This is a genomic window from Acinetobacter seifertii, from assembly GCF_000368065.1.
Taxonomy (GTDB): Bacteria; Pseudomonadota; Gammaproteobacteria; order Pseudomonadales; family Moraxellaceae; genus Acinetobacter; species Acinetobacter seifertii.
Genome location: NZ_KB851202.1, coordinates 49,038 through 106,708, shown reverse-complemented (window position 1 = coordinate 106,708; position 57,671 = coordinate 49,038). Strand labels below are relative to the sequence as shown.

The 57,671-nt window shown below is 43.0% G+C and carries 45 protein-coding genes, 9 pseudogenes and 1 other annotated feature (1 of these 55 only partly in view); of the genes and pseudogenes, 33 read left to right on the top strand and 21 right to left on the bottom strand.

The window, feature by feature from the left end; translation table 11 throughout:
- A protein-coding gene (locus tag F985_RS19925; protein WP_004704358.1) for a type II toxin-antitoxin system HigB family toxin crosses the window boundary here: on the top strand, positions 1-78 show its 3' end. The gene continues 213 nt to the left of window position 1, outside the view; only the last 78 of its 291 coding nucleotides appear in the window; the start codon falls outside the window, past its left edge; the stop codon is at positions 76-78.
- A 1-nt stretch (position 79) separates the two neighbouring features.
- Positions 80-481 carry a helix-turn-helix domain-containing protein gene (locus F985_RS19920; RefSeq protein WP_004704357.1) on the top strand — a complete coding sequence of 134 codons (402 nt, stop codon included), beginning with the start codon at positions 80-82 and terminating at the stop codon, positions 479-481.
- Between the two features lie 196 nt (positions 482-677).
- Here F985_RS19920 and F985_RS0104715 read toward each other — a convergent pair.
- Together F985_RS0104715 and F985_RS26355 are read right to left on the bottom strand one after the other, a co-directional pair.
- A pseudogene (locus F985_RS0104715) lies at positions 678-1,011 on the bottom strand (transposase); the annotation flags it as partial.
- Positions 1,006-1,077: pseudogene (locus F985_RS26355) on the bottom strand (IS3 family transposase); the annotation flags it as partial. The pseudogenes F985_RS26355 and F985_RS0104715, both read right to left, overlap by 6 nt.
- A 68-nt stretch (positions 1,078-1,145) precedes the next feature.
- Here F985_RS26355 and F985_RS19910 point away from each other — a divergent pair.
- Positions 1,146-2,305, top strand: a protein-coding gene (locus tag F985_RS19910; protein WP_085945712.1) for an IS3 family transposase whose coding sequence is annotated in 2 segments (ribosomal slippage) — positions 1,146-1,380 and positions 1,380-2,305 — 1,161 coding nt in all. Because the reading frame shifts where the segments join, the coding sequence is not laid out codon by codon here.
- On the opposite strand, the pseudogene F985_RS25435 reads toward F985_RS19910, so the two are convergent.
- The 5 genes and pseudogenes from F985_RS25435 to F985_RS19885 all read right to left on the bottom strand — a co-directional run.
- Positions 2,298-2,824, bottom strand: a pseudogene (locus F985_RS25435) (transposase); the annotation flags it as partial. The gene F985_RS19910 and the pseudogene F985_RS25435 sit on opposite strands and share 8 nt — an antisense overlap.
- Positions 2,433-2,549: a sequence feature (AL1L pseudoknot), on the bottom strand. Its footprint overlaps the pseudogene before it by 117 nt.
- Positions 2,825-2,913: 89 nt before the next feature.
- A pseudogene (locus tag F985_RS19900) lies at positions 2,914-3,171 on the bottom strand (transposase); the annotation flags it as partial.
- Between the two features lie 182 nt (positions 3,172-3,353).
- Positions 3,354-6,554, bottom strand: coding sequence for a site-specific integrase (locus F985_RS19895; RefSeq protein ID WP_004704346.1), 3,201 nt, complete (start codon positions 6,552-6,554; stop codon positions 3,354-3,356).
- 4 nt (positions 6,555-6,558) lie between these two features.
- Positions 6,559-8,898 (bottom strand): hypothetical protein, encoded by a 2,340-nt coding sequence (locus F985_RS19890; RefSeq protein ID WP_004704345.1) that lies wholly within the window; start codon positions 8,896-8,898, stop codon positions 6,559-6,561.
- A 12-nt stretch (positions 8,899-8,910) separates the two neighbouring features.
- The gene (locus F985_RS19885; RefSeq protein ID WP_171063680.1) at positions 8,911-9,375 is read right to left on the bottom strand and encodes a hypothetical protein; all 465 of its coding nucleotides are present in this window, start codon (positions 9,373-9,375) and stop codon (positions 8,911-8,913) included.
- Positions 9,376-9,539: 164 nt separating this feature from the next.
- Here F985_RS19885 and tnpC point away from each other — a divergent pair.
- Positions 9,540-10,981 (top strand): annotated as a pseudogene (tnpC, locus tag F985_RS0104710) (IS66 family transposase); the annotation flags it as partial.
- On the opposite strand, the gene F985_RS19880 reads toward tnpC, so the two are convergent.
- The 3 genes and pseudogenes from F985_RS19880 to F985_RS19875 all read right to left on the bottom strand — a co-directional run bounded on the left by F985_RS19880 (position 10,978) and on the right by F985_RS19875 (position 14,950).
- Positions 10,978-12,222 (bottom strand): sensor domain-containing diguanylate cyclase, encoded by a 1,245-nt coding sequence (locus F985_RS19880; protein ID WP_004704338.1) that lies wholly within the window; start codon positions 12,220-12,222, stop codon positions 10,978-10,980. The pseudogene tnpC and the gene F985_RS19880 overlap by 4 nt on opposite strands.
- Positions 12,223-12,806: 584 nt before the next feature.
- A pseudogene (locus tag F985_RS25640) lies at positions 12,807-13,542 on the bottom strand (N-6 DNA methylase); the annotation flags it as partial.
- Positions 13,543-13,780: 238 nt separating this feature from the next.
- On the bottom strand, positions 13,781-14,950 hold the full coding sequence (locus F985_RS19875; RefSeq protein ID WP_004704334.1) for a replication initiation protein: 1,170 nt from the start codon (positions 14,948-14,950) through the stop codon (positions 13,781-13,783).
- 902 nt (positions 14,951-15,852) lie between these two features.
- Between F985_RS19875 and F985_RS19870 the strand changes: the two genes are divergently transcribed.
- The 3 genes from F985_RS19870 to F985_RS19860 all read left to right on the top strand — a co-directional run bounded on the left by F985_RS19870 (position 15,853) and on the right by F985_RS19860 (position 19,158).
- Positions 15,853-16,638 carry a ParA family protein gene (locus F985_RS19870; RefSeq protein ID WP_004704333.1) on the top strand — a complete coding sequence of 262 codons (786 nt, stop codon included), beginning with the start codon at positions 15,853-15,855 and terminating at the stop codon, positions 16,636-16,638.
- A gap of 18 nt (positions 16,639-16,656) precedes the next feature.
- Positions 16,657-17,556, top strand: coding sequence for a ParB/RepB/Spo0J family partition protein (locus F985_RS19865; protein WP_004704331.1), 900 nt, complete (start codon positions 16,657-16,659; stop codon positions 17,554-17,556).
- A 903-nt stretch (positions 17,557-18,459) separates the two neighbouring features.
- Complete coding sequence (locus tag F985_RS19860; RefSeq protein ID WP_004704329.1) at positions 18,460-19,158, top strand: hypothetical protein; 699 nt, start codon at positions 18,460-18,462, stop codon at positions 19,156-19,158.
- Between the two features lie 26 nt (positions 19,159-19,184).
- On the opposite strand, the pseudogene F985_RS25810 reads toward F985_RS19860, so the two are convergent.
- The 4 genes and pseudogenes from F985_RS25810 to F985_RS19845 form a co-directional block, all read right to left on the bottom strand.
- A pseudogene (locus F985_RS25810) lies at positions 19,185-19,292 on the bottom strand (IS5/IS1182 family transposase); the annotation flags it as partial.
- Positions 19,252-19,452 (bottom strand): hypothetical protein, encoded by a 201-nt coding sequence (locus F985_RS19855; protein ID WP_004704328.1) that lies wholly within the window; start codon positions 19,450-19,452, stop codon positions 19,252-19,254. The pseudogene F985_RS25810 and the gene F985_RS19855, both read right to left, overlap by 41 nt.
- 326 nt (positions 19,453-19,778) lie before the next feature.
- A pseudogene (locus F985_RS19850) lies at positions 19,779-20,482 on the bottom strand (IS6 family transposase).
- Positions 20,483-21,054: 572 nt separating this feature from the next.
- Complete coding sequence (locus F985_RS19845) at positions 21,055-23,400, bottom strand: DUF1989 domain-containing protein (protein WP_004704324.1); 2,346 nt, start codon at positions 23,398-23,400, stop codon at positions 21,055-21,057.
- Between the two features lie 159 nt (positions 23,401-23,559).
- On the opposite strand from F985_RS19845, the gene F985_RS19840 reads away from it, so the two are divergent.
- The 8 genes from F985_RS19840 to F985_RS19805 all read left to right on the top strand — a co-directional run bounded on the left by F985_RS19840 (position 23,560) and on the right by F985_RS19805 (position 31,731).
- Complete coding sequence (locus F985_RS19840) at positions 23,560-24,738, top strand: sensor histidine kinase (RefSeq protein ID WP_004704322.1); 1,179 nt, start codon at positions 23,560-23,562, stop codon at positions 24,736-24,738.
- A gap of 1 nt (position 24,739) precedes the next feature.
- On the top strand, positions 24,740-25,456 hold the full coding sequence (locus tag F985_RS19835) for a response regulator (RefSeq protein WP_004704319.1): 717 nt from the start codon (positions 24,740-24,742) through the stop codon (positions 25,454-25,456).
- A gap of 25 nt (positions 25,457-25,481) precedes the next feature.
- Positions 25,482-26,261 (top strand): PAS domain-containing protein, encoded by a 780-nt coding sequence (locus F985_RS19830; RefSeq protein ID WP_004704317.1) that lies wholly within the window; start codon positions 25,482-25,484, stop codon positions 26,259-26,261.
- Between the two features lie 147 nt (positions 26,262-26,408).
- The gene (locus F985_RS19825; RefSeq protein ID WP_004704315.1) at positions 26,409-27,773 is read left to right on the top strand and encodes an NAD(P)-binding domain-containing protein; all 1,365 of its coding nucleotides are present in this window, start codon (positions 26,409-26,411) and stop codon (positions 27,771-27,773) included.
- Between the two features lie 240 nt (positions 27,774-28,013).
- Positions 28,014-28,553 (top strand): dimethylamine monooxygenase subunit DmmA family protein, encoded by a 540-nt coding sequence (locus F985_RS19820; protein ID WP_004704312.1) that lies wholly within the window; start codon positions 28,014-28,016, stop codon positions 28,551-28,553.
- Positions 28,550-29,494: a PDR/VanB family oxidoreductase gene (locus F985_RS19815; RefSeq protein ID WP_004704309.1), complete on the top strand. Its 945-nt coding sequence runs from the start codon at positions 28,550-28,552 to the stop codon at positions 29,492-29,494. The genes F985_RS19820 and F985_RS19815 overlap by 4 nt, the downstream gene beginning before the upstream one ends.
- Before the next feature lie 15 nt (positions 29,495-29,509).
- Positions 29,510-30,538: a heme-dependent oxidative N-demethylase family protein gene (locus F985_RS19810; protein WP_004704308.1), complete on the top strand. Its 1,029-nt coding sequence runs from the start codon at positions 29,510-29,512 to the stop codon at positions 30,536-30,538.
- A gap of 62 nt (positions 30,539-30,600) precedes the next feature.
- Positions 30,601-31,731, top strand: coding sequence for an aminomethyl transferase family protein (locus F985_RS19805; RefSeq protein ID WP_004704305.1), 1,131 nt, complete (start codon positions 30,601-30,603; stop codon positions 31,729-31,731).
- 436 nt (positions 31,732-32,167) lie between these two features.
- Here the strand turns inward: F985_RS19805 and F985_RS19800 are convergent, their stop codons facing one another.
- Positions 32,168-32,506, bottom strand: coding sequence for a P-II family nitrogen regulator (locus F985_RS19800; protein WP_004704302.1), 339 nt, complete (start codon positions 32,504-32,506; stop codon positions 32,168-32,170).
- A 186-nt stretch (positions 32,507-32,692) separates the two neighbouring features.
- A complete protein-coding gene (gene purU / locus F985_RS19795) occupies positions 32,693-33,559 on the bottom strand; it encodes a formyltetrahydrofolate deformylase (protein ID WP_004704301.1) in 867 nt (288 codons plus the stop codon).
- Positions 33,560-33,813: 254 nt separating this feature from the next.
- Here purU (F985_RS19795) and F985_RS19790 point away from each other — a divergent pair, with 254 nt between their 5' ends.
- The 8 genes from F985_RS19790 (at position 33,814) to F985_RS19755 (ending at position 41,733) form a co-directional block, all read left to right on the top strand.
- Positions 33,814-34,134 (top strand): DMT family transporter, encoded by a 321-nt coding sequence (locus F985_RS19790; RefSeq protein ID WP_004704299.1) that lies wholly within the window; start codon positions 33,814-33,816, stop codon positions 34,132-34,134.
- A gap of 170 nt (positions 34,135-34,304) precedes the next feature.
- On the top strand, positions 34,305-34,538 hold the full coding sequence (locus F985_RS19785; protein ID WP_004704298.1) for a hypothetical protein: 234 nt from the start codon (positions 34,305-34,307) through the stop codon (positions 34,536-34,538).
- A 231-nt stretch (positions 34,539-34,769) separates the two neighbouring features.
- On the top strand, positions 34,770-35,636 hold the full coding sequence (gene purU / locus F985_RS19780; protein ID WP_004704296.1) for a formyltetrahydrofolate deformylase: 867 nt from the start codon (positions 34,770-34,772) through the stop codon (positions 35,634-35,636).
- Positions 35,633-36,532 (top strand): bifunctional methylenetetrahydrofolate dehydrogenase/methenyltetrahydrofolate cyclohydrolase FolD, encoded by a 900-nt coding sequence (gene folD, locus F985_RS19775; protein ID WP_004704295.1) that lies wholly within the window; start codon positions 35,633-35,635, stop codon positions 36,530-36,532. The genes purU (F985_RS19780) and folD overlap by 4 nt, the downstream gene beginning before the upstream one ends.
- A gap of 38 nt (positions 36,533-36,570) precedes the next feature.
- Positions 36,571-37,809, top strand: coding sequence for an FAD-dependent oxidoreductase (locus F985_RS19770; RefSeq protein WP_004704294.1), 1,239 nt, complete (start codon positions 36,571-36,573; stop codon positions 37,807-37,809).
- A gap of 11 nt (positions 37,810-37,820) precedes the next feature.
- Complete coding sequence (locus F985_RS19765) at positions 37,821-38,156, top strand: sarcosine oxidase subunit delta (RefSeq protein WP_004704293.1); 336 nt, start codon at positions 37,821-37,823, stop codon at positions 38,154-38,156.
- Positions 38,153-41,065, top strand: coding sequence for a glycine cleavage T C-terminal barrel domain-containing protein (locus F985_RS19760; RefSeq protein WP_004704292.1), 2,913 nt, complete (start codon positions 38,153-38,155; stop codon positions 41,063-41,065). The genes F985_RS19765 and F985_RS19760 overlap by 4 nt, the downstream gene beginning before the upstream one ends.
- Positions 41,066-41,067: 2 nt before the next feature.
- Complete coding sequence (locus F985_RS19755; RefSeq protein ID WP_004704291.1) at positions 41,068-41,733, top strand: sarcosine oxidase subunit gamma; 666 nt, start codon at positions 41,068-41,070, stop codon at positions 41,731-41,733.
- Between the two features lie 620 nt (positions 41,734-42,353).
- On the opposite strand, the gene F985_RS19750 is transcribed toward F985_RS19755, so the two are convergent.
- The 4 genes from F985_RS19750 to F985_RS19735 form a co-directional block, all read right to left on the bottom strand.
- A complete protein-coding gene (locus F985_RS19750) occupies positions 42,354-43,505 on the bottom strand; it encodes an IS4-like element ISAbe18 family transposase (RefSeq protein ID WP_004704290.1) in 1,152 nt (383 codons plus the stop codon).
- A gap of 133 nt (positions 43,506-43,638) precedes the next feature.
- Positions 43,639-44,952, bottom strand: coding sequence for an ammonium transporter (locus tag F985_RS19745; RefSeq protein WP_004704289.1), 1,314 nt, complete (start codon positions 44,950-44,952; stop codon positions 43,639-43,641).
- Between the two features lie 414 nt (positions 44,953-45,366).
- A complete protein-coding gene (locus tag F985_RS19740) occupies positions 45,367-46,680 on the bottom strand; it encodes an ammonium transporter (RefSeq protein WP_004704288.1) in 1,314 nt (437 codons plus the stop codon).
- Positions 46,681-46,984: 304 nt separating this feature from the next.
- Entirely contained in the window at positions 46,985-47,584 is a 600-nt protein-coding gene (locus F985_RS19735; protein WP_004704287.1) for a helix-turn-helix domain-containing protein, read from the bottom strand.
- A gap of 294 nt (positions 47,585-47,878) precedes the next feature.
- Between F985_RS19735 and glnT the strand changes: the two genes are divergently transcribed.
- The 8 genes and pseudogenes from glnT to F985_RS19700 all read left to right on the top strand — a co-directional run.
- Positions 47,879-49,276, top strand: coding sequence for a type III glutamate--ammonia ligase (gene glnT / locus F985_RS19730; protein WP_004704285.1), 1,398 nt, complete (start codon positions 47,879-47,881; stop codon positions 49,274-49,276).
- A gap of 66 nt (positions 49,277-49,342) precedes the next feature.
- Complete coding sequence (locus tag F985_RS19725; protein ID WP_004704283.1) at positions 49,343-50,257, top strand: class II glutamine amidotransferase; 915 nt, start codon at positions 49,343-49,345, stop codon at positions 50,255-50,257.
- A gap of 33 nt (positions 50,258-50,290) precedes the next feature.
- A complete protein-coding gene (locus F985_RS19720) occupies positions 50,291-51,016 on the top strand; it encodes a GltB/FmdC/FwdC-like GXGXG domain-containing protein (protein ID WP_004704281.1) in 726 nt (241 codons plus the stop codon).
- Positions 51,017-51,043: 27 nt separating this feature from the next.
- Entirely contained in the window at positions 51,044-52,378 is a 1,335-nt protein-coding gene (locus tag F985_RS19715) for an FMN-binding glutamate synthase family protein (protein ID WP_004704280.1), read from the top strand.
- Positions 52,379-53,379: 1,001 nt separating this feature from the next.
- Positions 53,380-54,579, top strand: a complete 1,200-nt coding sequence (locus tag F985_RS19710) for a tyrosine-type recombinase/integrase (protein WP_004704278.1) — start codon at positions 53,380-53,382, stop codon at positions 54,577-54,579.
- A 45-nt stretch (positions 54,580-54,624) separates the two neighbouring features.
- A complete protein-coding gene (locus F985_RS0104685) occupies positions 54,625-54,834 on the top strand; it encodes a hypothetical protein (RefSeq protein ID WP_004704276.1) in 210 nt (69 codons plus the stop codon).
- Between the two features lie 371 nt (positions 54,835-55,205).
- On the top strand, positions 55,206-55,421 hold the full coding sequence (locus F985_RS25635; RefSeq protein WP_004704274.1) for a hypothetical protein: 216 nt from the start codon (positions 55,206-55,208) through the stop codon (positions 55,419-55,421).
- Positions 55,422-55,481: 60 nt separating this feature from the next.
- Positions 55,482-56,162, top strand: a pseudogene (locus F985_RS19700) (helix-turn-helix domain-containing protein); the annotation flags it as partial.
- Between the two features lie 138 nt (positions 56,163-56,300).
- On the opposite strand, the gene F985_RS19695 reads toward F985_RS19700, so the two are convergent.
- On the bottom strand, positions 56,301-56,540 hold the full coding sequence (locus F985_RS19695; RefSeq protein ID WP_004704269.1) for a helix-turn-helix domain-containing protein: 240 nt from the start codon (positions 56,538-56,540) through the stop codon (positions 56,301-56,303).
- Between the two features lie 69 nt (positions 56,541-56,609).
- Between F985_RS19695 and F985_RS19690 the strand changes: the two genes are divergently transcribed.
- Together F985_RS19690 and F985_RS19685 are read left to right on the top strand one after the other, a co-directional pair.
- Positions 56,610-57,092 (top strand): hypothetical protein, encoded by a 483-nt coding sequence (locus tag F985_RS19690; RefSeq protein ID WP_228128587.1) that lies wholly within the window; start codon positions 56,610-56,612, stop codon positions 57,090-57,092.
- Positions 57,093-57,291: 199 nt separating this feature from the next.
- Positions 57,292-57,555: a hypothetical protein gene (locus F985_RS19685; protein ID WP_004704265.1), complete on the top strand. Its 264-nt coding sequence runs from the start codon at positions 57,292-57,294 to the stop codon at positions 57,553-57,555.
- The last annotated feature ends 116 nt before the right edge of the window (positions 57,556-57,671 follow it).

Genomic DNA, 57,671 nt, shown 5'->3' with positions numbered 1-57,671 from the left:
TATCAAGCAAAACGTGTGTATATCCGTGATGTCTTGTCCCATAAAGAATATGACAAAGGTCATTGGAAGGAAGGTTAGTATGAACGCGATGATTAAACAGGCCGTAGACCACTGGCACTACGTTGCACCATTGCTCAGCAAGCCAGAAAATGAAGACGACTTTCATACACTTGTTGAAGCTTTAGATGAACTTTTAGATACTGTTGGTGATGACGAGTCCCATCCTTTAATGGGGCTTATTCATCAGCTTGGTGATTTGGTTTCTGATTATGAAAATGAGCATCTTCCTATACCTAAAAGGGATGGTCGTGCTGCTTTGGCTTTTCTGATGGAGCAACATGGTTTAGGTCAGTCTGACTTAACAGAGGTTGCAACCCAATCAGTGATTTCTGAGATTTTAAGTGGTAAACGCCAACTGAATATTCGTCATATTAAGGCATTGTCTGAGCGGTTTAATGTATCGGCAGATACGTTTTTCTAAAAGAGAGATGGATCAGGAAATTTGGCTCAATTAGGGGTTCTTTGCCTTTCAAATCTTTGTGCAACAAAGCCCAGAGAATCTATAAGTGATAGTGCGTAAGTCCTAATATATTCTTTTCATTAATAAATCTATACGATTAAGTAGCCTTTAATTCATAGCCAAATATTTTTTTTGATAAATTAGGGTCTGTTGACATTTACTGTTCATAATTAACCCTATAAAGGTAGCCATAAAAATATACAGGCTAAAGTAACAGAACTTTGATAATTTCTTTTGAGCTTGTCATATCAAGTAGCTATTCCTCTAAATTGCTTTAATCTACAAAACATATTTTCAACTAAATGCCTGATTTTATATAAATACCAGTCCATATGGTCATTGTTCGATTGGCTATTCGTTTTCTTTGGTATATTCGCTTTAGTCCCTGTTTTCCTGATCTGTTCACGCAGTGGTTCTGAATCATAGCCTTTATCTGCGCACACCACTTTTGTCTCTTTTAAATCTAATGTTGATATTAAATCAGGTGCAACTGTACAACGTGCAACAATATAGCCTTCACGTTTCAGTTTTTGCCAGACTTTACGTACACCATACTGATCCTAGCCAAAATAATGGACAGCACTTCCCTCTAAAGATAACGTAACTTTAATCTTTGGAGATCGAAATGGCTAAACGCTTCAATCCTGAATTTAAACAGCAAGCAATTGATTATGCACTTTCAAACTCACACGAGCCTATCGCTGCAATCGTCCAGAAATTAGGTGTGGGTTATTCAACCTTAGAAAAATGGATTCGTGAAGCCAATCCAGTGGGTTCAAGCAAACGTCAACTTTCACCAGAACAACAGCGGATCTTGGAATTAGAGAAAGAAGTCAAACAGCTCAGGGAAGCCAATGACATCTTAAAAAAAGCGCATGTGTACTTTCTAACAGATCATGCCAAGAAAAGTACACGGTAATTCAAGATCTGGATGTGGATGAAGTCACCGTGTCTTCTGCCTGTAAATGCCTGGGTGTCAGCACTTCAGGCTATTATGCCTGGCGAAAACGTCAGGCCTATACAGCGCAGAAATATAAGGATTTAAAAGCCGTATATTGGCAGCATCATGCACGATTCGGTGCACCGTCATTGGTATATGACATGCATGATTTAGGTTACAGCATGAGCGAACGAACCGTTGGAAGAATGCTTAAAAAGCTTGGTTTACGTAGCAGGATTTCGCGTAAATACAAGCATACGACTGATTCAAACCATCGTTTGCCTACAGCACCAAATCTGTTGGATCGCCAATTTTCAGTCACTCAGCCGAATAAGGTGTGGACAACAGATATTACTTATATCCGTACCAAGCAAGGTTGGTTGTATTTATGTGTGATGTTAGATCTATTTAGTCGTCGTATAGTCGGTTGGCAAACTAGCCATCGAATAGATCGTCAATTGGTGTGTGATGCATTTAATTATGCAATGGCTCGTCAGGGTTATCCAATGGTCGTCATGGTCCATTCGGATCAAGGCTCACAGTACTGTAGTCGTGATTTTAGGGCGCTATTATTAACGAATAACTGTATTCAAAGTATGTCACGCAGGGGAAACTGTTGGGATAATGCAGTGACCGAAAGCTTCTTCCATACATTGAAAGGTCATGTGATACATGGCAGTGTGTTCGCTACTCGAAAAGAGGCGAATGCTGTCTTGTTTGACTATATAGAGATTTATTACAATCGGGTCAGAAGGCATTCTGCAAACGGTTGGTTAAGCCCAGAAGCCTTTGAACAGAAATATTTCAAGAATTTAGAGGGATCGGTTGTCCACGATACTGTCTAGGATCATACCGACCTGAACTTTCCTTCCAAATTCGTTTAATCTCCTCAGCATGATGCAAGTCATGTAAATCTCGCTTTGCTCGATGTTCTGGATTTTCGCAGAGATCTAGAGTCCGGTAATAGGTTGAAGGTGCGATCGGTAAAATTCTACAAATCCCATCAACACCATATAAGTCTTTATTGTTATGGATGAAATCCACCATTATTTGTGTGGGCGGTCGAGCTCCGCCTGGGCGAAAAAAGCGGCTGCTTTACGTAGAATCTCATTGGCGCGTTGCAGTTCTTTATTTTCGCGTTCGAGTTGTTTGATACGTTCTTGGTCTGAAAGCTGCTGTACTTTAACTGGATTTTGTTTATCTAAATATTTTTGATACCAAACACGTAGTGTTTCAGGACTACAACCTATCTTGGGAGCAATAGCGGTGATCGCAGCCCAATTCGATGGATAATCTTTTTCAGATTCAATCAATAATTGAACCGCTCTTTCTCTGATTTCAGGGGTATATTTTAATTTTGTCATCGGGACACTACGCTTCGCTACGTCTTACGAAGCAATGCTTCTCATCTCAGAATATTGACTCTCAGACAAACCCGCGGTACGGTTCAACTTTTTAAAAGCGCATCTTGCAAGATGTCTGACTTGAGCCGCTCATCAGCATACATGCGTTTTAAACGGACATTTTCAGCCTCAAGTTCTTTAGGTCGCGTCATCATTGAAAGATCCATACTGCCATGTTTGGACTTCCACTTGTAGAATGTAGCAGAGCTCATACCATGTTCGCGGCAAAAGTTCGGTATGGGGGTTCCTGCTTCAGCTTGCTTCAAAATATTCATGATTAGGCTGTCTGAATACTTAGATGTTTTCATAGAAAATCTCCTTAAATCAAGTTTATTGGATTTTCTACTTTTAAACTCGATTATTTTGGGGGGGGATTACCGGACTACAACACTTTAGCTCAGCGATTTACCAATTTACACTATTGTTTAAAATCCAGTGACGAAACTGTCATGCTAAAGCTTTTAAATTTCCCCTTTTTAAGATGCTTAGGCTATTTGATCCAGAGTTCATCTTTTTGCATCATTTTTAACATTAAATTAAATATAACCAGCGGAGTAACATTTTTTTTGTTAGAGCCGACAACTCTTTGAAAACTAAATTTAACGGTTCGCTCAGGAGCATCCAAATTAACTGGGTAGTTTTGTTTTTCTAAATATAGATGATCTCCTAACATTGGCTCTATACCAGTAATAAAATTAACAATTTGTTGCTCATCACCTTTCATTCGGCATTGAAAATGTAGAAAATTCTTACGCAGTTTTCCAAATAATAATAATATTTTAAGCGCCTTAACCATGTTCTTTTCTTTCAGTGCATCTTGCTGCCTATCATCTTTATAATGAAAATCAAGGAGAGGAATTATTTCATCTGGACGAGTCAGTTTTTTAGCCTTTTCGTAAAGTTCATCAAACCAACTCTCTTCTAAATTCTTACTATAAACATAATTCGTTTTTAAATTAAATTTTTGGCGATCCATCCATTTAGTGCTCATCCATTGACATCGTTGCATCCATTCTTGAGCTTGGGTATCTTCGCTTAAACGACCTTCTCTAAAACTTATCAAACGTTGAAAAGGTGTCAGAGTACTCTTCTCTATACTAAACTTCTTTTCTTGTCGGCCAGCCATCGGAACTGGCTGTGTTTGCTGATAAGAATTAAACCATTTCTGCTGCTGAGTATAACGATTTAGGTTTATGTAGTCTGTACTTGACTTCACTGGACTAAAACACTGTTCTAATACTTTTTTTGAAATGATACACGGCGAATTATAAATTCGATCGACTGCTAATAAATCCAAAACATGAAGGTAATTTGAAGCCGTTTGCTCAATACTGCTATGCCCCATCCAAGAGGCGAGCACCTGCCATTTATGTTGAATAATCTCTTCTTGAGCACGTGCTTTCATACCAAACAATAAATCCCTCATCTTTTTTGCTTTTACCCAAGGACAATCTGTGTAGGTCTTGATCATTTCTTTTGAACCGAGCAAAGTTATTGCTAGATAGTTAGCAGCACTGTGGCGTAATGTATGAAAACTAAAGCCATGATGCATACCTAATATTTGACTAAACAAATCTACTGTAATTTTGCTGATACATTGATCAGTTAATACACGATGATTCACACTAAAAAGTAGATCATCCTGCTGATTAACCAAATATTGCTCATAACGATGTTGTATGTAACGTTGTACTACTAAAAACTCATGTTCTGACAATGCAATTTTCAATGGTATTTGACGATTCGCACTTCGCGTTTTCAGACGGCGATATGAATTGTCTTGGATATGAAGCGTGATATTATTAAAAACTGTATTTTCTTTTTCTTTATAAAGTAGCTCTGGGCAAATAATATCTTGTATTTTAAGACAACGAACTTCATTTAATCGAAGTCCAGTTCTATAACTTAGTAAATACATCAGCTTTAAACAACTCAGATGATCGACCCACTCTGATGCCGTTGGCTCTTGACTTAAATTTTCTAGTTTTTCCAATAATTTGCCAAATAGCAAAGGACTCACTAGCCGTGCATTGCAAATTTGTAAATGCTTAAAACTTGAATTCTGTAACACCAATACCCCTGGAGCATCATAATTCTCTATACAGAATTGATGAAAATCTTTTAGGCGACCAAAACGGTATTCTGCGCTTTGGTGCATCTTACGAGAGGTTTTTCCTTTCACCGAATCTCGTTGAACTGCTTTTTCATCACGTTCACTGCTGTATTTCAATAGCTGCCGATATAAATCCTCATAGTCATCTATGGATTGTTGCTTTAAATCTAATTTATTGAGCCAAATCTCAAATATAAATTCTTTGCCAAACGATCCTAAGTAGCTTTCAATAGTTGATAATTGAAGCCCTCGTTTTTTTAAATGCATTAACCAGTGAATTAAGCGTAGTTGAGCATCAATTAAAGACTTTTCCTCCGTATTAGCATCAACTATCTTCTCCTCTAACACCCTTCTAGTTTCTTGCCAAAAACGTAGCGTGCGTTCTTCTTTATTCCTCTTTTTATCTAAACGCTCAACTTTTTGACCTTTACGTTTCTTTTGACCAAACAACATCAACTCATACGGAATCGTTTGTAATTTGCTTTGAACAGTCGGAACTTCAGGAAGTAACTGCTCTTGTTCAAAATGAATAGGGCGATTATCTGGTTCTGTGACTTGATTGTAATCATTATTCCACAGCAATCTAAATTCGGATGGCCTTAAAGCGACAGTATTAATCTCTTGCTGAAGCACATTACTCAAAAATATATCTATGCTGAGGTTTGGATTAAATTCGAGTACCATTTGCACATCATTAAATGCACGAAATCCACGGCGTTTAATTTGATATTGCAGATCCCCAAGACTTTTTTTCCTGCCTATCTTACTCAAGCTTTCTAAAATACAATCTTCAACTGAATGTTGCAGACAAAATTCTTTCTGAGTAGCTTTCAACTTTTTTAAATATTGCAAAATGAACTGCGCATATGGGTTTAAAAAAACATGTTTCCATTGGTACAACTTTCCCTGTTCTACATCGTTGCCATATTGAGAGTTTTCAACACGATAATGTAGTAACAATGGATTAGTGATTTTTTTGTAGTCCGAATGGTATAACCGAAAACAATTCAGATCTGTACCAAGCTCAATGGCCTCCTGCAATTGCTTCTGAATAGCAATCAAATGCTGTTCATCTGCACAGCCTGAAATATATATAAAACTTAAGCATAAATTTCCCCATAAGTACTTTGGTTCATTCCAATATTCAAATGAATCTTGCCAATACTGCCTTAATTCCTTAAGTACATGGATATGTAGATGCCCCTGTTCTAACCGTGACTCTGTACTCTCAATTTTTCTAGGCAGTACGATCCGTTTAGTATGTGGATTTAACTTAATTCTGTATGATTTTTTATCTACATTCTGGTTGAATTGCTTCCTTCTTTTATTAAATTCATCTTCAGTAAATTGCATCAGTTTTGATTGTTCGTCTCGGCTCAACTTTTGACTCAAACAATCAACACTATCTTTAATGTCATGCCATTTTTCAGCGATCTGCTGATCAAGTTTTTGCTGCATTTCTTTCGTCAATACTTCAGGTGGAGAAGGCTGTCTATCTAGCGACTTTTTCACCATTTTATGAATATCAACAAATAGATCATCTAGTTGTGGTTTTATTAGTTCTTTGATTTTTTGCATACAACTATTTTCGCTCTAAGTGTTTAATCGATAAAGATTTGACATTATCTTGCAATTGCTGGCGGGCTTGCTGTACATAGACATTCGGGATAAGTGAAGAATGCGGATGAAAAGCCTCTCGGTCACGTTGGTCATGACCATACAGGGCCTGAATTAAGTGAAAAGCTAATGCTGGTTTACCCTCTTGCTGCTCATGCATCAAAAAGTTCATGTCAAAATGACGTAACCAATTCGAATACATATTCTTTGGAAAGACTCCTTGCATATATGAATTCACCCATTTTCTCGATAAAGGGATTAACTTAATTTTCCTGCTCTGCCATTCTTTGACAGTTATCGGCAAAATATCTTTACTAAAAATGACCTTACCAAAAAGATCATTTACAGTTATCTTCTTCTTTGCAAAGACTTGTCTAAAAAATGAACCGTACGCTTCAATAATTTGTTCTAAAAAGGCAGTGTAATTTTGCAGTGTTTTTATGAAAAAATCAGATAAAGGGATAAAACGACCATCTTTTCTTGCTTTACTATTTTTTTTATCATTCACATATAAAAGCTTGAGCTCAACACAATAATCATCCAAATTCCCCAACAGGTTTTTTTTAGGCCGACTTGCCAAACTCAACAAACTGATATGCCACATCCAACACGCATATGCATTAAGTTGATTAATAATGTGCTTATCTTCTTGGATGTTTTCGTGACAATGTCTATGTAAAATATGGAATTGCTCTTTCACAAAATTGGGTTCAAGTGCCAGTTGGCTCCCTATCCTTCCTATAGATAATGCAGATTGCACTTTGAATTGTTGTTGCAATATTTTTAGTTCAGCCGTGTCTTCAGTAAAATGTGTGGAATGTGGTGTAAGTGCTTTTTCTAAAAAGGCTAGATATGTGCTACTGAGTTGAGTTTTCGGTAGCCCGCCATAATAGATACCAGGCATGTGATGCTGACTATCCCGCCCAGCAATTACATGAGCAAGATATTCATTATATGTTTCATAATATATATGAAAATATAATTGAGCCTGCAGTTTTTCTACAGTGATCGAACCTACAAACCGATTATCAAGCCAATTCTTAAGTTTCGTATTAATGTGTGTTGATGAAATTAGTGGATTCGATGCTTGTTCTATATAGTCAAACCAAGCAGAAGGTAAATGTAGTTGATGTGTCATCACTTCATTCCACCGCACATGATTTAAGCTCTTAATCTTCTGCTCTGTAATTTTAAGATTTAATTTGAGTAAATATTCGCGACGTCTACTTGAACCATTTTGGATCAAAATTCCATCTTGAATAAGCTCGTTAAAATCCATCAGTGCGACGGGTGATAATCCCGTCAAAAGTGACAATAAACATGCTGCAGCGATTGCAGCATCCCTCCAGTGCCCGGATAACTCGGTTCTCAACACATAAACAATTTGCTTCAGTATATCTGGCGCCAAATAATGTGGATTTGTAACAAAAGGAGCATGACGGCGCTGGCGATGCCGCATTAGATGCGTCGCATTATCGCTGAGTATATAATTTAAATTTTTAGACTTTTCATCTTCTGAATAAAACTCCATTTCAGGATCTAATAGATCAACTTCACCCTCTTCATCTTTGTGAAGAGCGGCATCATAAATACTGATCTTTGCGTTATGTCCAATATCTACTTGCTTACCCGTTTTAATTTCACGAAATTTTTTGAGTTCATTTTTCGTCGGCCATTGCAAAACTTTACTTTTTTTTGACTTACGCTGACGATGAACAACACGACGATCATCAAGTCTTTTAAAAATTATTAATAGAGCCGATAAATACTCTATGGCTTGTACTTGTTTGAAATCTTTAATATTAAAAAGTTGATTACGATCCTCCTTTTTCAAGTTACGTTCGTACATGACATAGCGATTTAGTAGCTCACTGCATTCTTGAAATAATTCAGCATGATTAGAATCCAGAACATATCGTGATACATAGCGAAAGAGATCACAAACATGTTTTTGCTTATTCTCAGCTTTATCAATTTTTGCAAATTCTTGATACTGCCGATATGTTAAAAAACTCGCTTGCAAAATCAAATAACGTACAGACGACAACTCTTGAGTATTACTAATATTCGGACATGAAAAATAACTCAAAGCAGCCAAAAAAGAATACTTACCGATCTGTCTGGAGCCTGATATATAGCTATAAATTTGTTGTGCTAATTTGTATAGCGCGTAGACTTCTTTATACAAATCATCTGATAGATCAATAAATTGTGTATTCACAACAAGATCACGTAACAGACAATAATCTTTTTGGAATTTTTCTGCTAAATCTAAAAAGTGCTCTTCTGCGTCAATCTTCGGCATATTCATTTTCGCTTAATTTTTTATCACATTGCATTGTCTAAATTCATTACGATCTGAACAATTTTGTAAAAGTTGATCTTTTATTGAATTCTTTGTTAGCTTAAAAAATCGAGCAAAAAATTTAGCATCCAGCTCTTTCTGAGCTTTCCTTTCAAAGCACAAGTGTTGCTGTGATTTTTCGATAAAATCATCAAGATTATGTATCAACTGTAAGATTGCAACATAATTAGAATGCACACGTAAGCCAGGCTCCGTTTGCATCAATAGCAAGATTTTTTGCCAAATTTTGACGTAGATTGCTTTGAACTTTGCTTGTACTACGGCTTTCTGACTCTGTTTAATCTTTTTGATTTTCAGTAATTCTGAGTTGATTTTTACTATCTCAAGTTGAACATTTTTTCGACCAAAGCAAAAGGGCATTATAAATTGCCCCATAAAAATCTCTATATTTTTTACTAAATAGTCAAATTTTAACATTTTTATCGATATAAAAAATGAGCATATCTTTGTATATGAAAATTCATTTAATTAATCAATCAAATCTTCTTAAAATTACAATTATCAACAAATACATAGGTTTTTCTTATTAAAGTTGATCTAAATTTCAAATATTCTTCCACTTTTTTTTAGTTTTCTGTTATCAAAAATACGAGCATGAACTGGCGCTGTTTAAACAGCACAAATTCGGTAGTAAAAACGAACATCTCACCGCAAAACAAATCCATCTGTGGGATGAGGCCGTCGAAGAAGATATCGCAGCAGTCGATCTGGAACTGGAGCGGCTGAATGCAGATAAACCGATGCAGCAACACAGAAAGCCACAGTCAACAAACCTAAACGTCGACTGCTACCCGATCATCTACACACCATCCGTATTGAGCATGAACCTGCATCAACCCAATGCAGTTGTGGCTGCCAGTTACGTCGTATCGGCGAAGATATCAGTGAAAAACTGCATTTCAGACCGGCACAGTTCTATAAGGAACAGCATGTACGTGGCAAATGGGTCTGTGATCAGTGTGACACCCTGACTCAGCAAGCGATGCCCGCCTATGTGATTGATAAAGGTATTGCCAGTCCTGAACTGCTCAGCCATGTGCTGGTATCGAAGTATGCCGATCATTTGCCGCTGTACCGTCAGCGCCTGATCTATCAGCGGGCGGGCATTGATCTGTCCAGATCCACGTTATCTGACTGGATTGGTCGCTGCGGTGTGGAACTGGAACCTCTGGCCAATGCCTTAAAACAGGTGGTGCTGCAACAGCGGGTGATCCATGCCGATGAAACGCCGGTCACCATTATGCGGATGGGTGAGAATGAGAAAAAACCGAAGAAAGGTTATGTCTGGGCCTATGCCACCACACAGTACAATCCAGTTCAAGCGGTGATCTATGACTTTCGGGATAGCCGTTCAGGTCAGCATGCAGAAGAGTTCCTGAATGGCTGGCAGGGCCATCTGGTCTGTGATGATTACAGTGGTTATAAAGCACGCTTTAAATCAGGCGATGTCATTGAGGTGGGCTGCATGGCACATGCACGTCGTAAATTTCATGAACTGCATGTGACCGGGAAAAGTCAGATCGCTGAACAGGCATTAGTGCTGATTCAGAAACTGTATGCCATAGAAGCAGAACTCAGGAAAAAGACCGATGGTACAGCAGAACATCGCCGCGAATATCGGCAAAAGCATAGTCAACCGGTGATGCAACAACTGTATGAATGGCTCAACCAACATTATCTGACGGTGCCATCGAGTTCTCCAACTGCCAAGGCGATCAATTACAGCCTAAAACGTTGGCAGGCACTCTGCCGCTATCTGGATGATGGTAATTTGCCTATAGATAATAACTGGATTGAAAATCAGATGCGCCCCTGGGCGTTGGGACGTAAGAACTGGCTGTTTGCTGGCTCGCTGCGCAGCGGCCAACGAGCTGCCAATATCATGACTTTAATCCAGTCAGCAAAGCTGAATGGACTGGATCCGTATGCCTATTTAAGTGATGTGCTGAAAAGGCTGCCGACGCATAAAGTGACCCAAATAGAAGAATTACTGCCACACCGCTGGGAATCCGACCAAAATTAAAAAATAGGCATGGGATTCAGCGGACGCTTACCGATATCAATCGCTAGCACAGCAAAATCTCGTCCTAAGTTCATCACTTCTTTTAAAAATATTTGCATCCCCCGCCTGTTATATAAACCAGTTAGTGGATCAGTATTCACATGTTGACGCAATTCAGCAATCTTCTCACTAAAGGTTTGCGAGCTAAGTAACAATGAGGTTCTAAACTTTAAAACCTCAAAATACCAAGGATCAACTTGTTTAATGTTCTCCTGAATGTCAGGCTGATTGAGCATGCTGGCCATTTTTGCCAAGCTATTTAACGGTGAAGAAATAAAGCGCGACATTCTCCAGACAATAATAAAAATAAAAATATAAAAAATTAAAATACCGACGGAGACTTTTAAAAGAATAACATTAGCCTGCCTGAACAACTCTTCCGTCGGTTGCTGGGAGACGACAATCCAGTTCACACTGGGAATGTAGGCAAAACCGGCCAAATTTTCGATTCCCCGACTATTGATTAACCGGACACTCCCCAGCCGGGTACGGATCATATAATCCAGTCCGGTATTATTGATAATTTTCTCTCCGATTCTGCTTGGATCGGGATGAAAAATAATTCGATTATCCTGATCAATGACATACATATAACTTTTCTTAAAGTCATATTCGGTAGAAAGCATTTTCTGGATCAGATTATTTTTTTGTAAATAAATCGTGCCCCCCACCATGCCCTGATATTTTTTCTTGCGGTCATAGATCGGTTGAGATAGCAGTACAATTAGATTATGTTTAACTGACCAATAAGGGGGAGAAATATAAGTGCTTTTATTCTTTAAGGATTCAGTAATTCCCACTGTTTTATATAAAATATGAGGACTCAAGTTTAAACTTTGCGGTGCAAAAGAAATAACTCTGCTTTGCTTATCCACAACCAATACACTGTTAAATTTGTTGGATTGATGTTTAAGACGCTTTGCTTCCTCTTGGATTAATTGGGGATTAGAAAAATCTTGCCCTAACAGCTCAGCACTATACTTTAATTCTTTGAGCATATCATCGAAATGCTGATCTGCGCTGTTGGCAACCTTTGAGGCATATTTGACATTCACTAAAAGTGAATTCTGAATTAATTGGTCTTTAATGACATAATTGAGAATAAATACAGAAACAATAAATAAACACGAAACACTGAGGATAGTCGAAATCAGAATCAGTTTGCGAAGATTTAATTTAAGTGCCAAGAGAATCTGTTTCAAAGACCTGATCCCAAACTATTGCTATTGTGAATAGATATATATTTTATAATATATTTGATAAATAAGTTAATAAATTCATGTCTAATAAACTCGATGAATGCTATTTTTTAAACCTCAGGTTTGAGTGTGCCGATGCATAAGCTACTCAGTAAAATCACGACAAGTTATTGAATAAAAATTTTAAACTTAGCTAAACCTATAAAATAGACCCAAGATAGCCTCCAATTTCAATGACGTTATTCAGTTGTTTTCAAAGATATGGATACCCTGACTAACTATTGCGGATTTATAAGCTGAATAATCGGTGTCATGCTTAGGCTATTTTCTAGAGAAAAAGCCAGCATACATTATGGGTATATGATCCTTTTGCTTTCTTTTTTGGACATAAGTCCATCGGTTAAATACGATCTCTGATCGGGCATGATCTGGACTGGCTTAAATCTTATCTTGCCGGATCACATCACTATCTACTTTTCAAACCCGACATAAAACTGCTCAATCAGCTACCGCGTTTTCACCAGCAGACAGCTAAACCCACAATCCCGTTCAAACAGCTTAATCTTGTCCTTGACGGTAAATCATCTCTCCACATATTTACCTTCATTCTTCACCCACAGCAGCAAGTAACCTGAACCGCAGGTCGGGTCATACACGAGAAGTAAGCGCTCTTTACCTTGGGTGACCATCTTGGACGATAAGGTTGACACTTTTTGCGGGGTATAGAACTCGCCGGGTTTCTTTCCAGCACCGGAAGCAGACTCGCCAATCCGGTATTCGTGGACATACCCCACTACATCAGCTTCGGAATTGAAAATATCAAAATCAATATCATCTCAATGACTGAGAACTTTTACCACCAGTTAATTACGGTTACTGGTATTATTGCCGAGTTTAGTAAAGTTCAGATCCTGGGTCTTCAAATAGGTGGGAAAGTCATCGGCAGAATCAGTGCCCAGATTACTTTGTTTAATTGACTTAAGGGTGCAGTAAATCATCCAGAATGAATGCCCTACAGCCACGATGCACAAGGCTATAAAATAGTTGTTTTAGGGTTAAGGCATAGCACGCTTCTTCAAATAGTGTTCTTTTTAATTTCTTCGATTATGTCACATGCTCAAGATTGTTTTCATCCAGCTCAAGGATATAACATCTTCACCGGCTAACAGCTCATCGGCAAAGTTCACCGCTTTCTGACAGGTATTTAAAGAAAATAACAACCAAGATGTCATCTCGAAATTCGTTTTCCACCATGCTGCTACGCAACATATTGGCAATATTCCAAAGTTGTTTTTGTAGCTGTTGCAGTGACACCAGGGTCATGCAGAATCCATCAGTCTATTTTTTTATAATCATAAGTATAGTTTAGTTTGATGATCAAAAACTTCCAGAGTGATGGGACTTTATTTGTCACTGCGATTGTACTTTTTCAAATATTGCATTAAATCCGGTCCCGGATAAGAAATGTAGCAAGTTGCTACATGCTTTAAATCAGCGCTGATGAAAAAATCCATTTTAAAGCATAGTCATACATAAAAGCTGTAGTAAGTTGCTACACTTTTTAAATAATTTCTTTACCAAAAATCTCATTCAAACGCGCGCGATTTTGCTGAACGAAATCAGGATCATTTTTCAGTTTATATTTCATCTCTTTCTTGAAGTCACTCATGGAAGCACCCGCCACAGCAAAATCCATTTGGAACATAATATCGTTTACAATCACGTTGGCCTGAGAATCGGTTAAGCAGCCTTCGGGCTTAAACCATTTGCTGAACTGTTTATAATTCGGATCATTGGCATAGATATACCAAGAACGGACTGTCAGATCGAACTTTGCCCCAAGCTCTTTCACAATAGCATTATCATCAAAATCGACATCCAGGTAGATCTGGGTCTTTTCGTTGCTGTGTGGGATCACCGCCTCAGTATGTCCATTCACAATTTTAAAGCGCACACCCACCACAGGACGGCCTTTCTTGATGGTGTCATATTCGAGTTTAAGGCTGGTTCTTTGATTAATTTCTTCAACAATCTTATCCAGCACATAACGCCTGAAGTCTACCCAGCGATCATATTTTTTTTCGCCAATGTCGGTAAGTGCCTTAATATTTTCTAGTGATAGTTCAACTTCATAGCAGTCTTGATTGGCATATTTGAATTCGTTTTTAATAAAGTAGGAATACAAGCTCATACTGGTTACCGAGTCTAAAGCAAATAAATCCTTTAATTGGTAAGTAGTAAAATTGCCGCTTGCCAGACGAGTAAAATAAGGCAGCACTTCACTGGTAAAACGAATCTGCAAGGCATTTTTAGCATCATCTTCCCAACGCAGTTCTCGAATAATCGGGACTACTGAATGGACTTTTTTAACCTTGCGCTTGCTTTCATCTACGGGTTCTTCAATGACAAAATGGGCCACCCGAGAGGATAGTTCTTTATAGATCCGGTCAATCGCGACATTAATGGAATTCTTTTTATCCAGACCCAGCAATTCGCCTAAATCATCTTTATGCAAATAAATATAGGTTTGCTCGGTAATTTCACGATCTTGATTATTTTTTTCACCATAGTTGGCCACTGCCATCGCATAAAGTAATGCTTTGTACTCATTGGATGACAGTTCGATCGGTCGGATCAGGCGATTGCTGGTACTGACCACGCCATTATGTCGAATATTGCCAATACAATACGGTAAGTATTCTATTTCTTCTTGTTCATTCAGCTTGTTCATAGGTGGAAAAAAAAGTTATTTTCTACATGTTATACACAAAAGTGCAATCTCATGCAAATTATCCACCATTTTAACTCAGGCAAACCGATCCTTGGCCAAGAAACTCTTACATCCCAAGCTAAGAGTGGAAAGCTTGTCACTCTGTTTTGCCATTTAAAACACTTTTTAAACATGAAGTGGAAAGCCATATTAAAAATTCACTTTTTAATGACAAAGCTTCCACTTTTAATATTTTTCAGAGATTCTTAAGTCAGCTAAAAAGGGAAAAAAACCATTAAGCCCTGTAATAAAGTGGAAAGAATAATAAAAAATACACCTTAATAGTGACAAAGCTTCCACTTTTAGCCAGTCCAGAAGTGAAAATGTACAGTCACCTTGATGAAATTAGCAACAAACAGTTTATCCACAGGATAAAAATATCAAAATGACAAGCTTTCCACCTTTAAGGTTAAATAATTCAACTTATCAACAGATTAAAATATTGAATTTAAATAATTTTGTAAGATAAATTTAAGTTTTTTTTAAACCCGTGACAAACCTTCCACCATAGTGACAAACCTTCCACCTTTCAGTGACAGATCTTCCACCTTTCAGTGACAAGTCTTCCACCTTTCAGTGACAAGTCTTCCACCTTTCAGTGACAAACCTTCCACTTTTCGGTGACAAACCTTCCACTTTTAAATCGATAAGATATTGATTTTAAAAAATAAAAAAGTGCTCTAATTATAATTAACTAATTATATTAATTAATACTAATTATAATTAGCTAGCTATATTTTATAAAAAAACCAATGTGTTTGTTTTTTATCCAGATTCAGATTATAACTTCAAACTAAGCTCAACAAGGTGTAGCAACTTGCTACAAAGTTCTTTATATTACAATAACTCAAGTGGGGATAATTATGACAACTCGGTCAACTAAAATCATTGCGGTGGCAAATCATAAAGGTGGTTGTGGAAAAACAACCACAGTCGTTCATCTGGCATCCGAACTAGCCGACTTGGGTAATAAAGTATTGGTGATAGATTTAGATCCTCAGGCCAATGCAAGCTTACATATTGGATCAAGACATCCAAGTGAAGTGGAAACCACCTCTGCTGAGTTACTGTTGGGTGATTTAAGCCTATTATCAGATTCTCTGGAAGAAGAAACCAATTTCAAAAACGTTTCTTTAATTTATGGTTCACTCAATTTAGGTAAAGCTGAAGATCAACTCAAAGATGATGCCCCAAGACCATCTGAAGAACTCTCCAATAAGTTAGAATTATTAAAAGGATTATATGACTTCATTCTGATTGACTGTCCTCCAAGCCTAAAACTGCTCACCAGTAATGCATTGGCAGCCTCTACCCATGTGATGGTACCAATTGAGTCAGGTTCACAATATGGCTTGTATGGAGTAACTGACTTGATTAACCATTTAGGTAAAATCAGACGGGTCAATCCTGAGTTAAAACTTTTAGGCGCATTGTTGATTAAACATGATGAACGTCAAAACGTCTGTAAATTGATTAGAGATGAAGCTTTAAGCCAAGTCGGTGAACTGTTAAAAACCACCATTCCTATGAGTACTAAAGTGAATCAGGCCGCAATTTTACAACAGCCTTTATTCAGTGTAGATAAAAACGCTAAAGTTCGTAAAGCTTTCCAAGATTTAGCCAAAGAAATCATCAATCGTGTTGAATAAAAGCCTGCTGAGAATATTATGGTAAGTACAAAAGAACTGCTGGCACAACGTTTACAGCAAAATACTCAAAAGCATCAACAAGCTCAGCAAGAGCATGTTAATGATGTGAAAGAATTGCGTCGTAATGTACAAATTACAGATATCCAGCCAAGTCCAAATCAGCCAAGAAAAATATTTAATCCACAAGATATAGAAGACTTGGCGGCATCGATTGAAGAAATTGGCTTGTTACAACCAATTGCAGTGCGGCGGATCCAGGACAAATATGAATTAATCGCTGGTGAAAGACGCTTGAAAGCGCATCAAATTCTCAATAAAAACACCATTGAAGTAATTGTCATTGATGCATCTGATGAAGAAGTAGCATTGTTAACGCTAGCGGAAAACTTAAAACGGGAAGACTTAACTGATTATGAAATTTATGTGGGTTTAAGTTCACTGGATGAGAAACTAAAAAAGAACAAGCAAAAACTTGCAAAATCCTTAGGCATGAACCGGGAAGATATGTATAAATATTTATCTTTCGAAAAATTACCTCAAGAGCTGATTGAAGATTTAGAGCAACAACCTGCATTGCTGGCGCGAACTGCCGCAACAGCAGTCAAAAAGTTTCTCTCTGATTATGAAGAAAATTACAGCAATGCTAAAAAAGCACTGCTAGAAGCCTGGGCGAAATTACTGAAAAAAGAAGTAGAGCAAACAAAACTGGCAGTCTTGGCAGAAAAAATTCTCAAATCGAAAGAAACCAAACAACCCATTAAAACGTCAATTGTGCATAAAATTGAATATGATGGGAAAGTCGCCGGCAATATCAAGTTTGATCACAATACTTTAAAAGTGTCATTAAAGATAAGTGAATTTGATGATCAAAACTTACAGGAGCTGGAAAACCTGTTGAAAAAAATGCTAAATCAGTAATAGAAAAAAAGTGTAGCAATTTGCTACACCTTTTTCTCATTAAGTCATGAACAATTTCCGCCTCAATCACGACAAGCAGTACTCAAACTAAATAATTATTGACTCAATCCTGATATGGCTTAATTAATGACACGTCTTAATAAAGCAGAAACAACAAAACGTTAAGTAGTAAAAAAGAATCATCAAGATTTAAATTGACTGTTTAAAAGTCAAAGATAAACACTGATTTCACGATGCATAATCTGCTTTAATTTGACTCTGATTCATTCTATAGCTCAACTTTTAGAGCCTGAAATTGCTTAAAAATACTCCTTCGATAGTGTTAAGTGTTTTTTTAGTTTACAGACCTAGGGTGATCACTCAGCTGTTTATGTGGGGTGAAAAGAGAATGAGGAAATTCAGTTTGGATAATCGTTCATTTAGTAAACCTACTATTTGGATCGCAATATCCATCCATTAAAATTTAAAAAAACTCTATAATCAAAAACTTTTAGAACAAAAAATTATTCTATTTCCTCCTGTTGTGGTCTTAAAAAATTCGTCATTTCGCCTCATGCTGAAAACCCTGCAACGAAGTGAGATCACTGAACAGCACATATTGAAAAAATTTATCCGTGATGAATGCCGTCAAGTCCATCAGGCCTCGGTCTGTGAACTTTCTTCGACTCTGTTTGCCAAATATCGTGGCCAATTCTCTTCAGAAAGATCTGGATGCTATTTGCCAATATGCAGACAAACAAAAAGGGGGGATGAGGTTTTAATGCCATTGACATAATATAAAACAATGATTTAAGTCAAAAGTATAGTAACGTCTGGGCCTACCATATAAAACAACCCCTTACGTGTATTAATCGTAAGGGGTTTTTTAATTAAAACAAAAAAGGTAGCAAATAGGTAGCAAAAATGACAACACATTTATTCCCATTTTTACATGAATACGTACCTCCTGAATTTTTTGCTTCTACTCATGTTAAGCAAATTTTGGAAGCTAAAACTTTGAATGGTTCTTTACCCATATTATCAGCAATTCAATTACTGCTTAGTTGTGTATCAGATAACGATGAATTACATGCATGTTCAGAATATGAGTTAGTAGCTCAGTATGTGAATACACTAATCACAATTAAAAATGATTTAAAAAATGATAAAAATATTATTAAATTTGAACCAAATAAATTTGGGCCTATTGAGAGCAAAGATTTTTTAGAAAGTTTAGATAATTATGATTTTAAAAGTATAAAAACATTACGAGAATGGATTAATTTCTTAAATAATTTTTCTATGTTTAGAATTCATTCTAGAAATATTTTTAAATTAAAAAGAGATATAGATTCTAAAAATAAGAATAGTTACAGTCCTATTTCGAAAAGAGATCAAGCCGATAAGGCGCGGCAATTAATTTTTAAAACATTAGCCTTAATTCCCGAAGTAGAACAAAAAGAACTGTTAAAAGTTGAAAAAGGGAAAAGAGGTTTAAAAAAAGAGATACGACTTTTAATCTCTGAAGAAGATTATAAGAAATTTTTTGACTCGAATGAAAAAACTTTTGCAAACCGATGGTCTGAAGTTTTACCTGAAATTAAGCCCGCATTGCTGAAATAAAAAAAGTAGTCTACTAGGGGGTGTCCTCATTTGGCTTTGCACCAAATAAATATGCAGGCTATACGGATCATAGATTTATAATTGCGTGCTAGTTTATCGAATCGAGTTGCAATAGCACGGAAATGTTTGAGCCTGTAAATAGTTCACGCTGCCTGAATCGGCAATTTGGACTTGTGGATGCCAGATAAAAGGTAAATAGCTGACTGCACACCAAATCAAGACCGGTATTAAAAAAGACCCCAAGCCAAACAGTAGTTTATTTCTTTGACTGAGTTCACGTGCAACGTAACCCATAGTGTTGCCCCTCAATATTACAATTTTTATAAAACGTAATACTGATTAAGCAAAATGGGTGCCAAAATGATTGTTTTCATTCACTAGATTGCTGGAAATAGCCTAAGCTGAAAGAAACTAATGCTTAAATTACGCATAATGCCACCTTTTACATAGAAAAAAGGCTTTAGAAGCAGGGGCGTTGTGCAAGCCATTATCTGGTGTGTTTAGTCCCTGGTTAAAAAAACGTGGAAACAAAAATCAGGTGGCTTAGATAGATGGGTAAGGAGCTAGCGGCACTGTTGCAAATAGTGATTTGAGTCGATGATGTTCCCTTTAAAAAGTGCTTAGAGACCGAAAACCCTGTTGATTAGACACACTTCACCCTGAGGCTGACCATAATAAAATGACGATGCTTGTCCTTTACGTAGTGCACGCATGACTTCAATACCTTTAATTGTGGCATAAGCAGTCTTCATAGATTTGAATCCTAATGTGGCCCTGATGATTCGCTTTAACTTACCATGATCACATTCAATGACATTATTTTTATACTTAATCTGCCTGTGCTCAATATCTACTGGACATTTTCCTTCTCGCTTTAATCGTGATAAAGCATGGCCATAGGTCGCTGCTTTATCTGTATTGATGACCCGTGGAATTTGCCATTTTTTCACCGTATTGAAGAACTTTCCTAGAAAACTATAGGCTGATTTACTGTTCCGTCTAGCGGAAAGGTAAAAGTCAATCGTATGACCCCGTTGATCAACTGCACGATACAGGTAAGTCCATCGCCCCTTCACTTTGATATAAGTCTCATCCATATGCCATGAATGTAAATCTGTAGGATTACGCCAATACCAGCGTAACCGTTTTTCCATTTCTGGAGCATAACGCTGAACCCAACGATAAATTGTACTGTGATCCACATTTATGCCTCGTTCAGCGAGCATTTCTTGAAGTTCACGATAGCTGATGCCATATTACAATACCAACGAACAGCCCAAAGAATGATTTCACCTTGAAAGTGCCGACCGTGGAAGGGATTCATCTGCTGTATCTCGAAATAAATAAGATATTTAGCTTATCATGTCAGCCTATTTGCAACAGTGCCAGTATCGAAAGCTTTTAAACGTGCAGTTAAAAAATAACGTAAAAACTAAAATATGGAAGAATTTCTACAATTTGATCAGACATATAGCGATTGCTGGCTCATCATTTCTCTACTTTTGCTATGTAAACAACTTGCAGTAAATAAATTAGAAATTGACATTCTGCTTAACCTAAAGACACAGGTATCTACACATCTTTCTCGATCCTGAACATGTATTGCTATTTTCTCTAACTCATCAACTGAATATTCCGAAGCTGGCTGGAGGGTATCAGTTTACTGAATAAGGCACACGAGTGACCCGAGTGGGAGCTTGCAGTTATCACCACCCGGGATTTCACCTTTAAAATATTGGTATGATCCTGCCATAGCCAGGTAAAAACTCAGGGTTAAAGCACCGCACCCTCTAGAAAAATGCAGCGCGGGTCTCATGGTCCGGGTGCCGTTCAGCCGTGGCCATGCTCAGGTTTACAGAGCAGCTAAGGGCTAGGCAAAAATGATGGGCTGGATAATCAGCTTTTTACTCTTAACCTTTGCGGATCATAAAAAGGTAACTCCACCACTTTGGCTTTCAGGCGTTTTTTAAGACCATCCAGTTGTCCAACTTCGACGGCGGTGTCTGTTAGGGCATACTGCGGTGCAAGGCGGCACAGGGCAATCTGTTGCTGCAGCACAGGGGAGTTGGCTGCACTGGTCACCACACCCACAGGAAAACGTCCGACATAGACCAGGTCGCCATGCTGGACCGCTTCATTGCCTTCCAGCACTAAGCCCATCAGTTTATGCCGGCTTTCCGGCGCCTGATTTTTCATGGCTTGTTTACCGATAAAATCTTCTTCCTTGGTTTTCATCGGTACTGTAAAACCAATGCCGGCTTCATAGGGATTGGTTTCGGCTGAAAACTCATGCTGTGCAAAGATTAGCCCGGCTTCTATGCGCAATAAATCCAGGGCATCAAAACCGAGCGGAGCAATGTTATATTGCTGACCTTCCTGCCAAACGGCATCCCAAAGCTGTTCGGCATGGCTAGGATGACACCACACTTCAAAGCCTAGCTCACCAGTATAGCCGGTGCGTGATACCATGACCGGAATACCGTCTGTACCGCCCAGCTTGCCGAGGGTAAAGTGGAACCATGCTAATTTTTCTACGCTTGGCTGATGTTCAGGCGTCCAGATCAGTTGCTGCAACAGCGCACGGCTGTGTGGACCTTGCACTGCAATATTATGAATATGCTGGGATGAATTGCGGATGCTGATTTTATAGCCATGCTGCTGTGCCAGCTGTTTCAGCCAGGTTCCTGAATATTCATCACCGCAAATCCAGCGGAAACAGTTTTCACCCATGCGGAAAATCGTGCCGTCATCCACCATGCCGCCGGTTTCCAGACAGGAGGCCGAGTAGGCAATTTCACCCACCGCCAGTCTGCGGATATTGCGGGTCAATGCATACTGCATAAAAGCTTCTGCATCTGGGCCGGTAATTTCAAATTTACGCAGCGCGCTTAAATCGATCATGGCGACCCTTTCACGGCAGGCCAGATATTCTGCTTTGGCACCCCAGCCGTCGTATTCATTGGCAATCCAATAGCCGTGGTACTCACTGATTTTTGAAGTAAGCGCTTGGATGCGCGGAAAAAATCCTGATGCTTGGGTCATGCGCGGCAGTTCCTTGGGGTCAATTCGATAATGCTGGGAGCGTGGGAAATGCTGATCCTGATCATAAATCCGGACCAGAATATCCGTCGGTACCCAGCCATTGGAAGGATCAATATCGTCAGGGCAGGCAGATGATGCACAGAGCAGATCACGGTGGGCACGCAGCAGGACATAATCTCCCGGTCTGGACCACGGTTCTGCCATGCTGATTGCACCGCAAGGTTCAACAAAGGTGTTGTAAAACAGGTTAATGGCAGGCCATGCATTGCGGCTTTGGATGCCAAAAGGCTGCAGAACCTGGTTAAAATTATCGGTGCAGGAAATATGGCCAAAGTAGCCGGAATCGTTATAGAACTTCGGACTGCAGGCACTCAGGAACATATCGTGCCGGCCCACGGTGTCTTGAACCACTTCGGCCAGTGCTTGCAGATCTGAGGCAAAAAACTTAGAGTGCAGCCCGGGAGCCGGGGTGGCATGCCCCAAAATGGTCCGGGTGGCCATGGCATCCAGACCCAGTTCTTGGCCCTGGGCCAAAGCCTGGGCATCAAAGGCCAAAAAATCGGAACACTGCTTGCCCGACAAGTCTATAATTTGAATCCATTGTCCTGCTTTAACGCTATACGTCCGTGCTGAAGCGCGTGGTATCAGAATTTCCTGCACCGGTTTGGCTAAAGGCTGCGGCAAATAATAATGCACGGGCTGGGCTTTAAATAGCGTCACTGGAACTTCATCTATGCAGTACTGCTGCTGTACATTCATGTCCAGGCCGGTATTCAGCACGATGACTTGAATTGCCGCCGATGCCTGAAAAATGTTCTTTCCAGGACTATGCAAGGTCAGCGCCTGCTCCAGCCAGTCAGGCTGTATAGCATGTTGTGCTAACTGCTGTTTCAGGCGCTGGCTAGAGGCGCTGGCCTGATTTAACTGTGCATGTGTAGCCCGAGCACCATTGGCCACTAGGTGGGATTCGGCCTGTAGTGCCTGTAGCAATTCTGGCTTAAGCTGCTGTTCTGTATTGAAAATCAGTAGATCAATACTCTGTTGTTCAGGTAAGTCAAATTGAATGCGATCACCCGCATCCAGGTCAAAAATGTGCATGCACTGTGCATCTGCGCGCAAATACAGTTCATGGATTGGCTGCTGCAGATGAATATATTCATCTGTCACTGCAGTGGCTAAAGCTGAAGTAAGCGTTCCCATAGATGAGCCCAAAGCGTCCCGCTGGTTCTGATGCTCTTCATTTCACACATATTCTGCTGGAACAGCAATTTCTCCAGAGGTATACCCTGAATAGGGTAGTGCTGGATGTTGGCATGATTCCTGCTCAAATAATTTAACTGTAAAGAATAATTCAGCAGCATGGCGCATCTTGCGAGTGAAGTGATGAATGACAGCAAAATAGAGACAGAGCGGGCCATAAACCAGGCAGGTGATTTAGATCAGACCCAACGGCTGCTTCGCCAGCGTGAATTGACGCTGTTTTATCTGCAGGCCAAATTAAAGCTGATGCAGATTCAGGATACCAAGGCCGAATTGCCACTTTTTCTGCAATGGCTGAAACAGCATTTTCCTGTGCCGGACTTGCCGGAATATTGTCTGGTGATGTGCTATCCCTTCACTCAGGAATGTTTCATTTTTCATGCCTTGGCGCAACCGCTGGCGCAGTCTGAGGTACGTCTGCTCCAAGAGCAGCTGCTACCGCGTTCTGTAGCGGTGATGCAGCAGGATGTGCTGCTGCTGGGGCAGCATGATTGCCTCTCGCTGTTTACTGGACAGAATTTTGCAGTCTGGCGGGTCTATTTAAACTATTCGGCAGCCCAGCCGGTGGACGTGGAGCTACTGCAGCAGCTGGATCAGGCTTTGCAATCGGGCTTTCAGGAACGTGCGCTACAGCAGGAGCGCATACAAACCATATTGCAGCAGGAGCGGCGTGATTTTTCGGCTGACTTACATGACAGCATTGCGCAAATTATTGGATTCTTAAGGTTGAAATCCGCGCAGCTGAACCAGCAATGCAAACAGCAGCCTGGCTATGCACCGTTGCTGGAACAGACCGAGGAGCTGGCGGCTTATACCCATTATGCTTACCAGCAGGTGCGTGAATTAATTACCGCCTCACGCTTAACCTATCAGGAACTGGATTTTTTCACCGCGCTGAAAAAAATTATTGCCGAATTTGAACATCAGTCCAGTGTGGCTTTTGAACTGGATAACCGTGTTCCACAGCTGAAAGTCAGTGCCAGACAGTCGGTACAGCTGCTGTATATCATCCGTGAAAGCCTGAGCAATGTTGTACGTCATGCTCACGCCAGTACAGCCGTCATTTCTGTAAAGCGCAATTTCACTCAGCAGCTGCACATTCAGATTGCAGATAATGGCCGCGGCATACAGGCAGGACGGAAACGGCCGGACAGTTTCGGACTGGAAATTATGCAGGAACGAGCCGAACGGATTGGTGCTGTGCTCAGTATCCGCCCGAATCGTCCCTGCGGCACCTGCGTTGAACTGATATTAGACCTGAGCACTGGAGGGAAGTGAGATGAATAAAATTGCAGTCAGTATTGTAGATGACCATGCGCTGTTCAGGCGCGGTGTGGCGGATATTATCCGCCAGTCCGAGCATTTTGATGTACAGCAGGAATACAGCTGCGGATCAGCATTTTTGTCAGCACTGGACACCGCGAACATTGAATTGCTGCTGTTGGATGTACAGATGCCGCAGATGAGCGGCATTGAGGTACTAAAATGCATCCGTGAACGCAATGTCGATCTTAAAGTGATTATTTTAACTGCCAGCCTGGAGGACAGCATTGTATTGGATGCCATTCGTCTGGGTGCCAATGGCTTTTTGCCCAAAGATACCTTGCCGGAAGATATTCTGCTACAACTGCATCAAGTCATACAGGGCAGGACCGTACTGCATGCCGATGGGGTAGCTTTGCTGGCGCAGCAAGTCCGGCAGCAGACGTCACCCTTAGCCGCTGCCTTGCATAAAACCTCTGAACAGGTGCTATTGCAGCGTAAACTTCTGTCGGAAATGACACAGCGGGAGCAGGAAACGTTAAAGCTGATCGCAAAAGGCTTGAACAATAAACTGATTGCCCGTGAATTAGGCATCAGTGACGGTACGGTAAAAGTCTATGTGAAAAGTCTGCTACGCAAACTGAATGTGCATTCACGGCTGGAGCTTTCCGTGTGGGTGCATCAGCAGCTTAACACTGCAGATTTTGATATTTATCCCTCTTCTTCCGTTTAAGGTTCACCGTGCGAGTAATGCTGATATGTCGAAAATAGCGCTGCCTTCCAGCAAAGATGGGCTGAATATGGACTTGAATCAGGATTGGCCTGAACTGTTTGACCAGTTTGCCGATATTGCACTATTGCTGGATAGTCATGGCGTGATTCAGCGCAGTAATCGTACCTGGCACAACTTGCTACAGCTGCAACCGGATGCTGCAGCACAGCGCTTACCCTTGAGCTACTGGCTGTATTCCGAAGATAGTTTGACCTTCCAATGTGCCCTCATGGCCGGACGGCCGTGTAAGCTAGCACTGCGCCTGTTAATCCCGGAACAGCCCTTGGTATGGTTTGATCTGTCGCTGCAGCCGATCTGTGCCGGTGCCGGAAAAAACCAGTTGCGGGGATGGTGCATTTTAGGCACGGAGCAGACGCAAAAAATCCGGCAGCAAGAACTGCAGGATGCACAGCAGCGCAGTCTGCATGATTTGCTTTCGCGCCTGCCGGTCATGCTGTACCGTTCACGCAATGACTGGAACTGGACTATGGATTATGTCAGCAGCGGCTGTCAGCAGATAACCGGTTATCACAGTGAGCTGCTGATCAATACGCCGCGCTACGGACAGCTGATTCATCCCGATGACCAGCAGTACGTCTGGGACAGTATCCAGTTGGCTGTGCAGCATCATCGCGTATTTCATTTGCACTACCGCATTATTACTGCCCAGAACAGCATACAGCGGGTACAGGAAATCGGACAGGGTCTATATTCGCAAAGCGACATGGTGCTGGGTCTTGAAGGCGCTGTATTTATCCAAAACTGAGGGAATGCAAGCCGCTAAAGCGGCATGACCCCAGGTCAGTATCCCATTGTGCATACCCCATCTGAGGAATTTCGAAAAGATCTAGGCCTGTCTAAGGTAATGGCATCACGGCAGTTTTGTTTAAAACAGATCACATGGAGATTCACCATGAAACGAGTTGCAATTATTGGGGCAGGGCCAAGCGGGATGGCGCAACTGCGCGCTTTTCAATCTGCGCAAAGCAAGGGCATCGAAATTCCGGAAATGGTATGCTTTGAAAAGCAGGCCGACTGGGGTGGTCAATGGAACTACACTTGGCATACCGGCCTGGATAAACATGGTGAACCGGTGCATAGCAGCATGTACCGTTATCTGTGGTCGAATGGCCCGAAAGAATGTCTGGAATTTGCAGACTATACCTTTGATGAGCATTTTGGCCGGCCGATTGGTTCTTATCCGCCACGTGCCGTGCTGTGGGACTATATCAAAGGTCGGGTAGAAAAAGCCGATGTACGCAAATATGTCCGCTTCAACAGTGCGGTGCGCCATGTCGAGTTTCACCCGGACAGCAAACAGTTTTCAGTGACGGTGCATAACCATGTCACCGACGAGATGTATACCGAGACTTTTGATTTTGTGGTGGTGGCTTCTGGACATTTTTCTACCCCCAAAATTCCTGAATATGAAGGTTTCGGCAGTTTTGGTGGGCGGATTTTACATGCCCATGACTTCCGCGATGCACTGGAATTTAAAGGGAAAAATGTACTGCTGGTCGGCAGCAGCTATTCTGCTGAAGATATCGGTTCACAATGCTATAAATATGGTGCGAAGCAGATTATCAGCTGTTACCGCAGTTCACCGATGGGCTATCACTGGCCTGAAAATTGGTCAGAGCGTCCGCAACTGCTGCGGGTCGATCAGACCCATGCCTATTTTGCCGATGGTAGTTCGGCCGAGATTGATGCCATTATTTTATGTACTGGCTATTTGCACAGTTTCCCTTTCATGTCGGAAAGCCTACGTCTAAAAACCGATAACATTCTCTATCCGCTGCACCTGTATCAGGGTGTGGTCTGGGAAGCCAATCCGCAGCTATTTTATTTAGGCATGCAGGATCAGTGGTATTCCTTCAATATGTTTGATGCACAGGCCTGGTATGCGCGCGATGTGATGCTGGGTAAAATTGCCTTGCCGAGTTTTGCCGAGATGCAGGCCGACACCCAAGCCTGGCATGAGGAAGAAAAAACCCTGCAGGATGCAGCAGCCATGTTCAAATTTCAAGGCGACTATATTATGCGCCTGATTGATCAGACCGATTATCCAAGCTTTGATATTGAAGCGGTGCGGCTGACCTTTTTGCAATGGAAAAAACACAAGCAAGAAAACATTATGGCCTTCCGTGACAATACTTACCGTTCATTGATGACCGGGACGATGGCAACGCCGCATCATACGCCCTGGATTGATGCCCTGGATGACTCCCTGGAGGCCTATTTACAGACCGAGGCCAACCTACAGCAAAAGGCAGGTTAGCACGGTCAATGCTTGACCCGTAACACTGCCGGGCAGCCCCATAACACATAGTAACAACCTGGCATACGTTTCTTCTGCAGCAGCTGGTTTCCAGCTGCTTTTTTTATTTCCGCATTAGCTTAAAAATCTCCCCCGCATATCGTGCTTTACCCCTTAGTGGGTATGATTTAGAGGGAATGGCCAGGCGGCGTAAAAACCTTTAAATATTTGATTATGTAGTTCTTATATGAGGTTTCTCAAATGATGGAAGCCATGCACAGTACCCCCAGATATGACACTGTTGAAACGCTGCACTGGAATGCACCCAAGTATGTTCTGGTGTTGCAGCATGCAGCATCGGCAGTGACCCGGAAATTAACCGAAATGAGCAAACAGCATCCGCAAACGGTGCAGCTGATGCTGGACAGTCAACAAGATCCAGCCTTGGCTGGCCTGCTGCATGAACTAGAGACAGTGCTGCAGCAGGAAAAGGCCGGCGTGCGTACCGTGGTCTGCGGTGATGAATCCTTTGTTTGGACAGTACAGCAGTGCCTGGTGGGTACGGGCTGCCTAGATGAGGAAATCAGCTTGATTGCGGATAGCTCCAGCCTGCAAAACCCGCGTAAAAAAGTCTACTGCGTGCACTGCGGTCATACCCAGAACACCGTTAAAGACGAGCTTTGTAGCTGTGAGCAGTGTCAGGTCGAACTGCTGATCCGCAGTCATTTTTCTGAACGCCTTGGCGCCTATATGGGAGTCTGTGCCAATGCGCATCAACCTATGGGAGCACTCAGCGCATGAACCCAACCGTTCCTGTCCATGTAACCCGAATTTATCAAGTTACCCCGATGATTCGCGAATTTACCTTGGCCGCTTTAGATGCCCCCTTGCAGCCGTTTTCTTCCGGCAGTCATGTGATTGTACAGTTGCCAGTTGAAGGCCGCATCATCCGCAATGCCTATTCATTGCTGAATGCCCCGTATGAGCAGCACCAGTATCAAATTGCGGTGCGCTTGCAGGAGAACTCGCGTGGCGGTTCGCAATACCTGCATGAAAACATCCAGGTGGGCGATACCCTAAATATTTCTGCGCCGCTGAATTTATTTTCCATCAATTCTCAGGCCCAGCATCATGTATTTATTGCCGGCGGCATCGGCATTACCCCGTTCCTGTCGCATATGAAATACCTGCTGCATGCCGGGCACAGTTTTGAACTGCACTATGCCTGTCGTGACGGCATCAGCAATGCCTATGAAGATATGCTGATGCAGCTGTTTCATGACCAGGTACATATTTATTCGGAAAAAACCCAGCGCCGTTTGGATATAAACGCATTGCTGAGCCAGCAGTCCCTCGGCAGCCATGTCTATATTTGCGGGCCAGAGCGTCTGATTCATGCTGTTGTTGACTGTGCACAAATGCTGGGCTGGTCAAAAAAACGTGTGCATTGGGAAGCTTTTTCTTCGCCTGCACCGGGAGTCGCATTTGATGCCGTGCTCAGTAAAAGCCAGCGCCGTATTCATGTGCCCGGCGATTTTAGCCTGCTGGAAGCACTGGAACAAGAAGGCATTGAGGTACCCAATCTCTGCCGCGGCGGCGTATGCGGTCAATGTGCCACGTCCTACAGCCAAGGCGAGGTAGAACATCTGGATCATTATTTAACGGTGCAGGAGCGCTCGGCGCAGTTGATGCCTTGCGTTTCGCGTGCCAAACAAGGCCATTGCCTGCATTTAGACCTATAGCTTTGGGAGATTACGATGACGGTTCAATTTAACCCCAATGAAAATATGCATGATCAGTTTCACTACCATAACAGTGCAAAGGCGATTGCCCGTTTTCCTTTTCCATTTCCCGAAGACCAGTATATGTATTCGGTGAATATTGAGCCTGTTGTTTCAAGGCCGGATAGCATTTTTGAGCATTGGTTCGATGTAGATGAACATTATGTAACGGAAATGAACGAGCGCCGTTTAACCCTGGAAAAGGATCCGAAACGTTGCATTATCATGCCTCACATGCGTCAAGCAAGCTGGGACTTTTTGGAAATGGTGATGCTGCATTATGCGGAAGACTACCCTGAACATTTCCAGCTGGAGCGTGATGGCCTGAACTGGCACTGGGTCAATCAACCATTAAATATCGACGTCCATTTTATTTTTGGTCAGGCAGACAGCTTGCCGATGGAGCCGTTTGAATTTATCAGCCGTCAGTTCCAGGGCGATGTTGCCTTGCTGGATCAGCGTGATGGCGATTTGTTTATGGATACCGGCATGATCACCGGCCCTGCAGACTGGTCACTGAATTTTGATGCCGGCATGAGTTTTAAGCAATGGCACGCCCCTGTACCAAAACTGGCACATAACCTGGGGGTGTTTGAGCGCGCACTCAAATTCCTGCTCAACATTCAGGTTGGCCAGCCCTACCGACGTCTGAATTGGACAATGACCATCAATCCGCGTATGGATACTTCCTCGGAAACCTATCATTTATGGGGATATGAACGCGGTCTGGTCACTGCGGAAAATGCCGGTGAACTGGTGCATTTGCGGGTGGAGCTACAAACAATGCCGCGTCTGGCACGCAGCAATGCACTGCTGTTCAGTATCCGCACTTATCTGATTAGCCTGAATGATTTGACCCGCAACCCGGCATGGGCCAAGCGGCTATACCGCGTAATCCGCGATTTGCCTGAGCCGATCGCAGAATACAAGGGCATCAGTGAATATCGTGAACCGCTGGTGCAATGGCTCAGCCAGTTCGATGGCTTCGATGGCGTAGATGAATAACAGCTCAGTTTCAAAAATTAAGTAATCAGCACATTTTAAAATATTCAATAAGGAAGACCTGTATGGCAAACTCTTGGCGCATTTCTGCATTGGCAGCCCACCACCGTCAGCTCGGTTCAAAATTAGAAGACTGGAACGGCATGGGAACAGCATGGACCTATGATTCGGATATTGCAGATCACTATACGGCTATCCGCACCAAAGCCGGATTGATGGATGTTTCGGGCCTGAAAAAAGTCCATTATGTCGGCCCGCATGCGGAAAGCCTGCTGGAATATGCAACCACCCGCGACATTTCCAAATTGTATCCCGGCAAATCCGTGTATGCGACCATGCTGAATGAGCAAGGAAAATTTGTGGATGACTGCGTGATTTACCGTACCGGACCAAATGCCTTTATGGTGGTGCATGGCACAGGCATTGGCTATGAAATGCTGATTCGCTCAGCGGCTGGGCGTCAGGTTGCGGTACTGTTTGATGATGACCTGCATGATTTATCGCTGCAAGGGCCATTGGCCGTGGACTATTTAGCTCAACATGTCGCGGGCATTCGTGATTTGCCCTATTTTCACCATCTGCAAACCAAACTGTTTGGTGCGCCTGTCATGATTTCACGTACCGGCTATACCGGCGAACGCGGCTATGAAATTTTCTGTAAGGCGGCCGATGCACCGATGATCTGGGAAACCATTCTCAGTACCGGCGCTGAATATGGCATTATTCCCTGTTCATTTACCACGCTGGACTGGCTGCGTACAGAAAGTTATTTACTCTTCTTTCCGTATGATAATTCAGAATATTTCCCCTTCGAGAATGATGTCTGCGGCGACACCTTGTGGGAACTCGGCCTGGATTTCACGGTTTCACCGCATAAAGGCGAATTCCGCGGCTGCTATGAGCATCGCCGTTTAAAAGGCAAAGAACGCTTTAAAATCTTCGGTGTATTGCTGGAAGGCGATCAGGTGCCTGCAATGGGAGATACCTTATGGGACGGCAATCAGCAAGTGGGGGTCATTACCTGCGGTATGCATTCGCCGCTGACCGGTAAAACCGTGGCCATCGCACGTCTGGATGTGCCTTATGCAGAGCAGGGTAAAGCCCTGCAGGTCAAAGGCAGCCTGGAGGTAAATGCAATCGCGCATACCTTGCCATTTGATGATCCCGAGAAATTAAAACGTACCGCAAAAGGCTAAGTAGCCAGCAATCCACTCAGCCTAAAAAATCCTGCTAACTGCAGGATTTTTTTAGGTGTTCTATTTGACCCGTTTGAGCAGCCGATGAGTCTGGAGCTGAGCCTGCTTTAAATTGATGGGAAGCCGTTTTCCTATTCCCTTTTATTTGAATGACGCGCATGGACATGACCTGCGATGTAGACATGTAGCAAGTTGCAACACATCTCGAGAATAGCGGCATAGGTCATAGTCGTAGAAGGTATTTTAGAATCCTTGAACAAGGGCAGAAACGCTGCAACAGGCTTTCAGAGGGGTAGTCAGAATTGTACCCGGCTGGCAATAAAAGCGTTGAGTTCAGTCTTATGTGTCCCCAAACCCCACTTGCCGGGTAATTCAGTGTTTAACTTTTGCGAGGGTGATCAAACCAAAGGGTGGGGGGATAGGATTGAGCATAACACTAAATGGCGTCCATACCGGTTTCACCAGTGCGGATACGTACCACTTGTTCCAGCGCGCTGACAAAAATTTTACCATCGCCAATTTTGCCCGTAGCGGCAAATTTGCTGATAATTTCAATTGCTGATTCGACCTGATAGCTCCGGACGGCCACTTCCAATTTCACTTTCGGCAAAAAATCGACCCTGTATTCGGCACCGCGGTACATTTCGGTATGGCCTTTTTGACGGCCTGCGCCTTTGACTTCGGTCACGGTCATACCATGAATGCTGTGTTTGTTGAGCTCTTCACGGACATCGTCCAATTTGAATGGTTTGATAATGGCGGTGATTAGTTTCATACAGTACCTCTTAATTTTATTGTATTCATTTTCATTCTTGAACAAGTTTTATTTTGCAAGAATGATGCCATTTTTCATTTTAAAATCATATCAATAGCAATCGATACATTTGTACGGCCAGTCTGGTTTTTCCACCTGAGTGGCCGTACAGCTGCGCTGGTGATGCGCTTAGCTTTCACTTAGGCCTTATTTAAATACCACCGTACGGTCATCATTAAGGAATACGCGGTGTTCGACAAAGTATTTCACCGCTTTGGACAGCGCGACTGTTTCGGTATCACGCCCCACCGAGACCAGGTCATCCGGCAAATAGGCATGGTCGACCCGCTGCACTTCCTGCTCGATAATCGGACCTTCGTCCAGATCACCGGTGACAAAATGTGCCGTGGCCCCGATCAGTTTGACGCCACGTTCAAAAGCCTGGTGATAAGGCTTGGCCCCTTTAAAGCCAGGCAGGAATGAATGGTGAATATTGATGGCGCGTCCTGCCAGCTGGCGGCACAGGTTGTCTGACAGGATCTGCATATAGCGCGCCAGAATCACCAGTTCGGTACCGGTTTCATCCACAATTTTCAGCAGTTCCTGTTCCTGCTGTGCTTTGGTCTCTTTGGTCACCGGCAGATAGATAAAGCGCAGGCCTTCACGTTCTGCAATCGGACGTAAATCCAGATGGTTGGACACCACTGCAGTAATCTGGAAATCCAGTTCGCCTTTATGATGGCGATACAGCAGGTTGAGGAAACAGTGATCAAATTTGCTGACCAGGATCATGACTTTCATCGGTGCGCTGCAGTCATAGAAGGTGGCCTGCATCGCGAACTGCTGTTCGACTTCGGCAAAGCTGGCTTTCAGGCTGTCAATATCGCCACTGGCGTCATTGAAACGGAAGACAATACGGGTAAAGAAATAGCCGGTGGTCTCGTCATCATACTGTGCCATTTCACTGATATAGCAGCCGTTCTGGGCAAGGCAGCCGCTGATGGCGGCAACGATGCCGGATGCAGCCGGGCAACGGATTTTTAGAATATATTGGGCTGAAGTGTGCTGCGTCATGGTCGATTTGCTCCGGTATTTAAGGCAGTCAAAACTCAGGTGCTCAAGATGGATATTCTTAAGAGTAAATTTAATTTCTTGTAAAAATTTATATAAAAACACACGCCGTTGTCCATATTTCTTGTTTAAATTCAGCTACTTTTTATGAGTATGCCTTTAGAGGTATAGGTAAAATTGGCCAGCCATCGCAGTATTAAAATCAGCCGTATGCTGAGCTGATCCGGCATAAAACTTAATTCAGGGAGTCAATACAGATGGCATGGATAGTTTTAGTTCTGGCCGGTATTTTTGAGATTATCTGGGCCTATTCCATGAAACTTTCAGCCGGTTTTAGCAAACCGATCCCCACCCTCATGACAGTGGTTTTTGTAATTTTAAGCTTTCTGCTGTTGAGCTATGCCATGCGTACGCTGCCCCTAGGCACGGCTTATACCATTTGGTCGGGCATAGGTGTGGTCGGGGCATTTTTGCTGGGCATCTTGATCTTGGGCGAGCAGGCCACCTTGATGCGTATTTTAGCCGCCGTTTTGATTACGGCTGGACTGCTATTGATGAAATTATCCGAGCTCTCCTGATCTGCAATTTGGTGCAGGCCATCAAGCAGATGCGCAGTTTTAATGCATAAAATATTCATATCAGGAATAAATACCGGATTTAGCCGGCATCAAACAGGCCAAATCGGTTATTGGCAAACTTGGCGCGGTATTTGCTTTTTATCAATTGAACTTTGTAAAAGGAGAATGCGATGAGCTATCCGGAACACTTTGTGATTAAGAAAATTCGCTTATTAACACCGACCACCTGTGAGGTGTATATGCTGAATATGAACAAAAAGTTTATGAAAGGCTGGCTGATTCGATGCAATCAGGGTCTGGTTCAGCAGTTTCATGAACAGATGAATCATTTGATGCAGTCTGCCCAGCCTTTTCAGGCATTGTTACAGCTGAAGCAGTTTCATCGGGTAGAGGTTTTATGTTAAGCCAAATCTAGCCAGCAGGAGATTAATTTCCTGCTGGTGCTTTCGCACATATTAATAAAAATCAATAATTTAAAAAACTTTCCTAAAAATAAAAAAACTTTCCTAAAGCCGTAGACGGCTGAAAAAAAATCCTATATAAATTCTCACAGAGAAAAAAATTTTCCTAAAGAGAAAATTAAATATCGCATAGAAACTCATTTTAAAGATTGAGAATTTATAGGAAGCACCCCTATGCCCCAGAACGCTCCAGCCCAATATATTCTAAAAATCCGTTGCCCGGCTGCATCCGGCATCGTTGCCGCCATCAGCGGCTGCCTTGCCCAGAACGGCTGCTATATCAGTGAAATGGCACAGTATGATGACGAGACCACCGGCTATTTCTTTACCCGTATTGTCTTCCGTTTCAATGACGCCAGTGGCGATATTGACAGCCTGAAAGCCAGCTTTGCCGAAGTCGAACAGCAGTTCGCGATGCAGGCCACCTTCTATGACTGCAGCGCACCGATGAAAGTCATGATCCTGGTCAGCAAATTTGATCACTGTTTCCTCAACCTGCTGTATCGCCATCATAAAGGCGAACTGGATTTCCAGATTACTGCAGTGGTGTCCAACCATCTGGATTTACGTCCGATTGCAGAACGTGAAGGCCTGCGCTTTATCTATCTGCCGGTGACCAAAGAGACCAAAGCACAGCAGGAACAGGAACTGCTGAAAATTGTGGATGAAACCGGTACCGAACTGGTGATTCTGGCGCGCTATATGCAGATCCTGTCAGACAACCTGTGCCGCCAGCTGGCAGGACGCGCCATCAATATTCACCATTCATTCCTGCCTGGCTTTAAAGGGGCCAAGCCTTATCACCAGGCTTTTGAACGTGGCGTCAAACTGATCGGGGCCACGGCACATTTTGTCACCGGTGATCTGGACGAAGGTCCGATTATCGAGCAGGAAGTGCAGCGGGTCGACCATGCCTATTTGCCGGATGACCTGGTCTCGGTGGGGCGTGATACCGAAACAGTCGCGCTGTCCAAAGCGGTGAAATACTTTGTCGAACACCGCGTATTCCTTAATGATGACCGTACGGTGGTATTTAAATGAACATAGCCATTCAAGAACATTCACAGCCGCTGATTATTGACGGCAAAGCAACTGCACAAACCGTTTTGGACGAGATCAAAAGCGAAGTGCAGCAGATGAAAGCGCAAGGTATTGAGCCTTGCCTTGCAGTAGTCCTGGTCGGAGATGATCCGGCCAGTCATGTCTATGTGCGCAACAAGGTTGAAAAAGCGCTGTATGTCGGCATCCGCTCACTGGAATACCGCATGTCAGCAGATACAGATGCTGACACGCTGCTGCAGAAAATTGATGAACTGAATGCAGATGCCACCGTGCATGGCATCCTGGTGCAGCTGCCGTTGCCGGCACATATTGATGAAACGGCGGTGTTGCAGCGCATTCATCCGCTTAAGGATGTTGACGGTTTCCACAGTGAAAATGTCGGCGGTCTGAGTCAGGGCCGTGAGGTGTTAACCCCATGCACACCGACCGGATGTATTCGCCTGCTGAAAGACACCTTGGGGCCGGATCTGTCCGGACTGCATGCTGTGGTGGTGGGTCGTTCCAACATTGTCGGCAAGCCGATGGCGGCGCTGTTATTAAAAGAAAGTTGCACCGTCAGCATTGTCCATTCACGCACCCAGAATATTCGCGACATTTGCAAAAATGCCGACATTCTGGTGGCAGCGGTCGGTAGGCCGAAAATGATCGATGCATCCTATTTAAAACCGGGTGCAGTGGTCATTGATGTGGGGATTAACCGCATTCAGGAAAACGGCAAAAACCGTCTGGTCGGAGATGTCGATTATGACGATGCGCTGTCTGTGGTCAAAGCCATCACGCCTGTTCCGGGTGGTGTCGGTCCCATGACCATTGCCTACCTGATGAAAAATACCCTTGATGCTGCGCGTATGCAGGCAAACATTTTTAAAAAATAAGCTAGCGGCATTGGAAAAGATGCCTTGGAGAAGAAATTATGCCACTTGGTTTGCTCAAATACGGATTAAGCAGTGAATATCCTGTTGAAGTTGATTTGCCTCCACCGAAGGAGCTGAAATCACACTATGACGTAGTGATTATTGGCGCTGGCGGTCATGGTTTGGCAATCGCATATTATCTTGCAAAATATCAAGGCATCACCAATGTTGCTGTGCTGGAAAAATCCTATCTTGGCGGTGGTAATACGGCGCGTAATACTGCGGTGATCCGTTCCAACTATCTGACCTCAGAAGGAGTGAAGTTCTATTCAGAATCGGTTGATTTATTTAAAAACCTGTCCAATGAATTTGACTTCAACATCATGTATTCAGAGCGCGGCCAGCTGACTTTGGCGCATACCGATTCTACTGTGCGTGCCTTCCGCCAGCGTGCCGAAGTGAACAAGCATTTTGGTGGTCGTACCGAAATGATTGACCGCCAGCAAATTAAGGAGCTGGTACCGTGTCTGAATCTTGATCCCGCGCATTTGCCTGTTCTGGCAGGACTCTGGCATATGGATGGTGCCACAGCACGGCATGATGCCGTGGCCTGGGGCTATGCCAAGGAAGCGGCGAAACGCGGCGTGGAAATCCACCAGCTGACTGAAGTACAGGATTTTGTGACTGAAAAAAACCAGGTCACGGCGGTAAAAACCAACCGTGGCAGCATCAAGTGTGGCTGCGTGGTACAGGCGATTGCCGGCGCTTCCAGCATTTTAATGAACAAGCTGCATATCAAGTCGCCGATTCATACCTTCCCGCTGCAAGCCATGGTGTCCCAGCCGTTTAAACCGTTTATCAATCCTTTGGTCAGTTCATCTGCTTTGCACTGCTATGTGCAGCAAACCAGCCGCGGTGAAATTGTCTTTGGTGGCGGTTCAGACCCTTATCCGCTGTACAACACCCGTTCTACCCTGGATTTAAAAGAAAGCCTGCTGGCTCATGCCATTGAAATGTTCCCGTTTATGGCCAATGTCAAACTCATGCGCCAATGGGCTGGCATGACCGACATGACGCCTGACTACAGCCCGATTATGGGCAAATCGCCTTATGACAATTATTACCTGGATGCAGGCTGGGGCACGTGGGGCTTTAAATCCACCCCGATCTGTGGCAAGACCATGGCGGAACTTGTGGCGACTGGCCGTACGCCGGATCTGATCAAGCCATTTGAATTGTCGCGTTTCAGCCGCTTCCAGCAAGTCAATGAAATGGGCGCCACTGCGGCGAGCCATTAAGGAGTAAACCCATGAAAATAATGATTTGTCCTTTAAATGGTCCAAGAAATATCAGTGAATTTAGTTATGGCGGCGAGCTGAAAACCATGCCGGACCAGAACACCTGCAGCAATGAAGAATGGGCAGATTATGTGTTCAATAAAAGCAATATTGCCGGTGTGGTACTGGAATGGTGGATGCATACCCCAAGCAGTTATTGGTTTATTGCCGAGCGCCATACAGTGAGCGATGAAATTCTGCGTACCTTTGATGCCAAGGAAATGTTTAGCCAGCGCATCGATTTTGAAAATCCGCCAGCTACAGAAAAAACAGCAGAACAGGCTGCTAAACAGGAGGTATCCGCATGAGCAATCTAGATTTAAACCGACTGCCTTTGCCGTATGGCATTTTGATTGACCGCAACCAGCCTGTGACTTTTCAGTTTGATCAGCAGACTTTTCAGGGCTATGCGGGCGACAGTATTGCCAGTGCCTTGATTGCCAATCAGCGCTGGATTATGTCGCGCTCTTTTAAATACCACCGTCCGCGTGCACCTTTAACCATGGCGGGACAAGATGCCAATACGCTGATTCAATTGCCGCAGGAGCCGAATGTACTGGCAGATAGCACCGAGATTGCAGCGCATCTGTCGGCAATGGGGCAAAACTATGCTGGCTCGTTAATGAAAGACAGCGATGCGTTTTTAGGCAAATTCTCAAAATTTATGCCTGTCGGCTTCTATTACCGCTCATTCTACAAGCCTAAAGGGGTCTGGAAGCTGTGGGAGACCATGATCCGTAAAAAAGCCGGGCTGGGGGTGCTGGATCTGAATTTTCAGCCTGAATACTATGACAAAGCCTATCTATTTACAGATATTGCCATTATTGGTGCCGGTCCGGCCGGCTTGCAGGCAGCGTTAACCGCCGCGAATGCCGGCATGAAAGTGTTGTTAATTGAACAGGATAAAATACTGGGTGGTAGCCTGCATTATGCGCGTTTTGATGCCGAGGGTAAAAAAGCCGCTGCATGTGCAGCCAAACTGATTGCGCAAGTAGAACAGCATGAAAACATTAGCGTGCTGAAACAAGCCATTTGTAATGCCTGGTTTACCGATCATTATTTACCGGTCATTCAAGGCAAGCGTATGTATAAAGTCCGTGCCAAGCAATGCATTGTGGCCAGCGGCAGTTTTGACCAGCCAGTGGTGTTCCGCAACAACGACTTGCCCGGTGTGCTGTTGACCAGTGCCGTACAGCGTCTGGTCAAACTGTATGGGGTACGGCCCGGCCAGAAAACGGTTATTTTAACCGGTAACGATGACGGCTATCTGGCCGCCCTAGATCTGGCCGAAGCCGGTATCTCTGTGGCCGCCCTAGTCGACATGCGCGCCGGTGCAGAAGATCCCGCTTTGCAAAAAGCGGTTGAACTGCACCACATTCCGGTCTATCTCAGCAGTACCGTGTATGAAGCCTTGCATAGCAAGGACATGCAGCATCTGACCGGAGTCGATATACGCAGTATTGTTGCAGAAGGCCAGGTGGGTACACACAGCAAGAAAATTGATTGTGATGTGCTGGCCATGTCATCCGGTTATATGCCGGTGTACCAGCTGCTGTGTCAAGCCGGTGCCAAACTGAACTATAACGACAAAAAGGCACAGTTCAGCATTTCCGGTTTACCTCAGGGATTGCACATTAGCGGCTCTGTTGCCGGTGTGCATCAGCTGGACAATGTTCTGCATGATGCAGTGCAAACCGCCACGGATGCAGTGAATGCCATTTTGGGCAATGCTGCTACAGCAGCGAAAAAACCTGTTGTCGAAGCAGCGGTGAATTTCCCATGGCCAATTTTCGCGCATCCTAAGGGCAAAGAATTTGTCGATTATGATGAAGACCTGCAAATCCGCGACATTATTAATGCCACCAAATCGGGCTACCGTGATGTACAGCTGGTCAAGCGTTTTTCTACTGTGGGTATGGGACCTTCTCAAGGCCGTCATTCAGCCTTGCCTACTGCGCGTCTCGTGGCAAAATATACAGACCGCACAGTGAGCGAAACCGGGGTGACGACCGCCCGTCCACCGTTCACTGCAGAAAAATTGGCGCATATTGCGGGACGCGGTTTTGATCCTTTCCGTCAGACCGCCATGCATCAACGCCATATTGAGGCCGGTGCACAAATGATGCCGGCAGGCAACTGGCAGCGTCCGGCCTATTATGGTGACGTCTCTGGCCGTTTGCAGCATATTGAAAACGAAGTGCGCAATGTACGTCAGAATGTCGGCATGATTGATGTATCTACTTTAGGCGGATTAGATCTTCGCGGGCCTGACAGCGGCGAGTTCCTCAACCGATTATATACCTTTGGTTTTGTAAAATTACCGGTGGGTAAAACCCGTTATGCAGTCATGACTGCCGAAGATGGCGTGGTGATAGACGATGGTGTTGCCGGGCGTTTAAGTGAAAACCACTTTTATGTTACCGCAACCACCAGTGGGGTAGACCGCATTTACCAGCAAATGCTGAAATGGAATGCGCAGTGGCGCTTAAATGTCGATATAGCCAATGTCACGTCGGCATTTGCGGCGGTGAATATTGCCGGTCCGAATTCCCGCAAAGTGCTGCAAAAGGTCTGTCAGGACGTGGACTTCAGTGCAGCAGCATTTCCCTACCTGGGTTTGCGCACCGGAACCATTCAGGGCATTGCTGTGCGTATCTTGCGCGTTGGCTTTGTAGGCGAATTGGGCTATGAAATTCACTTCCCTGCACGTTATGGCGAGTTCATGTGGGATCTGCTGATGCAGGCGGGTCAAGAGTTCTCCATGAAGCCTTTTGGGGTGGAAAGCCAGCGACTACTGCGTTTGGAAAAGGGTCATATCATTATCAGTCAGGATACCGATGGCATGTCGCATCCTAAAGAAGTGGACTTAGGCTGGGCTGTAGCGAAAAGCAAGCCATGGTTCGTGGGCAAGCGTTCCATTGCCATTTTGGAACAGCAGCCCATGAAACGCAAATTGGTGTCTTTTGTGCTGGACAAACAGCAGCAAAAACCGCTGGAAGGCCATATTGTGCTGAATGGCGACAAAATTACAGGAAACGTAACTTCGTGTGAATATTCACCCACTCTGGACCAAATTATTGGCATGGCGTATGTCGGTATCGAGCAAAGCGCAGTGGGCCAGCAGTTCCAGATTCGTGTGGAAAAAGGTGCAAGTGTCTACGCCACAGTAGTAAAAGCGCCTTTCTATGACCCTAATAATGCCCGTCAGGAGATCTGATCATGAGTATTTTACCTCAAGCAGAACGCAGTCCCATTCAAAAAACCTGTGCGGCCTATCAGTCTTATGGCGCAGGACGCATGTTTCTTGCAGGCGGTAAGTCCCAGCACATTCAGCAATGTGCAGTGGTGGATTTAACCAATATGCCACGCGTCGGTTTCCGGGGAACCGACAGTGCCAGCTATTTAACTGCAGCGGGTTTTAGATTGCCGGATGAACCCAATCGATTGTGTCATCAGGCCAATGGCAGCATTGTGGCACGGCTGTCTGCGACCGAATATTTAGTGCTGGGTGCAATGCAGGATTTTGGTGAAAGTATAGCCGCACTGGAACAGAGCTGGGAGCTGAGTGACCGCGCCAACTATCTGCTGCCGCGTCAGGATAGCCATGCCTGGATTCAGCTAACTGGGCAATCTGTGGCTTTCATCATGGCTAAGCTGTGTGCCGTCGATTTGTCCGCAGAAGCTTTTGCTGCAGGTCAGATTGCACAGACCTCGGTGGCGCGCATTAATGCTGTGGTGATGAATGTCAGCGATGCCCAGGCGCCGAAATTCAATCTCTTGTGTGACCGGGCTTCTGCACTGTATTTGTGGAATGTCCTGCTGGATGCCATTGCAGAATTTGATGGTCAGGCTGTCGGTATTGACGGGCTGCTCAGCATTGCATAAATAACAATTCTGTTTTCCCCCAACTGTAATCCCCCTGAATGGCTGTTAGCGTAAGCTGGCAGCCATTTGCTTTATGCCCTAGAGTCAGGACAGCAATCAACCTTTATCATAAGAGCGTACAGCCGCCCATTCCAGCACTATGCTTTTAAGCATTCACCATTTACTAAAGCATCGTTTTGATCAAGAAAAAAATTAAATGCTTCAAAGCAATAGGACGAAATCCGTCGTTTGTTCTTGCCACCATGGCTACATGATCGCGCTACCCGATTTCTCTATAATGATGACCCTGTATAGAAAATTTTCCTTGTGGTTTTTTGGGAATGTTCAGCAACCTATAGTGCTGGAGCACTCGGCATTCGATCATACAATCTCAAAGATGTGCTCTGGGAAATGACCGAAAGGAAGCCGTCAGCAAGCTATCTATCCCTGTTTTGCTCATAAGAGAGAATAATTGTTAACCCGTTGACAGGGTACTCAGCAGTTAAAATCCGCAGATGGACAGTAGCGGGATTTAATCCGCAAAGGGCAGCATAGCCATGTATGCAAATGATGCAAAGCGATGTTTATCCCAAGCCGCCATAAAAAAACAAGGGCCGAAGCCATTGCTGTCCCACAATTTTTCACAAGAGGAAGCTCATTTGAGCTTCCTGTTGTTTTATGGGTATTTTATCGGGTGAAAATAAAGCTTTTAAAGTTCTTCTTTCAAACAAATTCACTTGAATTATTCTGAGTAAACGTTGAACTGTCCAACCTGTTTTCCCTAAATGTTGAGCGAAACTCACCAATAAATAGGCGATCATCGCAATCCAGATTTGTGTCTGAATTGCGTTCCTGCTGCGGCCTAGAAACGCTTTTAATTTGAGATTCTGCTTAATCGCCTTAAAGAACAGCTCAACTTTCCAACGATCTTTATAAATCGCCGCAATGGTGGAGGCGGCTAAATGAAAGTTATTGCTGAGAAAGCTAAAGTGCTTGCCACTTTGCTGATCTCTATATTCAATTCTTCTTAACACTGGGGCTTTTCTTTTTAGGGCATGTGCGCTATTCAGCTGAATGGTTTCATCTTTTAGAATACCTTTGGATTCAAGCACTGGATGTTGCTGGATCACCTGATACACAGATTTAGGCCTAAAACGTGTGACAAATCCAATGTTTTGAGCAGTCAGATTTGCATACCATTGGTAATCGACATAGCCTTTATCAAAAACTACAATGCTGCCAGCAGGAAACTGGAATTTGCGGCCTTGTACCATGTCATTTTCTTTGCCATTTTCAACTGCAACAAACTCAGGAATATCATTGCTGTGATTCAATCCTATGCTGAGTTTCATGCTGGCTTTTGAGTCATGAACTTTGGCCCATTCACTTAAGGAAAGCGACAGGTCAATATGACTGGCATCCAAGGAATACAAGGGATTCTTAAAGCGAAATTTATGAGCTACTTTTGAGTGTTCATAGTATTTAAGCAACTTGTAAAATAGCTGTTGATACAAGGCAGCAGGCTGCTGCTCATTGATTCGTGCCAGCGTGCTTCGGGGAATAGATTTTGCTCCGAGATGACTTAGCTTTTCCTGTTGGCACTCCAAATTGGATTGAATATCTCTCAGACTTTGCCTACAAGAGAATTGAGACATCAATATGGCAATAAACTGATCCCACCGGGAAGCCGCTCTAAATTTCTGTCCAACATGGTGTACTTTAGCAAGTTGTTCAAAATCCTGTCGCACAACAGGTTTAATTAGCTCATGAAATACGGTATTCTGATGTGACAAAACCTGAATCCTGGTCGTTAAAGTGTTTGTTTGCACTCATATTTTAACTGTTAGGACTCAGGTTTTTTTATTTAAAGCAAACTATGGGACAGCAGTGGGGCCGAAGCCCTTGTTACTTGATTTTCCACGGCCTTTAATTATAAGCACGTTCGTTATGATCACTGACATCCAGGCCTTGTTGTTCCTGTTCTGCCGTGACACGTAGCCCCACGGTTTTATCAATGATTTTCAGCAAGATCCAGCTCAAGATGCCGACATAGGCAAAGGTCATCGCAATACTGGCCAGTTGTGCCAAGAATTGCGGGAGCAGGGAAATGCCTTCAACATTGCCGCCCAACTCCGGAATACAGAAAATACCGGTCAGCAGGAAGCCAACCATACCGCCAATGCCATGTAATGAAAATACATCCAGCGCGTCGTCTACGCCGAGCTTTTTCTTTAGTATCATAATCGCGTAATAGCTGGCCATACTGGTGAGCAGGCCAATCACAATTGCACCAAAAGGGCCAACATAAGCGGCCGCCGGGGTAATGCCCACCAAGCCGCCAATGGCACCTGAAGCCAGACCAAAGGCTGTGACATGGCCGGAATACATTTTTTCAGCAAACATCCAGCCGACAATACCACCGCAGGTTGCCAGCATGGTGGTCATCAAAATCAGTGCGGCTGAAGAATTGATGGCCAGAGCCGAACCCACGTTAAAACCGAACCAGCCGGCCCAGAGCAATGCTGCGCCAATCATCACAAATACTACATTGTGCGGCGGCATCGGCGTAGCAGGCCAGCCTTTACGTTTGCCCACCACTATGGCACCAACAAATGCCGTGACCCCGGCGGCAATATGTACCGCAGTACCGCCGGCAAAGTCCAATACTCCCCAGTTATGGAATAATGCACCTTTGCCGCCCCATACCATATGCGCCATTGGGCCATAGACCAGCACTATCCACAGAGATGAAAAAATAACCGTTGCCCGGAATTTCATTCTTTCCGCAAAGCCACCCAGTGCAATACACGGCGTTATCATGGCAAAGGTCATCAGGAACACAATCAAGATATATTCAGGAATGCCACCTGCCAGACTTTCTGCGGTGATGCCCTGCAGCATCAGTTTATCCAGGCCACCGACAATGCTGTTCAGGTTATAAACGCCCTCTTGCATATTAGTGGTATCGGTTGCCAGGCTATATACCCCGGCCACCCATAAAATGCCGACAATCCCGGCAATCGCAAAAAACTGGGTAAATAAAGACAGGATATTTTTGGCGCGGACCATACCGCCATAAAACAGCGCAAGTCCTGGAATAAACATCAGCAGGACAATAACAATAGAAACCATGAGCCATACAGTGGCAGGTCCATCAATCGTTCCCTCAGCGGCAAAAACTGCGCTAGGCGACAGCAGTACACTCAGCATGAGTAACTTCTTCACATTGTTCATTATCATGAATTGCTCCTGAATCTCATGAATATGGATTTACATTAGCTTGACCATTTTTTGGTGGGAATTGGTATTACTAAAGGGAATATTTCTTTCATGATTCAAGATGCAATTCTTATACCACTAGTCTGTAATTAATAATTATTTTATTATTTTTCAAGTATATATTTTTACTTAATTTACAGTTAAACGATCTATCATAATCATTTTAAAGCTAGGACGTCTATATCTCAAAAGAAGTAGTCCTTTAGCCATGGTCAGGTGTTTTCACCCCGGGAAAGCAGATGGGAATTGCCAGTCTCGGCATTGTACTTGCAAAAATAAAAGCAAATGCCCTGAAGCATTTGCTTGGTGAAGTTGAAGAATTTTAAATGGACTAAAATGAAATTTTAATTTATCAGTTGAAAGCTGGCCGTGGCGTTAATTGTTATATGCACGTTCGTTGTGATCGCTGACATCTAGACCGCGCTCTTCCTGTTCCGGGGTTACACGTAAACCGATGGTCTTATCGACGAACTTCATAATCAGCCAGGTCAGCACGCCACAATAAATTACGGTGAGTACAATACTGCCTGCCTGTGCAGCCAACTGGTTCAGCAGGGAAATGTCGGCCACTTTGCCGCCCAGTTGCGGGATGCAGAAAATACCGGTAAGCATACAGCCGACCATGCCGCCTATGCCATGCAGAGCAAAGACATCCAGGGCATCATCAATCCCCATTTTATGCTTCAGCTTGGTCACGGCATAAAAACAGCAGATGGCGGTGATAAAGCCGATCGCCAACGCACCAAAAGGTCCGACATAAGCTGCTGCAGGGGTAATGCCCACCAATCCGCCAATCGCACCTGAAGCCAGGCCCAAAGCCGTGACATGATGGGTATGCATTTTTTCAATCACCATCCAGCCTAAGATGCCGCCGCAGGTCGCCACCATAGTGGTCATCATGGCAATGGTGGCCGATGCATTTACCGCGAATGCAGAACCGACGTTAAAGCCGAACCAGCCTACCCATAAAAATGCTGCGCCGATCATGGTATAGACCACATTGTGCGGGGGAACGGGTGCAGCCGGCCAGCCTTTACGCTTGCCTAATACAATTGCGCCGACTAAGGCGGCAATGCCGGCATTAATATGCACCGCGGTACCGCCAGCAAAGTCCAGAACTCCCCAGGTGTGCATGATTGCACCTTCACCGCCCCAGACCATATGAGTCATTGGTCCATATACCAAAACCAGCCACAGAGCAGAAAACAACACCACCGCGCCAAACTTCATGCGTTCAGCAAAAGCACCTATGGCCAGACAGGGGGTAATGATTGCGAAAGTCATGCCAAAAATGATCAGAATATATTCAGGTACACCGCCCAGCAGAGTATTTTCATCAATACCCACCAGAAAGGCCTTATTTAAACTGCCGACAAAGCTGTAGAGATTGGTTACCCCTGCTTGCATATGGGTTTTGTCTGCACTCATGCTATAAACCACAGTCAGCCACAGTACACAAACCACGCCTGCCACAGCAAAAAACTGGGTATAAATGGACAGAATATTTTTGGCACGGACCATACCGCCATAAAACAGTGCCAAGCCGGGAACAAACATCAGCAGTACCAGCAGTGTGGACAGCATCATCCATACGGTGGAGGCGCTATCCAGATCAGTTTCACCTGCAAAGGCCAAGCCAGGCAGCAGCAGGATCGCTGCGACAATTCTTTTTAAATGATTTACCCACATAGGTTGTACTCCGGATTTTTTTACTAGGCTGTAAAGATCAATATCCCAAAATCAATTCGTTGCAATAATATATTCTTATTGGGAATATTTATTTATTTTTAAGCAAAGCAATTCTTATACCAGAGTTGAATTTTGATCTCTGCAACAGCGGAGGACTGTTGTCGTAAAGGAGGGGGCTGTTGAGATGGCGAAGGGGCAATAAGGGTAGGGCAAGATAAACTTTGATACGCTACCGCACGGTTTATTCGAAGCATATAAACAAAAAAGATGGCACTGCCATCTTTTTTATAAAAACAGGGCCGCTTTATTCGGCCTGGTTATCCCCATAGTTCACCATAGAGATCAAACGGATCGGGACTTTAATCAGTTGTTCTGGGCCATGCGGAATTTCACCATCTAAAGTCAAGCAGTCGCCTGGCTGCATATGAAATACTTCATCGCCATGACGGTACATGATTTCACCTTCAATCAGATACAGCATCTCTGTTCCCGGGTGGGCAAAGGTGGGAAATTCTTCGCTGGCATCATCCATGCTGACCAAATAGGCTTCAAAGTTTTTGCGCGGCCCGCGAGAATGGGTCAGCAGATGATACGTATGCCCTTTTTCGGTACCACGACGCACCACCTCCATTCCTTCGCCTGATTTCACAATCATTGCCCGGCTTTCCTGATGGTCATATTGACTGAATAAGGTGGATAAGGGGATTCCCAGTACTTCACATAGGCGGCTTAGCGTTTCAAGGCTGGTCGAGACCTGGGCATTCTCAATTTTACTCAGCATACCCTGACTGATTTCAGCAGTCTGTGCGACTTCCGCCAGTTTCAAGCCCTGTTCCTGACGGCAGCGTTTGATTTGAATGCCAATGTACTGTTCCAGTTTAAGGCTGTTCTTGTTTTGTCTCATTATGGATCAACTCGCACTGTTTTGAATCTAAATTCTGCTGACTCTTAATCAAAATTAAAAAGCAGCCCCGATGTGGAATGAAAGTATTATCTTATGAAACTTTTATTCTCTTTAGGAATATTAAGGCTTTTAGGCCCCAAGCACAAATTTTTTAACCGATCTAAAAAAGTTGGCAAGAGAATTGCTTTCTCTTTAGGAAAGAAAGTTTCTTCTGCTGAATAATACATTGAATCAAATATCTGTGCATTATTCGAGCCAAATATCATTTTTTGTCATATCGGGAGTATGTCAAATATGTTCCAGCAGGCCATCGTAAAAGAGTTCTTTGAAGAAGAACAGGACATCATTAGCAAGCCCAAGTACCGTGCAGAAGTACAGAAAGTCATTGATGATCATCAATTAAAATATGTATTGGCTCAGTTTGTCGATATTCATGGGTCAGCAAAAACGAAATCTGTACCGATTTCGGGTCTCAAAGCCATTGAAGGTGCAGGGGTAGGTTTTGCCGGTTTTGCCATTTCAGGGATGGGAATGCAGCCGCATGGTCCAGACTTTATGGTGAAAGGTGATTTATCTTCTTTAACACCGGTACCCTGGCAGCCCGGTTATGGCCGTGTGGTCTGTGAGGGCTATGTCAACGGCAAACCGCATCCCTACGATTCTCGCTATGTACTGCGCAAACAAGTTGAGCGCCTGTCGGCTAAAGGCTGGACCCTCAATACCGGCCTGGAACCTGAATTCAGCTTGTTCCGCCGTGGTGAAGACGGCAAACTGAAAGCAGTCGATGAGTCAGACAATCTGGACAAGCCCTGCTATGACTATAAAGGTCTATCCCGTTCACGCCAGTTCCTGGAACGGATTACCGAGGCTTTAATTCCAGTCGGTTTTGATATTTACCAAATTGACCATGAAGATGCAAACGGCCAGTTTGAGATTAACTATACCTATAGTGATGCCATGAACTCGGCGGATATGTTCACGTTCTTCCGTATGGCGGCCGGTGAAATTGCCAATGATTTGGGCATGGTCTGTTCATTTATGCCCAAGCCAGACCCGAAACGTGCCGGCAATGGCATGCATTTCCACTTGTCGATAGGCAGTGCAGAATCCAGCAACCTATTTAATGATGACAGTGATCCGCAAGGCATGGGCTTGTCAAAAATGGCCTATCACTTTATTGCAGGGTTGCTTGAGCATGGTCCGGCCCTGTGTGCCTTCTGTGCCCCAACTGTGAACTCATATAAGCGCCTGGTGGTGGGTCGCTCCCTTTCAGGTTCGACCTGGGCACCGGCATTTATTGCCTATGGTTCAAATAACCGCTCCGCCATGGTTCGTATCCCTTATGGCCGTATTGAACTGCGTTTGCCGGATGCCGGTTGCAACCCTTATTTGGTTTCTGCAGCGATTATTGCTGCCGGCTTAGACGGTATTGAACGTGAACTGACCCCGCCACCTGCATGCAATGAAAACCTGTATACCTTGAGTTTGGAAGAAATTGCTGCACGTGGTATTGGCACCCTGCCTCAATCCCTGAAAGAAGCTGTCGAGGCTCTAAAAGCAGATCCGCTGTTTAGAGAAACTCTCGGTGCTGAAATAGTTGACGAATTCATCCTGCAAAAAAGCATGGAATGGGTTGAATACAGCCGCCATGTTTCAGATTGGGAAATTCAGCGCTATACCGAATTTTTCTAAACTTTATTTTCACCCCATAGCGTCCCTAGGACATGAATTAAAAAGAGCATTTAGCGGAGAACAATTATGTGCGGAATCGTAGGCTTATACTTAAAAAATCCAGCTTTGGAATCACAACTCGGTAAACTGTTTGAACCGATGCTGGAGTCGATGACCGGGCGTGGTCCTGACAGCGCAGGCTTTGCCATTTATGGTGACGAAGTGTCTGAGGGCTGGGTCAAACTCACCTTGCAGTCGGTTGAAGATGAATTTGACTGGTCTGCATTTGCAGAAGCACTGAAAGCGGAACTGAACACCGACATGGACTGGTTCCAAAACGCCACGGCTGCAGTCATTAAAGCAAAATCTGATGAACAAACAGTGCGCGCGGCGATTGGCAAAATTGCCCCACAGCTCAAGATCATGAGTGTCGGTCAAAGTATTGAAATTCTTAAAGGTATGGGTTTGCCGGTCGAAATTTCTGAGCGTTTCGGTTTAGCGAATATGAAAGGCAGTCACATTATCGGTCATACCCGGATGGCCACTGAAAGTGCAGTGACTATGGAAGGCAGTCATCCATTTTCTACCGGCGCTGATTTATGTTTAGTGCATAACGGTTCTCTGTCTAATCATGCCCGTTTACGCCAGGAGTTAAAACGTGAAGGCATCAGCTTTGAAACAGATAACGATACCGAAGTGGCTGCAGGCTATCTGACTTGGCGTTTACAGCAAGGGGATTCTCTGGCAGAAGCACTGAACAACGCATTGGATGATCTGGACGGTTTCTTTACCTTTGCCATTGGCACCAAAAACGGTTTTGCCGTGATCCGTGATCCGATTGCCTGTAAACCGGCAGTGTTGGCAGAAACCGATGACTATGTGGCCATGGCCTCCGAATATCAAGCCTTGGCATCATTGCCGAATATTGACAAAGCCAAGGTTTGGGAACCAGAACCAGCCACCTTATATGTTTGGCAACGCAGTGCAGATCAAGCCGCCTAAGAATGACCCAGAATAGAAAACAGGAATAACCCTATGAATACAGCATTTGCAGAAAAAATCAGCACTTCAATTTTAAAAGATGAATTTGATTTAAGCGTAGACAGCATCCGTGATTTAAACCAGGCCCTGCATAGCAAAGAACTGACCGACAGCATTGTAGACTGGAAAGTCAGCAATCCAGGCGGCCAGCATAATATTGCAGTTGGCATTAAAGCCCCTGTGAATGTCACCATTGACGGCCATGCCGGATATTACTGCGCCGGCATGAATCAAGAAGCTCATGTCATCGTCAACGGTAATGTTGGGGTGGGCGTAGCTGAAAATATGATGTCAGGTTCAGTGTATATCAAAGGCAATGCCTCTCAAGCAGCAGGCGCAACAGCGCATGGTGGTCTGCTGGTCATTGAAGGGGATGCTGGGGCACGCTGTGGCATTTCAATGAAAGGCGTCGATATTGTGGTAGGCGGCAGTATTGGACACATGAGCTGCTTCATGGGACAGGCTGGCCGTCTGGTGGTTTGTGGTGATGCAGGCGACGCGTTGGGCGACTCGCTGTATGAAACCAGAATTTATGTCAAAGGTGTGGTGAAGTCTCTAGGTTCAGACTGTATTGAAAAAGAAATGCGTCAGGAACATCTGGCAGAACTGGCAGAACTGCTGTCTAAAGCCGGATTTGATGAAGATCCTGCTTCTTTCAAACGTTATGGTTCGGCACGCCAACTGTACAACTTCAAAGTCGACAATGCATCTGCATACTAATCAAGCGTAATAATGGAGCAATCAATCATGACTCAAACTATCCAAGAATTTGAACCCGTGTTACGTGAATCTGCAACGTTTGACCGTTTAACCATTCAAGAAATCCAGCGTGCAGCGGCAACCGGCATCTATGACATCCGTGGCGGTGGTACCAAACGTAAAGTGCCACACTTTGATGATTTGCTGCTGCTTGGTGCAAGCATGTCACGCTACCCGCTGGAAGGCTATCGTGAAAAATGCGGTACTGATGTGGTACTGGGTACACGCTTTGCGAAAAAACCGATTCATTTAAAAATTCCTGTAACGATTGCCGGTATGAGCTTTGGTGCATTATCTGCCAATGCCAAAGAATCTTTAGGCCGCGGTGCCTCTATGGTCGGCACATCTACCACCACCGGTGACGGTGGCATGACCCCTGAAGAACGTGGTCATTCGCAAACATTGGTGTATCAATATTTGCCATCACGCTACGGCATGAATCCTGACGATTTGCGTAAAGCAGATGCGATTGAAATCGTACTCGGACAAGGCGCTAAACCCGGCGGTGGCGGTATGCTGCTGGGCATGAAAGTGACGGAACGTGTGGCAGGCATGCGTACTTTGCCAGTGGGTGTCGATCAGCGCAGTGCTTGCCGTCATCCGGACTGGACGGGTCCAGATGACTTGGCAATTAAAATTGCCGAAATCCGTGAAATCACCGATTGGGAAAAGCCAATTTATGTCAAAATCGGGGCCAGCCGTCCATATTATGACGTAAAACTGGCGGTGAAAGCGGGTGCAGATGTGATCGTGCTGGATGGTATGCAAGGCGGTACAGCAGCGACCCAGGAAGTATTTATTGAGCACGTCGGTATTCCTATTCTTCCTGCCATTCCGCAAGCGGTACAAGCCTTGCAGGAAATGGGCATGCACCGTAAGGTTCAGCTGATTGTTTCTGGTGGTATCCGCACAGGTGCCGATGTGGCCAAAGCGATGGCATTGGGAGCAGATGCGGTAGCAATTGGTACAGCAGCGCTGATTGCGCTCGGAGATAACCATCCGCGTCTAGATAAAGAACTGAAAGAAATTGGTTCAGCAGCGGGTTATTATGATGACTGGCAAAATGGCCGTGACCCTGCAGGGATTACGACCCAGGATCCAGAACTATCAAAACGTCTCGATCCGGTTGAAGGTGGACGCCATTTGGCCAATTACCTGCGTGTTTTAGTCTTGGAAGCACAAACCATGGCACGTGCCTGCGGTAAATCGCATTTGCATAATCTGGATCCGGAAGATCTGGTGGCACTGAATGTCGAGGCGGCGGCAATGGCTCGTGTACCGCTTGCTGGAACCAATTGGATTCCAGGTCAAACGCAGTATTAATAAACCCTCATCAGATGGAGATGATGCATCTCCATCTGATGATCTCATCGATAACCTGATTTAAATCTTGCAAGGTTGCTGAAACTTATTAGATTAAATCTTTTTTAAATATTTTATTTGTAATAAATACAATTACATAGATAAATATTTCTCCATCAGGTCATTTGCAATGATCTTGGCCCATTTATTTTAAAATAAGAATTTTCCAAATTTAGTCATATTTCAAGACTGATTTTTAAGCCACAGGAACATACAGGGAAGGATAAAATTTCTATCTATCCTCATACAGATGTTTATCTTGCATGTAATAAATCAATATTCTGTTCAATCCGGCTTTGAATCATATGGAGCATTTCTGATCGAATCTGCTCAGTCAACAGATCATCCGCGATCTGATTGAATTAGTGCACAACCTCTCAGAAATCGAAATCACAATTTCATCGGCGACTGGCACAGAAAAGCTCGGCTTGCCAAGAACCCCGTTTGACCATCACTGGTTGGCTAAGATCCAGCGCCTTATCATAATCTCCATTTGCTGATATCCAGCGGGATCTTCACAGAAAGTGACATCGTAAGCGGCTTAAAGCCGTCCAAGGTTTTAGGCTGTATTATCCCCTGTAATAGCCTCCCTAGAACGGTTGCCAAATTCAGTGGTTCTTTGCCAATATTCTATTCATTCACATCATACTCCTGTTGCCTGACCGTTTGACTGTCTTATTGTCTTCGTTGGGGGGGCATATTTGGATACATAAAAAACTCGCTGATCAAGTTAATTTAACTCTTTCTCGGCATTAAATTCCTAGAGCAGCAGTTTCAGATATCTTGCAAGTAATATTGGTGGTACTTAAGCTGGTAACTAAAAATGAAATACTAAAAATTAAATTAATATAAAACAATAAATTAAAAAATAGTATGATGCGTATGGTACGCATCATATATAAAGCGTTCTATTTTGATATAATTGATGCAATCAATCCTCTGATAGGTTTTATTTAAATTTCATGAGTCTTACTGAAATTAAAGTTCGCCAAGCTCATTGCAAGGAAAAAACGCGTTTTTTATCCGATGAAGATGGACTTAGCCTGAAGATTGAGCCGAATGGAAGGAAATCCTGGTGCTATCGTTATACAGATCCACTAACCAAAAAACGTCGACGCATTCAGTTAGGTCTTTATCCTGATTTATCGCTGAAAAAGGCACGACAAGTCAGAGATGACTTTAAAGACAATAATTTCTGTTTTGAACATGATACTGCCTCTAATCTTATCACCTTTGGTAAGTTCGGGGAGGAGTGGTTACAGTTCAAACTGAAGAATGCCTTCAACGATCTACCCCGCTGTGGTGTACTACAGTTAGCAGAAAGATGCTTACAGCAAGATATTTATCCAGACCTTCAGGATTTACCTTTTCAAAACATCAAGCGCTATGACCTGGTTTCAGTAATCAAAAAAATAGAGGGACGCCAAGTAAAAGAACCTGTCAAAAAAGCTTGTAGTTATTTGAACCAAATTTATGACTACGCTGTAGCGATGGGTTATTGTGAGTTCAACATCGCTCATGGTTTAAATAAAATCACCATTAACAGCAAAATCAAGAAAAATTATCCGTATTTGAAAGCGGAGGAAATATCTGATTTTAAGAATAAATTACAAAAATTGGATGCCCATCCCATTATTAAAAAAGCACTGATGTTCAAATTACATACTGGCGTGCGAGGGGCTGAATTGTTATTGGCTGAGCCTCATTATTTTGATTTAAATGAAAAAATCTGGAAAATACCTGCCTTGCATATTAAACAGTTTCGACGAAAAGTCATATTAGGCCATGAGATTCCAGATTTTTTAGTTCCACTTTCAAATCAGGCTTTAGAGATTTTGAAAGACGTCATGCAGTGGTCATACGGTGAAAAATACCTTTTTGCTAGCCCTCGCAAACACAATCAACCGATTCATTTTAATACTCTAAATATGGCCATACGTAAGATGGGGTATGGCAAACATCAACTATCTTCTCATGGATTACGTTCTACTTTTAGTACCATTTTGAATGACTCAGGTTTGTTCCAAGATAATTGGATTGAGGCACAACTTTCACATATTGATAAGAACCGTACCCGTGCCAGCTATAATCACGCTGACTATTTAGCTCAACGGACTGAAATGATGCAGTGGTGGGGTGATTATTTAAGTACTAGTAAGTGAAAATCGTACTTTTATACATAAACTTAAAACATGATGGGGTGTTAAATGGATAGCAAACAATATACTTACCGTGTTATATGGTCAGCAGAAGATAATGAATATGTTGGATTGTGTGCTGAGTTTCCATTATTGTCTTGGCTTGATGCGGATCAGCCTAAAGCGCTTTCAGGAATAGTAGAGCTCATTGCTGATGTTGTCGATGATATGATTAGCAAGAATGAAAAAGTTCCTGCATCACTTTCCGAGAGAATATAGCTGGCTGTTTGTATGTCATCATAGTTAATCAAAAACTAGCCTTTGAAGCGACTGAATGACCTATGTAATTTTAGTCTGTGCTAGTGGTCTATTAGGATCGGCTTGTCTGATAGACCAGAAATAAGAATTCATGCTCCATATATTCAGTTCAATAAATCGTATAATTTTTAATTCATTGATATTTTTATGGAAAAACTTTCTTTGGTTTAGAGCTTTTATATTTAAAAAATAAATTTTAAAAACAACTTAGGCTAATTGATAAACACTATCTGGAAAGATTAAAAGAAAATATTTTTTAATTTCTGCTAATTCATTTAAAACAGGTTCCCTGTCAAGCAGTTGAAATGTCCAAATAAGTACAGCCTGATGATTTGCCAATAGGTGATCTTGATGAGCATCAGATCGAATATGAAACCCTAATTTTAGAAAAGTGCCGTAAAGAGTTCTGTGCGGGTTATGCGGAAGCCTACTTAGCTGAAAATGGATTAACACTCGATGATATTAGTCTGCGAGGGCGTGATGTTTCAGAACAATACAATAAAGCGATTAATCATAAAGAATTTAAGTACGGGGAATATAATGTGTGAAAATTGAGACTTCTACTGACATTTTGGTAAATTTTATATCATGTCAAAGGAGTTTCAATTTTGAGTACAAAAGCCCAACGGGAAATTGCCCATAAATTAAAAGTGTTTGCTCATGCTGAACAAAATGGCAATGTTGCATTGACTTGTCGATATTTTGGTATTTCACGAGATACTTTTTATCGTTGGAAGAAGAATTATAAATCCAAAGGAGAGATAGGATTAGTCAACAGTAAGCCATGCCCACAGAACCCTAAATTACGCACCCCTGCTGAGATCGAAGAGAAGATTATTCATTTACGTCAACACTATCATTTTGGACGGCTACGGATCAGTTGGTATTTATGGCGTTATCACCAAATTAAGATTTCAGCAGCTGGCGTATACCATGTTTTAAAACGGCATGGCATGAATCGGTTACCCCAAAATCAGCGTAAACGTTCTATTCCTACTCATCAACGTTATGAAAAACAAGTACCAGGGCATCATGTGCAAGTTGATGTAAAGTTTCTTTTTTTTAAAGATCAGAAGGGAAAACAGGTCAAACGCTATCAATATACCGCTATTGATGATGCAACTAGAATTAGGGCATTAAAGATTTACGATAGACATAATCAAGCCAATGCTATTGATTTCGTCAATGATGTGATAGACAAATTTCCTTTCCGTATCCATACCATTCAGACTGATAACGGTCATGAATTTCAATCCAAATTCCATTGGCATCTGAATGATCTGGCTGTGATTTACAAACAACTATGCGACATTACAAACAACTATGCGACAAAGTACTCTGTAATACTGCGCATTGAAGCTTTAAAGCTTAATTTTTAGAGGCTAATATTAAGTTTGAAGACAAAAAGAAATCTTATCTAATTAAAATTAATATTTTTCTAATTTTGAAATTTTAATAAATTCTGAAAATTGTATATCAAGGACTTTTAGCCAGTCATGTAATTCAATTACGTCCAATCTACGATCTAAATTTTCTACTTTAGCAACATACGACTGATGTTTTTTTAGAAATGAAGCTACTTCTACCTGAGTTATATTTTTTTCCTCACGTAAAGATATTAAACATTGTATTAGACCAATATATCTAGGGTCATGTATTGAGGTCATAACCGAAGATGGTGTACTATTTTAAAAAATATCCCAAAATAGGATATTAATTGTTACTTGATGGTAGAAATGACGAAAAGACAAATTCTGCAAAGATTGTTTTTACGTTTCCTTATGAAAAATTCTTTTCATAAATTGGCGTTCACAGAAATATGGTCGTTATTTGTAGGCCATAACAGCTATTTAAATAACGATGAAAACTTTGAAGTAGTTCATAGCTTTTTTATTCATCATTTAGTAAAGGAGTACTTTATTGTGGATTCTATAAATATTCCCCAAAAATACACTTCTAAATATCATGCATATCAAATCAAGAAGATTTGTTTACCTGTGGAATTACAAGAGCCTTATGTATCTATTTGTGAGAAGACTAATCAACTTAATAAAGCACTACAGCAAAATGAGCTCGAAATTGAATATCTTAACGAGTGTTTTAATGAATTTCCTAGTATTAGATTTCAGATTGAACTTTTAATTCAAAAGAAGAAAGATTATCAATTTTCACTTCAATCAAAAGTAAACGTATTAAAGGAGTTAATACAAACTTTCTAAATTATACATTGCCACTTCATTATATTTGAAAATCATTATAAAAAATAATAAATTAAATAAATATAAACTTATTAACAGATAGTTAATTAAGAGAATACTTTCTTGTTAGGTTGAGAATATCTTGTGCTCTTCTTAAGCGTTAAGTTGGGAATTTACTGGCTAAATATATTTTTATTATCAATATTTTGGAGTGTTAACCTTGAGCACTAATAATTCTCTACAAATGAAAACCACACAATGTATAACGTGTGATATTTGTGACCAGCCAACTCCAATCAATTATGGTGTACTGAAAGCAGATTGGGATCCGAACACCGATGATAAGAAAGATAAATATGAAGTTCGTCTATGTAAATCCTGCTTCTTAGGGACACTTTCTTATTTAAAAAATCAGAAAAAATTAAATCACTTATTTGATGAAAACTTTGACTTTAACCAATTAGATAATCTTGGCTTAAGTTAAATGAATAGTCAAAGTTGATATTGTTATTCACCAATTAAAATGTCTATGCGATAAACCATTTAAAATGTCCTGTTTTTAACCACAAGAGTCAAGCACAGGATTTAACTTTCTTTGTT

Excerpts from the sequence above, each read along its gene's own strand:
- F985_RS19920 (WP_004704357.1), top strand. The coding sequence starts at position 80 with ATGAACGCGATGATTAAACAGGCCGTAGACCACTGGCACTACGTTGCA.
- F985_RS19895 (WP_004704346.1), bottom strand. The coding sequence starts at position 6,554 with ATGCAAAAAATCAAAGAACTAATAAAACCACAACTAGATGATCTATTT.
- F985_RS19890 (WP_004704345.1), bottom strand. The coding sequence starts at position 8,898 with ATGCCGAAGATTGACGCAGAAGAGCACTTTTTAGATTTAGCAGAAAAA.
- F985_RS19885 (WP_171063680.1), bottom strand. The coding sequence starts at position 9,375 with ATGTTAAAATTTGACTATTTAGTAAAAAATATAGAGATTTTTATGGGG.
- F985_RS19875 (WP_004704334.1), bottom strand. The coding sequence starts at position 14,950 with ATGAACAAGCTGAATGAACAAGAAGAAATAGAATACTTACCGTATTGT.
- F985_RS19870 (WP_004704333.1), top strand. The coding sequence starts at position 15,853 with ATGACAACTCGGTCAACTAAAATCATTGCGGTGGCAAATCATAAAGGT.
- F985_RS19865 (WP_004704331.1), top strand. The coding sequence starts at position 16,657 with ATGGTAAGTACAAAAGAACTGCTGGCACAACGTTTACAGCAAAATACT.
- F985_RS19860 (WP_004704329.1), top strand. The coding sequence starts at position 18,460 with ATGACAACACATTTATTCCCATTTTTACATGAATACGTACCTCCTGAA.
- F985_RS19855 (WP_004704328.1), bottom strand. The coding sequence starts at position 19,452 with ATGGGTTACGTTGCACGTGAACTCAGTCAAAGAAATAAACTACTGTTT.
- F985_RS19845 (WP_004704324.1), bottom strand. The coding sequence starts at position 23,400 with ATGGGAACGCTTACTTCAGCTTTAGCCACTGCAGTGACAGATGAATAT.
- F985_RS19840 (WP_004704322.1), top strand. The coding sequence starts at position 23,560 with ATGGCGCATCTTGCGAGTGAAGTGATGAATGACAGCAAAATAGAGACA.
- F985_RS19835 (WP_004704319.1), top strand. The coding sequence starts at position 24,740 with ATGAATAAAATTGCAGTCAGTATTGTAGATGACCATGCGCTGTTCAGG.
- F985_RS19830 (WP_004704317.1), top strand. The coding sequence starts at position 25,482 with ATGTCGAAAATAGCGCTGCCTTCCAGCAAAGATGGGCTGAATATGGAC.
- F985_RS19825 (WP_004704315.1), top strand. The coding sequence starts at position 26,409 with ATGAAACGAGTTGCAATTATTGGGGCAGGGCCAAGCGGGATGGCGCAA.
- F985_RS19820 (WP_004704312.1), top strand. The coding sequence starts at position 28,014 with ATGATGGAAGCCATGCACAGTACCCCCAGATATGACACTGTTGAAACG.
- F985_RS19815 (WP_004704309.1), top strand. The coding sequence starts at position 28,550 with ATGAACCCAACCGTTCCTGTCCATGTAACCCGAATTTATCAAGTTACC.
- F985_RS19810 (WP_004704308.1), top strand. The coding sequence starts at position 29,510 with ATGACGGTTCAATTTAACCCCAATGAAAATATGCATGATCAGTTTCAC.
- F985_RS19805 (WP_004704305.1), top strand. The coding sequence starts at position 30,601 with ATGGCAAACTCTTGGCGCATTTCTGCATTGGCAGCCCACCACCGTCAG.
- F985_RS19800 (WP_004704302.1), bottom strand. The coding sequence starts at position 32,506 with ATGAAACTAATCACCGCCATTATCAAACCATTCAAATTGGACGATGTC.
- purU (WP_004704301.1), bottom strand. The coding sequence starts at position 33,559 with ATGACGCAGCACACTTCAGCCCAATATATTCTAAAAATCCGTTGCCCG.
- F985_RS19790 (WP_004704299.1), top strand. The coding sequence starts at position 33,814 with ATGGCATGGATAGTTTTAGTTCTGGCCGGTATTTTTGAGATTATCTGG.
- F985_RS19785 (WP_004704298.1), top strand. The coding sequence starts at position 34,305 with ATGAGCTATCCGGAACACTTTGTGATTAAGAAAATTCGCTTATTAACA.
- purU (WP_004704296.1), top strand. The coding sequence starts at position 34,770 with ATGCCCCAGAACGCTCCAGCCCAATATATTCTAAAAATCCGTTGCCCG.
- folD (WP_004704295.1), top strand. The coding sequence starts at position 35,633 with ATGAACATAGCCATTCAAGAACATTCACAGCCGCTGATTATTGACGGC.
- F985_RS19770 (WP_004704294.1), top strand. The coding sequence starts at position 36,571 with ATGCCACTTGGTTTGCTCAAATACGGATTAAGCAGTGAATATCCTGTT.
- F985_RS19765 (WP_004704293.1), top strand. The coding sequence starts at position 37,821 with ATGAAAATAATGATTTGTCCTTTAAATGGTCCAAGAAATATCAGTGAA.
- F985_RS19760 (WP_004704292.1), top strand. The coding sequence starts at position 38,153 with ATGAGCAATCTAGATTTAAACCGACTGCCTTTGCCGTATGGCATTTTG.
- F985_RS19755 (WP_004704291.1), top strand. The coding sequence starts at position 41,068 with ATGAGTATTTTACCTCAAGCAGAACGCAGTCCCATTCAAAAAACCTGT.
- F985_RS19745 (WP_004704289.1), bottom strand. The coding sequence starts at position 44,952 with ATGATAATGAACAATGTGAAGAAGTTACTCATGCTGAGTGTACTGCTG.
- F985_RS19740 (WP_004704288.1), bottom strand. The coding sequence starts at position 46,680 with ATGTGGGTAAATCATTTAAAAAGAATTGTCGCAGCGATCCTGCTGCTG.
- F985_RS19735 (WP_004704287.1), bottom strand. The coding sequence starts at position 47,584 with ATGAGACAAAACAAGAACAGCCTTAAACTGGAACAGTACATTGGCATT.
- glnT (WP_004704285.1), top strand. The coding sequence starts at position 47,879 with ATGTTCCAGCAGGCCATCGTAAAAGAGTTCTTTGAAGAAGAACAGGAC.
- F985_RS19725 (WP_004704283.1), top strand. The coding sequence starts at position 49,343 with ATGTGCGGAATCGTAGGCTTATACTTAAAAAATCCAGCTTTGGAATCA.
- F985_RS19720 (WP_004704281.1), top strand. The coding sequence starts at position 50,291 with ATGAATACAGCATTTGCAGAAAAAATCAGCACTTCAATTTTAAAAGAT.
- F985_RS19715 (WP_004704280.1), top strand. The coding sequence starts at position 51,044 with ATGACTCAAACTATCCAAGAATTTGAACCCGTGTTACGTGAATCTGCA.
- F985_RS19710 (WP_004704278.1), top strand. The coding sequence starts at position 53,380 with ATGAGTCTTACTGAAATTAAAGTTCGCCAAGCTCATTGCAAGGAAAAA.
- F985_RS0104685 (WP_004704276.1), top strand. The coding sequence starts at position 54,625 with ATGGATAGCAAACAATATACTTACCGTGTTATATGGTCAGCAGAAGAT.
- F985_RS19695 (WP_004704269.1), bottom strand. The coding sequence starts at position 56,540 with ATGACCTCAATACATGACCCTAGATATATTGGTCTAATACAATGTTTA.
- F985_RS19690 (WP_228128587.1), top strand. The coding sequence starts at position 56,610 with ATGACGAAAAGACAAATTCTGCAAAGATTGTTTTTACGTTTCCTTATG.